Origin of the sequence: Streptomyces sp. NPDC048254, from assembly GCF_043201895.1 — a bacterium.
In the GTDB taxonomy this organism is placed as follows: Bacteria; Actinomycetota; Actinomycetes; order Streptomycetales; family Streptomycetaceae; genus Streptomyces.
The window spans coordinates 57,042-105,207 of the sequence record NZ_JBICZJ010000030.1 but is presented as its reverse complement, the minus strand read 5'-3'; the positions used below and the strand labels follow the sequence as shown (position 1 = coordinate 105,207).

Below are 48,166 nucleotides of genomic sequence, written 5' to 3'. Positions count from 1 at the left end.
TTGAGCAGGGCGTCGGCGGCGTAGATCCCGGCGGGGCCGGCTCCGACGATGGCTACCCGCAGGGGGCGCGGCATGATCAGGTTCCCTTCGAGTGACGGCATGCGGTTTCCTCCGGTGTGAGCGCGTTGTACTGCCCGTCGAGTCGCCTCATCGGAAGGGCACAGTGACCGGCTTGTGGTCTGGACTGTGGATCCGCGCCGGTGCTTGCGGTCGTGTCGGCGCGTCCGACGTGCGGACTGGGGCACGTCGGCAGGTCCGGCGGGCGGCGAGGCGCTACGTCGGTGATGCGACGAAAGGGCCACCCCCTGCGGTCACCGTTCACGAGAACCACCGAGACGCGTCCCGTCGAGCTCTGCAGAGCAAGGACGTCGGTCCCGGCCCGCGGTGAGTTGCCGGTTGGATCCCATCTCCACGGCGCCCGGGCATCCAGTCCGGCGCTGACGGACAGCGATTCGTTGTGTCTCGATCCGGTCAGCCGGGCCCCTGCATAGCCGCCGGCGAGTTTCGTCCCGACCGCGACGGCGAGCGTGACCACGGCGGCCACCAGCACCGAGGGATCCGCCGGCGCCGACAGATCGGCCTGGAGGCCCGCGGTGCCGAGGAACGGCCGTGCGAGAACCGCCATGATGAACGGCCTTACGGTACTCGGGAATCGCCGCCCCGTGCCCGCTGCGGATCCGATGACGATGCCGCACAGGAACGCACCGAGGATGGGCTCCATCTGCAACGCATGCGTACCGGTCGCCGCCGGCACGAGCAGCCCGACCACGGTCGCGGCGCCCAGGTCGCCGGAGTTCTTCGACCGTGGGACCAGGCCGAGCAGCCGGCCGATCAGCGGCCGCGCCACGAAGACGGTAACGGTCGTAGTTGGTCAGGTTGGTGATCCCGGAGACGCTGTCGTCCGTGCTGTGGACGGCCAGTTCGGCGTCGAGGAGGTCGGGGTGCAGCGCGCGCAGGTGCTGCTCCGTCTCGTCCTCCTCGTACAGGTTGAAGGGCCCGAGACAGCCGTCGCGGTGGAACTGTTCCAACTCGGCTTCGGTCAGCGATAAGTCGGGCGACTGTGCGCTCATGGTGGCTCCAGACGTCGGTGTACGACGAGGACGGGAGACGGGTTCTAGGGGTGGGGCGGTCTGCCCGTGCCCGTCCGGGCGGCGCTCGTGGTGGGCGGGCCGAGCATCTCCATCAGGTCCGCGGTGATGACGCCGGCGATGGTCGGCAGTGCGTCGTTGATGAAGAAGTGGCCGCCGGGCAGGACGCTCTGCCGGAAGACGCCGTGTGTCTCCATCCGCCACGCCCCCATCCGTTCGGGAGAAGCGGGTCCGTCCTCGGCTCCGGAGAACGCCCGGACGGCGACCGGCAGTGTCGGCCGCGCGCGGTAGGGCCAGGTCGCGACCACGGTCAGATCGGCTCGGAGGGTGGGCAGCAGGAGGTCCAGCAGGTCCGGGTCGTCGAGCACGTGCGGTGCCGTGCCGCCGAGGTCGCGCAGGTATTCGACCAGCCGGTCGTCGGACTCGTTCCAGGCAGGCACCTCACGTTGCAGGTAGGGTCCCGGGCTCGCGGCCACGAACAGGCCCATGGGAAGCGGCAGTCCGCGGCCGCGCAGCGCGTGCGTGAGGTTGAACGAAACCTGGGCACCCATGCTGTAGCCGAAGAACGCATAGGGCAGGTCCAACCGCGGGCCGAGCGCCTCGGCCAGTGCCTCCACCAAGGGTCCCATCCGGTCGTAGGGGCGTTCTGCGATCCGGTTCTCGCGGCCGGGCAGCAGCACGGCTTCGACGGAGACGTCGTCGGGCAGATGGTCCGGCAGGTCCCGGAACATGCCTGGTCCGCTGCCCGCGCAGGGCAGACAGAACAGCCGGCAGCGTGGATCGTCGCCGGAACTCAGTCGCCGCACCCAACGGTCCTGACGGGCGCCGGCGGAAGCCGCCCCGCTCAACGCAGGTGCTCCGCGGCCATGGGCAGGAGACCCGCCGAGAACACTCCGAGCAGCGCGGCATGCGCCTCGGTGAAGGTGTGGTGCCCATCCTCCGGCACCTCGAAGCCGCGGGACCAGCCGATGGCGGTGATCGCCACCGGCAGACGCGGTGGATCGGGCAGGTGGTAGCGCCTTCTGGCCTCGATGTCCTCGCGGAGGATGCCGAGCATGAGATCGATGAGGCTCGGTACCCGTTCGTCGCCCAGATCCGCCGGCGCGCGGTCGCCCAGCCTGTCCTCGGCGGTGAGGAGTACCGCGCCGGCGTCGCGGACCAGCCGTGCCTGCCGCTCGGCCGGATCCTCCGGGTCGAACACCAGGCAGGCCCCGCCGGTCTTGAGGATGCTCAGGAGGGTGACGACGAGTTCCGGTGAGCGTCGCTGCAGGACGGCGGCCACCGGGTGCGTTCCGAGTCCGGCCGCTCGCAGGCGTACGGCCGGTTGCTCGGCGCGCGCGTCGGGTTCTCCGTATGTCAGCACGCCGGTTCGGCTGACGGCGGGCGCCTCGGGTGTGGCGGCGGCGCGGTCGGCAACCAGTTCGTGCACGCAGTGCGGTGGTGGCGTGCGGTCGCCGTGGCCGAGGGCCCGCAGTTCGCGGCTCTCCACCTCCCTGGCCGGGGCCAGGTCCGACACCGCACGGCGGGCCGGGGCGTGGGTCCCGCACAGCGAGGCGGTGTGTGTTGCGGACTCCGGACCGGGGGCGCGGGCGCCATGGGCCAGGAGTGTCAGGTTGTCTGCCTCGTACGTGAACGTGTAGTCGGTCTCCGGTACGTCCTCCTGCTCCCCGGCGCCGACACTCGATGCCTCGGGAAGTTCGTCCAGGGCGGCCGTTGCCCGGTCCAGGACGACGGAGAACGAGGGGTCGTCGCCCGGTTCGACGGTGACGACGCCGGTGCCCGCGGTGCCGTCTCCGGAGACCTGGCAGTCGACGGTGAGGAGCGCGTGCGGCGCCGTCACGCGCCGCGGTACGGCCGTCCGGCTCATGAGTTCGGACATAGGCGTCCTTGTCGAGGGAGGAATCAGGGGTTTCGGCCGCGGAACAGGCAGCTGTCATGCCGTTCGTCACGGCAGCCGACATCTGCCGGGAACGGAATGCGCTGAACCGACTTTCGTGGACCGCGTTTCCGAAGACCCGCACCAGGACCCGGCCGGATTTCAGCCGGACCGTGGAGTGAAACGGACCGGGAGCGAGGTGACGCCGTAGAAGGACGTGATGTCGGGAAACCAGGTGACGGCCGCACGATCGCTGACCCGGTAGTCCGGAATGCGGGTGAGCACCTCTTCCAGCATCACGGTGAACAGGGCCCGCACCAGGGAGGCGCCCAGGCAGTAGTGCGAGCCGGCGCCGAAGGCGAGGTGTCCTGAGATGTCGCGGTCGAGGTCGACGGTGTCGGGGTCGGCGAAGACCGCCTCGTCGCGGTTGGCCGAGGCCCAGCTGACGAAGACCCTCTCGCCCGCCCGCAGCGTACGGCCCCCGAGTTCGACGTGCTCGGCGACGGTGCGGGCGGTGCCCTGCACCGGCGACATCCACCGGAGGTATTCGTCCGCGGCACGCGGGATGAGGGCCGGGTCCGCGATCAGGCGGGCCCTGAGCGACGGATGCTCCTCCAGGTGCAGAAGCGCCGTCGCGGTCAGGGAGGACACCGGGTCGATGCCCAGCAGGATGAGGTACAGCATCGACAGGATGTCCTCGTCGGACACGGGCTCGCCGTCCACCCTGCCCGCCAGGAGAAGCGGGAACAGACTGCGGTCCGTGGTGTCGGTGCCGCATTCGCGGCGCACGTCCAGTTCCTCCACCAGAGCCATCGTGATGCGCTGCGCGTGGTCGCGGGCCCCGGCGAGATCGTGCGGTGCGGCCAGCAGCGCCTGGTGGACCAGCGAGTCGATCTCGAACCAGCGGTCGTCCGGCAGCCCCAGATCGCGCATGGTGACGACGCCCGGCACGCGCAGCGTCAGTGCGGTGACGAGATCGCAGGCGCCCTCGGAGACGACGGCGTCGACGCTCTCCCGGGCCAACCGGCGTAGTTCCGGCATCCGTTCTCGCACCCTGCCCGCGGAGTAGAACGACGACAGCAACTTGCGAAACTTGAGGTTCCGCGGTGCGTCCTCCTCCAGCGGCACCAGCCTGCCGGTCTGTCCCAGAGGCGGAATGGTCACACCCTGAAGGGTCCCGTCGGCCAGCACGTGCCCGGTGCGGAACACTCCGTCGCGCCCCGCCTCCGAGACCTCCGCATGCCGTGTCGCGACCCAGAAGCCACCCCAGGCCCCGCTCCAGGAGACAGGGCACCGCGACCGCAGGCGCGCATAGGCGGGAAAGGGGTTCTCGGCCAAGGCCGGGTCATGGCTGTCGAAGTCCTCGGTACCCGAGTCCGCACCGCCGGCCTGCCCGGCAGCGCCGGTGCTCCCGGCCCGCGCGCCGCTGTACGGGCACCCGTTGCCGTATGTTCCGTCGACACCTGAACCGGAATCGGAACCGGCAATCGGGCCCGGCCGGTCACGCCGGTACGACCCGAGCTGGTCGTCCACGTCCACGTCTCCCTACCTCCCCTTGGTCTCAGCGCCCTGGACGTCCGGCGCGGCCGGTGCGGGCCGTCGGCCGTGCCGGCCTCAGGTCCAGCTCACGACCGTGTGGGCGTCGGTGAAGCCCATGATGAAGGACACCGTGGTGCGGTTTCCGGTGTTGGCGTCCACGGCGTGCACGAAGGCGCCGTTGAAGGCGTAGACGTCGCCCTCGCGGATGTCCAGGCGCAGCTCCTCGCAGTCGGCCAGGGCCTCGGCCGTGTAGGGCAGGCCGGTCAGCTGGATGCCCAGGGCGCGCCGCGTCGCGTCGTCGGGGCAGATGTTCCAGATCACCAGCCGTCCTCCGGCGGTGTGCTCGGTGCACATGTTCACCGCGCAGATGTCGTGCTCCAGGACGCGCTGGATCTCGAAGCCGGCCTGGCGTGGATCCTTGCACTGTGCCTCGTCCTCGTGCGGGTCGAGGGAGAAGTCGCCCTCCTTGTCCCACGCGCGGATGAGTGCCGCGGACGCGGAGCGGCCGTCCATCTCCGCGACTCTCAGTGCGGCGCCCTCCTGCCGCAGGGCCTCGTTCACGCCCTGCCGGAAGGTGTGCCAGGGCGAACCAGGGGCGTCGATCACCTCCTGTACGTGGTCGGCCACCTCGGCGGCTTCCCGGAGGTAGGTGTCGGCGCTCTTGTTCCAGTGGTAGGCGCCGACGTAGTGCGACGGCTCGCCCTCGCGGTGCTGGCGTGCGGGACTGGCCCAGAACCGCTCAGTCAGTTCCTTGCGCGCGGCCGGAGGTATGACGTCCCGGAAGATCACTCCGAGCCTGCGGCCGTGCAGGACGTCCAGGACGAGCCCGTAGTCGAGTTCGCTGCGCTCCTCGAAGCGGAAGAACTCCGGATCGGCCTGTCGTCCGCTCAGCCTTACCTTGCTCTGCTGCATGGGGGTTCCCTCTTTCACACGTACACGAGTGCTCTCACAGGGGCGGGTCCCGGACCGCGCGGTCCCGGCTCAGGGCCGCGGGACGCGCCGGGTGACGAAGGTGTCCCCGACCACGTAGCCGTCGAGGTCGTGCTGCTCGCCGTAGCGGATCAGGTCGCTGGTGCGGTTGATGAAGCCGCGGCCGGAGAAGTTGAGCGAGGTGTTGCACAGCACGCTGAACCCGGTGATGTCACGGAAGGCCGTCAGCAAAGAGGCCACGGCCGGGTTCTGCTCGCGGGTCACGGTCTGGGTGCGCGCCGTGCCGTCGACGTGTGTCACGGCCTTGAGGGCCTCGGAGCGAACGGTGCTGAAGTAGAGCATGTAGGGGTCCGGGACGGAGCCCTCGAACCATTGCCCGGCGTCCTCCTCCAGACAGAGCGGAGCGATGGGACGGTATCCCTCCCGCTGCTTGATCTTGTTCAGCCGGGCGGTGGTCTCCGGGCTGAAGGGCGCCGCCAGGATCGACCGGTTGCCCAGCGCCCTGGGGCCCATCTCCCACCGGCCGCGGGCCCAGCCGATGATGCCTCCGTCGGCGATGAACCGCGCCACCTCGCCGTAGTCCAGCGGCCGGGTCTCGTAGTGCTCCGGGTCGAAGGCGGTGTCCTCCACGAAGTCGTCGCCGGCGTAGACGTCCCACTCCACGGTCGCCACGCCCGTGTAGTGCAGCTGAGCGTCGATGGCAGTGCCCAGTGAGGAGCCGCTGTCGTTCGGGCACGGCGGCACGAAGACCTGCGGGAACAGGCCGCATTCGGACCAGCGGCGGTTCCACTCGCAGTTCAGCCCGCAGCCGCCGGAGATCAGCAGCGGCAGCCCCTCGGTCAGGTGCTCCGCGGCATAGGCGTGGAAGCGGTCGAAGATGGCGTCGGAGAACTTCGCCGCCAGGTCCTTGTACTCCTGCGACTCGACTCCGACGTTCCGGAACGGCGTCCAGTCCATCTCGTCCTTGCCCAGGGTCGTGATGATCCGTTCCTGCGCGAGCAGGAAGTCGATGAGCTCCCGCTCCTCCGCGGTGGTCTCGGTGCGCCGGGCGAAGCCCGTCAGGGCCATCTGCTTGCCCGCGTCCTGGAGCCGCAGGACGCCCTTGTTGGCGGTGAACTTCCGGTCGGCCAGGGCGAACAGGTAGGCGTACTTGTTGCCCGGGTCGGACATGACGTGCCGCAGGTGGGTGACGCCGCCGCCCTCGTCGATGCGGTAGAAGGAGCCGATGTTGCCCTCCCACACCAGGCAGTAGTACGGCTGCCCGGCGGGGAACGGCGAGAGCCCGTAGGCGGTCATGATGTGCGAGCGCTCATGGGTGGAGGAGAAGACCCGCACGTCCTTGCCGAAGAACCGGCCCGCCTGGTCGGACACCGACCCTTCGCCGACGCCGAAGTAGCCGGTGCGCGAGGGCGGCTCCTCGGAATACGTTCCCTTCACCCAGCCGCCGACGGCCACCACGTCCGGTAGCCGGTCCAGCCGCTCCGCGGCGGCCAGCAGCACCTCCGCGGTCAGCGAGTCGTAGCGCGGGAAGGAGTCCTTCTCCGCCTCCAGCGAGAACAGCAGGCGGCCGTCGTCGATCGCCGTGACCGCGCTGTCGTGTCCTTCCTTGAACGACAGGATCAACATGCCTCTTCACTCCTTCCGCCGGCTGGTCCTGTGGACGGCCGGTCTGCGGTGACGCCGTCTGCCAAGAGCCGCAGCAGCTTCTCGGGGCCCTCGATGAAGCCGTAGTGGCCGCCGTCGAAGACGACCTGATCCATTGCGCCGCATGCCGCCCAGCCGGTCATCCGCTCCGGCTCCATCCCGACGTCGCCGCTCCACCCGATCGCGGTGATCGGACACGGCAGCTTCGGCGGATCGGTCAGGTGGTAGCGGCGGTTGACCTCGATGTCGCGCCGCAGCACACCCAGGGTCATGGCGACGAACGTGGGCAGCGGGTTGCCGCCCAACTGCACGATCAGCCCGCGCAGCTCCTCGGCCAGCTCCTCGTCGTCCATCTGGAGATGACGGCCGTACGGTCCGTCCTGCGGGGCCACCTCGGAGGAGACGAACAGCCGTTGCGGCGGCCGCGCGCCGCGGCCGACGGCCTGCACCGCGGTCTCGTAGGCTGCGAGCGCCGCGCTGCAGTGGCCGAACAGGGTGTAGGGGCCGTCCAGATGGGGTTCCAGGACCTCGGACAGGACGCGGCCCAGCTCCTGGTACGTCTCGAAGGGCTGTTCCCGCAGCCGGTTCTCGCGTCCCGGCAGCTGCACCGGCACGAAGTTGACGCCCTGGTACTCGGACGGCCAGTGGCGGTACATGGACGCGCCGCATCCCGAATAGGGCAGCAGGAACACTCGGGCTCGGGCGTCGGGAAGCGGTTCTCTCAGAAACCAGCGTGGGGGTCGGCCGGCGGTCGGCATCGGCTGGTGGACCTCACCTTCGGTTCGGCTGACGGCGGGCGGCCGCGGGTCAATAGGCGGCCTGGCGAGCCCGCGGCCGCGTGCGGGCGGTGATCGGCATCTCGGTCCAGCCGTAGATCGTGTTGGAGTACAGCCGCTTGCCCGGGCCGACCGGGACGATGTCGGTGAACCGGCTGAACAGCTCGGCGAAGAAGAGCCGCAGGGTCACCTTGGCCACGGTGTGGCCCACGCAGTAGTGCGGGCCGATGCCGAACGCCAGATGCTTGTTGGGGCGACGGGCGACGTCGAAGGTGAACGGGTCGCGGAAGACGTCCTCGTCGCGGTTGGCGGACGGCAGCCACACCGCCACCGCGTCGCCCGCCGCGACACGGGTGCCGCCCAGGTGCACATCCCTGGTGGCGTAGCGGATGAAGTGCGTGGTGGGCGTGGCCCAGCGCAGCGCCTCGTCCACTCCGCCGACGATCAGGTCCGGCCGGTCGGCCCAGTCCTGAAGGGCCGGCGTGCCCATGAGTTCCGCGAGGGTGCTCACCGGGACCTGGGCCGTGGTCACGTTGGCGCCGAGCAGCAGGCTGTAGCAGTTGGAGATGACCTCGCCCGCCGTGAGCGGGCGGCCGTCGATCTCCATCCTCAGCAGCAGGCTGATCAGGTCGTCGCCGGGGTGCGTGCGCCGCTCGTGGACGATCTCGTGGAAGTAGGCGAACAGGCCGCGGTGGGCCATGTTGAGCACCCGGTCGATGCCGCGCTCGTCGCGGTAGCGCGGGTCCTCCGGTGCCACGGACGCGGTGGTGAGGTCGACCAACCGGCCCCAGTCCTCCTTGGGCAGCCCCATCAGCACGCCGGCCACGGCCATCGGCAGCTGGTTCGCGTGGACCGCGAGGTCGTAGGGGCCTCCGTCGGCCAGCGGCGCCAGCAGGTCCGTCACCACCGCGCGGATCTGCTCTCGCCGCTCCATGGTGGGCTTGACGGCCAGTGCCCGCTGCAGCGGTTCGCGCAGCGACGTGTGCCGCGGCGGATCCGTCGCCGCCATCTGGTGGCCGCCCGCCGGGTCGCCCCGGCCGAGGAGGTAGAGCAGGGTGCCGCGTTGCGAGGTGAACGTGGCGTGGTCGCGCAGCACCCGGTCGATGTCCGCGTACCGGGTCACCGACCAGTACGGGTGGCCGTCCTTCTCGTGCCGGGTGACGGGCGTCCGGCGCCTCAGCTCGGTCCACGTCGCATGGGGGTCGCGGTCGCTGTAGAGCGCGGGATCGGCCAGGTCGGCGAGGGCTCCCGGGCCGGCTCCGCCCTGGTGCGCCGGGCATCCGGAGGCGGTGGGCGGGGCCGGCGTGTGGTGCGGTGAGACGGTCACGATCGGATCTCCCGTCCGGCCAGGGTCTCGCCCACGGCCTCGCTCAGCTCGGCGACGGTGGAGCGCAGATACAGCGCGGTGGCCGGTATCGCGACGCCCAGCTCCTTGTGCATGACGTCCAGCAGTTCGGCGGCCAGGAGCGAGTGGCCGCCCAGGTCGAAGAAGTCGTCGTCGATCCCGACGGGCGCGGTGTCCAGCAGCGAGCTCCACAGCTCGGTGAGGTGCCGCTGGAGCGGCGTGACCGGCGGAACATAGGCGTTGGCCACCGCGCGCGGCCGTGGGCCCGCGCTCGTGAGGGCGGAACGGTCCACCTTGCCGTGCGCGGTGACCGGCAGCGTGGTGTGCACCAGGATCGTGTCCGGGACGGCGTAGCCGGGCAGTTCGGCGGCCAGCGAGGCGCGCAGCCGTGCACCCAGCCCCTCGTCCGCGGTGCCGCTCGGAACGGCATGGCCGACCAGGCGTTTACGGCCGGCGTCGTCCTGTTCGACCACGACGACCGCCCGGTCGACGCCGGACTGCCGGGCCAGGGCCGCCTCGACGGCACCCGGTTCCACTCGGTAACCGCGCACCTTGACCTGCCGGTCGGTGCGTCCGGCGAATTCCAGGTTCCCGTCCGGCAGCAGCCGGGCCAGGTCACCGGTGCGGTACATGCGCGACCCCGGCGGCCCGAACGGGCAGGGCAGGAAGCGCTCCGCGGTGGCCGCGGGCCGGCCCAGGTAGCCGCGTGCCAAGCCCCCACCCCAGGTGTATATCTCGCCGGTGTCGCCCGCCGTCACCCGGCGCATCGCGTCGTCGAGCACGGCGACCCCGGTGCCGGTGACGGCCGTACCGATGGGAACGGCGTCCGGCGGCGGCCCGCTGGTGGTCCAGCACGTCGTGAACGTGGTGTTCTCCGTGGGGCCGTAGCCGTTGGTGAACGTCAGGCCCGGCCAGGCGTCCAGGAGCCGGGCCACGAGTGCGGGCGAGGCGACGTCGCCTCCGGTCACCACGTGCCGGAGACCGGCGAAGAAGGACAATCGGCTCTCGATCAGCTGGTGGAGCAGCCCGGTGGCCAGGTTGACCACGGTCACCCGGTGGCCGGTGACGGTGGCGGCCAGAGCATCGAGATCGACCGGTCCCCCGCCGGGGTGCACCACCAGGCGACAGCCCGCGCAGAGCGCGCCGAAAATCTCCAGCGTCGACGCGTCGAAGGACACCGAGGAGACCTGGAGCACGGTGTCCTCGGGTGTCAGACGCAGCCAGTCCTGCGACACCACCAGACGCAGAACGCCGCGATGGGTCACGCCCACGCCTTTGGGCGCACCGGTGGAGCCCGACGTGTAGCACACGTAGGCCAGGTCGTCGGCCGCGCGGGCCTGGGCCGTTGCTGCGCGGTCGGCCCGCGCGGCGGCCGAGGGGACGTTCGCCCGGTCGGTGCGCGAGGGCGTTGTGGCCGGTGTCAGCGTCTCAACGGTGTCCGGCAGCCGTCCGGCGTGCTCGGGTGCCGCCACGGCCAGACGCGCCCCGGCGTCGGCGACCAGCTCCGCCAGACGCCGGTCCGGGTCAGCGGTGTTGAGCGCCAGATACGCGCAGCCCGCCTTCAGCACGCCGAGCAGCGTGACGATCAGGTCGGTCGAACGGTCCATCAACACCGCGATGACGGCGTCCTCGTCGTGCACCCGGGTGCGCAGGCCGGCGGCAAGCCGCTCGGCGCGGGCGTTCAGGTCTCCGTAGGTGAGCGTCTGCCCGTCACAGGTCACCGCCGGCGCGTCCGGCACGCGGTGCGCGTGTGCGGCGATGCGTTCGTGGAGCAACGCCTCGCCGGCGTCTGCCGCGTGCGGGCCGGAGCGACTGGACACGGAGCGTGACTCCGCCGGGGTGTCGGCCACAGTGCTGTCGATCAACTCCAGACCACCTCTCACCCTCCGAAGAGTGTGTCCGCCAGCGGGACGACCCGGTGCCGTTCCCGCGGAATCGGCTTCCGCGAAACGACTCTAAGCGCCGCCGACAGCCCGGCAATCCGTGGAACGAACGAACCCGGCGCACATTTTTCGATGAGCCCTCATCAGTATTTTGTTGGCATGGCCGCATTGGAGTCGTGATGGCACCGATGACAAAGTGCGGAATAGTCTCAGATCCCTTGACCGGTGTATCACCGGGACCGGAAGCTGTCGCCTGAAGAAAGGTCGAACCGGCCTCATCACCGGTTCACCGAACGGTCGGCTCCTGCCGGAGCGACCTCCATTTTTTGAAAGGTCCCTGAAAGGTAGACCGTATGCCGGTGCAGGAAATAAGTCGCGCGGACCGGGAGCTCGGGAAGGACCTCCTGCGAGCGGCGCGGACGCTGGCTGCCGGCGGCGCCACAGGCGACACCGTGCTGTCCGCTCCCGGTTCGAGGCGGCTCCCGCAGAGCCTGACCGCGGGCCTCGACGAACTCGTCCGGCCTCCCGATCCGCACATCGGTCACCGCGTCGTCAAAGGACTGCTGGACTGCGGTGACCCGGGCCCCACGCCTCTGCACTGGCGGGCGAGCGACCCTTGGCGCAGCGCCGACCTCGACATCGCTCTGGCCCTGGTCGCCTCCCGTCTCGGGCGGGTGTTCGGCTGGCGCAACCAGCAGGACGGGCGGATCGTCCACAACATCCTGCCCAGTCCCGGTCAGGAACGTCTCCAGGTCGGCGCCGGCAGCGTGGTCCCGCTCGCCTGGCACACCGAGGACGCCTTCCACCCGTTCCGGGCCGACATCCTGCTGCTGGCCTGCGTGCGCAACCCGGACGACGTCGGCAGCAGACTTTCCAGCGCCACCAGCGCGTCCCTGACGGCCGCCGACGTCGAACAGCTGCAACGGCCCCTGACCGTCGTGCTGCCCGACGACAGCTACGCCGACCGGGAGGCGGAGCTGCGCCGGCCGGTCGGGATCGCCACGCTCTGGCACCGCGAGTACGGCGCTCTGGGCATCCGCTACGACCCCTCCTACATGCACCGGCTCACCGACGACCCGGACTTCGTCGCCGCCTTCGACCGGCTCGGTCACGCTCTGGAGGCCAACGGCCATGTCGTCCCGCTGGAACCGGGCGACCTGCTGATCATCGACAATGACGCCGTGGTGCACGGCAGGCTGGCCTTCACGCCCCGGTACGACGGTACGGACCGCTGGCTCAAACGCGTCCTGGTGCGATCACCGCGGCCGCGCCCGGCCCGCGAGCGGCAGGAGCACGGATACGACCAGGAACAGGTTGACGCCCACGCGGGATGACCAGGCGGGGGCGGGGGGGGGGGGGGGTGGGGGGGGGGGGGGGGGGGGGGGGGGGGCGCCCCCCCCGCCCCCGCCCCCGCCCCCCCCCCCCCCCCCCCCCCCCCCCCCCCGCGGCCGAACCCCGGGCGTCAGTAACCGCGCGCCGGATCCACGACGTTGCGCAGCGGCCGGCCCGCGCCGAACCGGGTCAGGTTGTCCAGCAGGAGCTCCAGGCACCGCTGGTCCGTCTCAGCGGTGGCGTCCCCGCTGTGCGGCGTGATCAGCACTCCGGGCTCCGACCACAGCGGAGAAGACGCGGGCAGCGGCTCGGCGGCGAACACGTCCAAACCCGCGCCGGCCAGCCTCCCGGTGCGCAGCGCGGACACCAGCGCGATCTCGTCCACCACCGGGCCCCTGCCGACGTTGACCAGCACGGCTCCCGGCCGCAGCAGCGCCAGTTCGGCGCTGCCGATGAGCCCGGCGGTCTCCTCGGTCAGCGGCACGGCCACGACGAGGACATCGAGTCCGGTCAGGAACTCCTCGAGCCGCTCGCGCCCGTACACCGCGGACACCCCCGGGACCGGGAAGCCGGAACCGGGGCTGCCGCCCGCACTGCGCCGACAGCCCCTCACCCGCGCCCCGAAGGCGTCGAGGAGGCGGGCCGTCCGGCGGCCGATGTCCCCGAGGCCCAGGACTCCGGTGCGCCGGCCGCGCAGCTCCGCGGCGACCGGCACCTTCCAGTCCCGATCCCGCTGCGCCGCCAGCGTCTGCGGGAGGCCCTTGAAGTGGGCCAGCAGCAGCGCCAGGACGTGTTCCGCCACCGCGCTGCCGTGCGTCCCGGCGCCGTTGGTGACCGTGAGACCGGTCGCGTCCGCGTGCCGCAGCACCGCTTGCGGCACGCCCACGGCCGTGGTGTGCAGCCAACGGCACTCCGGGTGCGCGCCCAGGAACGCCGCCACCTCGGCGTCGTCGCCCTGCCACACGAGTGCGGCGGCGCAGGGGCCGGACGTCCTGCGGTCATCCGGTCCCGCGCCCGCCGGCGGCCCTGGCCACAGTGCGGCGACCCGCTCGCACGCCCGCGGCGGCAGCCCGAACAGCCGCAGCCCCTCGCGCTGTTTCGCGGCCACCTAGCCGTGCGCCTCGGCGCGCTCCCGCACGCTGCGCGGACGCAGGTCGGTCCACACCGTGTCGATGTGCGACAGGCACTCCTCGCGCGTACCGGTGAGCCCCTCCTTCTGCCAGCCCTCCGGCAGCGCACGGTCGGCGCGCCATATCGAGTACTGCTCCTCGTCGTTGACGACCACCGCGAACTGTTCGGCGTTTTCCTGTGTTTCCATCACGATGATTCCTTCTCTCACTTCATCCGGTGAGCGGAGACAAGAAACAGGGGAACTCCTCAGGAGCCTATCTCTTGGATTTGCGCAGTCGACAGCGGTGCGGACGTGATGCTCTCAGCGGATTGTTGAGGCGTTTCCGCGAACCTCTGACTGTAGTTGCTCCGGCCGTTCATTGCCCCTTGGCTCCCGGCGTTCCTAGGGTCTTACACAAGTGGCCAAGTGACGAGCAGAGAGTCTGGGTCAACCGAATGGATCGCACCAAGCATGTGTTGGACACCTGCGTGGTCGGACTCCACCGCCATCCCGCGGTGCGTGAGGCCATAGGCACCACGCACAGCGACGGCGAGCCGGTCGTGTACGTCCTCGTCGAGGACGGCCACGCCTTCGACGAGGCGGAACTGCGCCGGCACCTGAAGCAGGAGGCTCATCCCGTGCCCGACGGGATCGCCCTCGTACCCGTGCCGGAGCTTCCACGCGCCGAGGACGGCTCCGTGGACCACGCGGAGCTCCCTGCGTTCGGCATACTCGGCGGTCTGCTGCCCGTGTGGCGGGAGGCGTTCGAGGACGACGGCATCGGTGCGGACGACGACTTCTTCGCGCTGGGCGGCTACTCGATGCTGGCCGTGCGGCTCGTCGGCAAGATCGCCGACCGCTACGACGTCGACCTGCCGCTGGCCGACTTCTTCGACCTGCCGACCGTACTGGACGTGGCATACCGGCTGACCGAGCTCGGCGCGCGGCCCTCGGCACCGGAAGTGTCCCCGCACCCGGCGGACGAGCTGAGCCTTGAGGACCTCCTCGCCGACATCGACCGTCTCTCGGAGGACCAGGCGCTCACCCTGCTGGGGTTGGAGGGCCCCTCGGCTGACGACGCCGCACACGGATGACCACCGGCACCAACGGGCACCGGACCTTCCCACGGAGCTGAGCATGTACCGGATAGACCTGACCGACGCCGACCGCGCGCTGATCGACACCCTCGTCGAGGAGCTGCTCGCCGAGGAGCCGGCGACCGACGAGCAGCTCCTCGACGCCGTGGCCCTGCGCGCGCAGGAGATGCCGCGACCGCTGCGGGCCCGGCTGAACGCCTTCCGTCTCAAAGAACCCTCCGGTGGCTGCGTGATCAGTGGTTTCCGGGTGGACGACGCCGGGATCGGCGCGACGCCCGCGCGGTGGGGTGAAGCCGACGACGACGGTCGTACCCGACGCGAGGACATGTTCCTGCTGATGTGCGCCTCGCTGCTGGGCGACCCCATAGCCTGGGCCACCCAGCAGGACGGGCGGCTCCTGCACGACGTGGTGCCGATCAAGGGCCATGAGCACGCCCAGCTCAACTCCTCCACAGCCGAGCCGCTGACATGGCACACCGAGGACGCGTTCCACCCGTATCGCGCCGAGTACGTCGGTCTCATGTGCCTGCGCAACCCGGACGCGGTGCAGACCACCTACGCGCTCTTCGACGACCTGGAGCTGGACGCGCAGACCCGGCGGGCGCTGGCCGGCCCGCGCTACGTCATCCGCCCGGACAACTCCCACCAGCCGGAGAACCGCACCACGCGCAGCCGGCTCCGGGCACCGGCGGACGTCATCGAACGCAGCATCCGCAGGATCGACCGGCTCAACGCCGCTCCCGAGAAGGTGCCTATTCTCTTCGGCGACCCGCGGACGCCCTACGGCCGGCTCGATCCCTACTTCATGGACCGGACGGCCGACGACCCGGAGGCGGCGGCCGCGTTCGAAGCCCTCGTCGAGCAGATCGACGCCAAGCTGACCGGCATCGCCCTGCGGCCGGGCGATGTGCTCTTCATCGACAACTACAAGGCCGTCCACGGCAGGAATCCCTACCGGGCTCGCTACGACGGACGCGATCGCTGGCTGCGGCGGGTCAACGTCACGCGCGACTTGCGCAAGTCGCGGGACGCCCGGGTGAGCGCCGACTCCTGTGTCATCTTCTGAGCTCGTTCCGCGTCCCCCCGCCAGGCCCACCGAAAGGCATGACCGTCGCATGAGGAAATACCGGCTGATGGTCCCAGGCCCTACACCGACACCGCCCGAGGTCGCCGCCGCTGCGTTGCTCCCTGTCGAGGACGAGCGCACCCAGGCCTTCGCCGGCGTGTTCTCCAGGGTCATCGACAACCTCCGGCGGACCCTGCGTACCCGCAACGACGTCCTGCTGTTCACCTCCAGCATGACCGGCGCGTTCGAGGGCACCTTGCAGAACCTGTTCGCGCCCGGCGATGCCGTCCTGGTCGCCAGCAACGGCGCCTTCGGAGAGCGCTGGAGCCAGATGGCCGCCGCGTTCGGGCTGGAGGTCACCGAGGTGCGGCATGCCTGGGGCGCACCACTGGACATGGCCCGGATCTCCGCGGCGGCAGCGGCCCCGGGCCTCAGGGCTGCGATCGCCGTTCACTGCGAGACCTCGACCGCCATGGTCAACGACATCCGCGGGTTCGTGTCCGCGTGCGCGCCTCTGCTCACCGTGGTGGACTCCGCGTCCGGAGTCGGCGCCTGCGAACTGCGCACCGACGACTGGGGCATCGACGTCGTCGTGGGCGGCTGCCAGAAGGCGCTGATGACCCCGCCCGGTCTGGCCTTCGCCAGCATCGGCGAACGGGCATGGGAGCAGCACCGGCGCGCCGGCTTGCCGCGCTTCTACTTCGACTGGGACGAGACACGCGAGGCGCTGCGCGCGGAGATCCCCCGCACACCGTGGACCCCGGCGATCTCCTTGATCAGCCAACTCGACGTGGCTCTGCGGCAGATCCACGCAGAAGGTCTGGACAACGTCCTGGCCCGGCACGTGCGGCTCGGCCGGATCGCCCGAGCGGGCGTTCGGGGTCTCGGCCTGCGGCTGTTCTCACCGGACGAGGACCGCCACAGCGCGGTCACCGCCGCCGAGATGCCCCCGGGCGTGGACGCGACCGAGCTGGTCGACCGATTGCTCGACCGCTACGCCCTGCAACTCGCCGGGGCGCAGCCCCCGTTGAACGGCCGTGTCCTGCGGATCGGGCACTGCGGCTTCATGGACGAGTTCGACGTACTGACCGCGCTGTCCGCCATCGAACTGGGCCTGGCCGATCTCGGGCATCCCGTCCGGCCCGGCAGCGGCGTCACCAGCGCGCTCGAAGTCCTGCACGGCCTGCACAGCCCGTCTCCCACAGCGGCCCGCACCGCGCGGGACAGGCAGCCGGTGCCCTGAGCCGCGCCGGCCGCGCCTCACCCGCTCACCGGTCACTCGCCAAGGCCCGCCGGGACCGCGCCCCACTCACGAATCAGGAGTACGCCATGCATCTGCCACGCGCCGCATTAGAGGACTGGATGCGTGACTTCTACTTCGACACCTCGATCGACCTGGGCAGCAGCGGCGTGCAGTGCTGGTCACTCGGCGAGCTGCGGCGGCTTCTCGGTATCACCGTCGAAGAACTGGACGAGATCGCGCTGGACGACAGTCCCTCCTACGGCGGCCTGAACCTGCGCCGGGCCGTCGCCGACCGCTTCGCCGCCGGCGACACGGACCGTGTGATGGCCACCCACGGGTCCACCGAGGCGATCTTCGTCGTCATGAACGCCCTGCTGTCCGCCGGCGACGAGGTTGTCGTGCTGGACCCCGCCTACCACTCGCTGACATCCGTCGCCGAGGCCATCGGCTGCCGGCTGGTGCGCTGGCGGCTGCGTCCCGAGACAGGTTTCACGCCCGACCTCGGCGAACTCCGTGCGCTGGTGACCCCGCGCACCCGCATGATCGTCCTCAACTTCCCGCACAACCCCACCGGCGCCCACCTCACCCGCGGGCAGCTCGACGACCTGCTCGGTCTGGTGGACGGGAACGACCTGCACCTCGTGTGGGACGCCGCGTTCGCCGAACTGGTCTACGACCGCGAGCCGTTGCCGGATCCATCGACGCTGCACGAACGCTGCATCGGCCTGGGCACCATGTCCAAGGCGTACGGGCTGCCCGGCACCCGCGTCGGCTGGTGCCTGGCGGCGCCGGAGATCCTGGCACGCCTGGTACCGCTACGTGACGCCCTGACGATCTGCCTGTCACCGCTCACCGAGCACATCGCCGCACGCGCCCTGACCGAAGCCGACCGCATTCTCGCGAACCGCCGCGCACAGGCGGTCCGCAATCTCGACCGGCTCGGCGCATGGGCCGAGGACAACGCTGACCTGGTGTCCTGGGCCCGTCCCTCGGGCGGTGTCACGGCCTTCCCCGCCGTCGTGGGTGTCGCCGACACCGAGGACCTCTGCCGCGAGCTCGGCCGCCGCCACGATCTGCTGCTGGTCCCCGGTTCCGGCTTCGGTCATCCCGACCGCGTCCGGCTCGGCTTCGGCGGGTCCGAGGACGCCTTCGGGGAGGGGCTGGCCCGCCTTCACAAGGCGCTGGTGGAACGGCGGAGGACGCTCTGATGGACGTCGCGGACCTCCTCGCCCGGCTCAACGACCTGCCTCCGTCGCAACGCGCCCTGGTGGAACGGGCGCTGCGCGAGCGCGGCGTCCCACAGACCTGCGAGACCTCGGTCACCCAGCAGGGCTTGTGGCTCATCGATCAGATCACACCCAACGACCGGCTCTACACGATCGGCTGGCGCCTGCGGCTCGGCGGCCGTCTGGACACCGACGCGCTCACCGGGGCGGTGGACGCGCTGGTCGCCCGGCATGCGGCCCTGCGTACCACGTTCACCGTCGAGGACGGCCGCCCGCTCCAGGTCGTACAGCCTCAGCTCCGCATACCCGTCCCGGTCGACGACCTGCGCGAGCTGGACGGCCCCGCACGCGAACAGCGGACGGAGGACCTGTGCGCCGCGGAGGTCGCCACCGCCTTCGATCTGGAGAAGGGCCCTCTGGCCCGCTTCCGGCTGATCCGTGTGGCAGACGAGGAACATGTCTTCACGATCGTCGTCCACCACATCGTTTTCGACGCCGTCTCGGTGGACGTGGCCCTGCGCGACCTCTCCCAGGTCTACAACGCTCTCGTCGCGGGCGACACGCTCCCGCACACCGCGCCCCCGCCCCAGTACCCGGAGTTCGCCCGCTGGCAGCGCCGCCACCTCACCGGTCCGCGGCTGGAGCAGCTGATCGGCTACTGGCGCCGACAACTCGCCGGCGCACCGGGCCTGCTGGCCCTGCCGACGCAACGGCCGCGCCCGGCCGAACAGTCGCACGCCGGAGCGGAGTACACCGCCGTCTTCCCGGCCGAACTCAGCGAGCGACTGCGCGATGTGGCTCGCGGCGAGCGCAGCACCCTGTACACGGTCCTGCTGGCCGGCTTCCAGGTCGTCCTGTCCCGCTACAGCGGACAGCGCGACATCAGCGTGGGGACCGTGGCCCACGGCCGGGTCCGCAGCGAGTTCGAGCAGATGATCGGCTACTTCGTCAACACCCTGGTGGTGCGCGGCGATCTGACCGGTGATCCGAGCTTCCGGGAGCACCTGCGCCGCACCCGGGCCACGTTCCTGTCCGCCTACGACCACCAGGCACTCTCCTTCGACCGCCTGGTGGAGGAACTGGCCCCGCACCGCGGCCTCAGCCACAACCCTCTCGTCCAGGTCGTGTTCGAGTCCCACGACGAGGACGAATGGCAACAGCGGACCCACTTCACCGGGTTGGAGATGGGGCAGCTCCTGCCCATCGAGCTCGGCCGCTCGAAGTTCGACCTGAACGTGTCGGCCGTCGAGCGCGGCGGCACCATCGAAGTGACCGTGGAATACGCCACCGATCTGTTCGACGAGCCAGGCGTCGCGCGCATGGTCGCGCACTACCGGCAGCTCCTCGAGAGCGTGGTGGCGCGGCCGGACACGCCCATCGGCGCCCTGGAGATGCTCCTCCCGGAGGAACGGCTCCTGCTCGCCGAGCAGTCGGCCCCACCGGCCCGCTCCGCCTGCCTGCACGACCTCGTCCAGCGGCACGCGATGGCCACGCCCCAGGAGCCGGCCGTCTCGGACGGCGAACGCACCGTCTCCTACGGCGACCTCGACGCCGGCGCGGCCCGGCTCGCCCAGTGGCTGACCACGCACGGCGTCACCCCGGAGACGGTCGTGGCCGTGGCCCTGCCCCCGTCGCCGGACCACGTCCTGGTCACCCTGGCGGTCCTCAAGGCGGGCGCCGTGTGTCTGCCCGTCGACCTCCGGATGCCGACGGACACGCTGCGCGCTGTCCTTGCCGACGCTCGCCCGGCTCTGGTGATCACCGACAAGGCGGCACTCCGCGAGCCGCTGGACGCCGAAACCGTCCTCCTCCACGACGACGAAGCCCTCACCGCCGACCTCGCCGCACTCACCGGCACCTCCCGGCCGACCCACGTCCTGCCCGGCCAGGCCGCCTTCCTGCTGTACACCGGCGCGGACGACGCGGAACCGCACGGAGTGCTGCTCACCCATGAGGGCCTCGCGAACGCGCTTCACCATACGGCCGCGACCTTGGCGGTGACGCCGGGCAGCTCGGTCCGTCTGCACGGCGCCCCGGGGACCGACCTCGCCCTCTGGGAAACCTTCACGGCGCTGACCACCGGCGCCCACCTGGTTCCCGCCTCCGCCGACGAGCCGTCGTCCCACTGCCTCACCCTCGTCGGCCCCGGCGACGGCTCGGATCGCGTGCGGGTCCTCGCTCTCACGGACGAGGCCCCGGCGACCCCGGGCGCCCAGCCGGACGGCGACCACGCGCCGGCCATCGGGTACGGGCAGACCGAGACCTCCGTCCTCGCCCTCACCGCCGAGCTCCGGCCGACCCCGTCCGGGCTGCTCCCGGTCGCCCCGGCCGCCGGGGTCCGCGCCCGGGTGCTCGACGCGGACCTGCGCAGGCTTCCTCCGGGCGTGAACGGCGAGTTGTACATCGGCGGCGCGGGTCTGGCACAGGGTTACCACGGACGCCCGGCCCGCACTGCGGCACGGTTCCTCCCCGACCCCTACGGACCGCCCGGGGCACGGATGTTCCGTACCGGCGATCTCGCCCGCCTGGACGATCGGGGGCGGGTCGTCGTCCTCGGACGCGCCGCCCATCGAGTCCTGGTGCACGGCCTGCCCGTGGAGCCCGGCGCCGTCGAGGCCGCGCTGCGGAGCCACCCGGAGGTGGAGCGGGCGGTCGTGTCGATAGCCGACCACACCGACGGCCCCCGCCCGATCGCCCACGTGGTGGCAGCCCCCGGCGCGACCGTCGAACCGCAACAGCTGCGCCGGCACGTCGCGGGCCTGCTCGCGGCCCACATGGTGCCCGCGGCCGTCCTGGTGACCGACGATCTGCCCACCGCGCCCAACGGGCGGCTGGACCGGGCCGCCCTTCCCGCGCCCGAGCCCGTCCGCGGAGCGGCCGACCGGGAGCCGGGCACACCCCGCGAGGCCGTGCTGCGCGAGCTGTTCGCCGACGTCCTCGGCCTGCCCTCGGTCGGACTCGATGACGACTTCTTCGACATCGGCGGTCACTCCATGCTGGCGGCCCGGCTGATCGCCAGGGTGAGCGACGTGCTCCACGTCGAGCTGGGGCTGCGGACGCTGTTCGAGGCGCCGACGGTGGCGGAACTGGCCCGCACGCTCCAGAACGCGGACGAACGGCCGGAAGCGGTCCAGGGCGACCTCGACGTCATGCTGCCGTCACCGATCCGGAGCAATCTGACGAGCGAGCCCCGTCTGTCCGTGTCCGCCGACACCGACTCGATCGCGCTGCAGGCTGGTCTCGCCGGGGCCGCGCCCGTGCCCGCGTCCACGGCTCAACGCGCGTTGTGGTTCCTGGACCGGGTCATGGAGCCGGGGGACCGGTCTGCCTACAACCTGGGCCAGGCGATGACGTTGCGCGGCCCTCTCGACCCGGACCTGCTGGAGCGGTGCCTGACGGAGATCGTCCGCAGGCACCAGGTGCTGCGGACCACCTTCACCGCCGAGGACGGCGTCCCCATGCAGGTGGTCCACGACGCCGGCCCGGTCCGTCTGCCGGTGCGAGACGTCAGCGCGCTCCCCTCGGCGGAGCGGGCCGCGGCGGTGCGCCTGCTGGCCGAGGGCGAGCTGACCCGCCCGTTCGACCTGGCCGCAGAGCCGCTCTTCCACGCGCTGCTGGTGCGCTCGGCCCCGACTGAGCACACCCTGGTGCTGGTCTTCCACCACGCGGTCTTCGACGGTTGGTCGTTCGGCGTTCTCTTCGACGAACTAGCCGCGCTGTACACCGCGTTCGGGGCGGGCCGCCACTCGCCCCTCGCCGAACCGGCGTTGCAGTACACCGACTACTCCGTATGGCAGCAGACCCGGTTCGACCAAGGCGCCCTGACCGAGGGGCTGGCCTACTGGCGGCGTGCCCTGGCCGGTGCCCCTGGCCTGCTGGCCCTGCCGACGGACCGGCCCCGTCCGGCTGCGGCGTCGTACACCGGTGCGCAGTTCGCCTTCGTTCTGCCTCCGGACCTGACGGCAGCCGTCCGCTCCCGGGCGCGCGCGGAGGGCTGCACCCTTTACATGGTGCTGCTTGCTGCCTACCAGGTACTGCTGGCCCGGCTGTCGGGGCAGCGGGAGGTCCTGGTGGGATCCCACGTTGCCTGTCGGCCGCGCACCGAACTGGAGGCGCTGCTCGGATTCTTCGTCAACACCGTGGTGCTTCGCGGCGAGGCCGCGGACGAGCTCACGTTCCGGGCGTACCTGCGGCGGACCCGGCAGACGGTGATCGAGGCGTTGGAGCACCAGGACGTGCCCTTCGAGCTGGTCGTCGAGGAGCTCAAGCCGGAGCGGACCCTGAGCCACAACCCACTGTTCCAGGCCATGTTCACCCTCCAGAACACCGGCGCCGAGGACCCTGTGCAGCTTCCCGGCATCGAGGCCGTCCCCTGCACGGTGACCACCAGCGACGCCAAGTTCGACCTGAGCCTGGACGTGGTGGAGGACGGCGACACGCTACGGTGCGAGATCGGCTACCGCACCGACCTGTTCGAGCCGGAGACCGTGCAGCGGCTGAGTCAGCGCTATGCGCATCTCCTCGCCCAGTTCCTCGCTGAACCGGAACGGACTCTGGGAAGCGTGGACCTGCTCCTGCCCGAGGAGGCGTCGGGGCTACTGCGACAGGGACGGGGACCGGCCGTACCGGGCGCGCCCACCACGCTGCACGGCCTGATCGAGGAGCAGGCGCGCCGCACACCGGACGCCTCGGCCGTGCTCTGCGACAGCGTCGACGGGCAGGTGCCACCTTCGGTGGAGGCCGTGGTCGCCTTCGAGGGGGAGGAGCTGTCGTATACCGGTCTGAACGAGCGAGCGAATCGTCTCGCGAGGGCCTTGGTCCGGCAAGGCGTCGGCCCGGAGTCCCTGGTCGCGGTCGCTCTGCCCAGATCGGCAGACCTGATCGTCGCCCTGCTGGCCGTGCTCAAGGCCGGCGGAGCATACGTACCGATCGACCTCGACTACCCGGCAGCCCGCATCGGCTACATGCTTGACGACGCCCGACCCGTCACCGTCATCACGGAGACCTCTGTCCAGGAAACAAGCGTGCTGTCCGAGCGGCACGGCGCCGCGGTCCTGCTCCTGGACACCCCGGAGACGGTGTCGCTCCTGGCAGATCTGGACAGTACGGACCTCACCGACGCAGACCGCAACGGACCCCTGTTGCCCGCGCACCCGGCCTATGTCATCTACACCTCCGGCTCCACCGGCCGACCCAAGGGTGTGACCGTCACCCACGCCGGCGTGGTCAACCAATTCGCGTGGATGCAGCGTGAGTACAAGCTGACTGCGGCCGACCGCGTTCTGCACAAGACGCCGGTGGGATTCGATGTATCGGTATGGGAGCTGTTCTGGCCTTTGGTGACGGGTGCCACGACAGTGGTGGCCCGGCCGGGCGGTCACCGGGACGCCCGTTACCTTGCCGGGCTCATCCAGGACCAGCGGGTGACCGTCGTCCAGTTCGTCCCCTCGATGCTCCAGTTGTTCCTCGACGACCGCACGGCCCGCGCATGCGTCGACCTGCGTCTGGTGATCTGCATCGGTGAGGCGTTGCCGTCCGAGCTGCATCGTGCATTCGACGCCGTGTTCGACGTCCCCTTGCACAATCTCTACGGACCGACCGAAGCCACCGTCGCCGTGACCGCGTGGACCGGCCGGCCCATGGGCCCTGACGGCGGTCCGACGCCGATCGGCCGGCCCACCGACAACACACAGGTCTACGTGCTGGACGCCTCCCTCCAGCTCGTTCCCACCGGTGTGCCCGGGGAGCTGTATCTGGCCGGTGTACAGCTGGCCAGGGGGTACTTCCGGCGGCCCGCTCTGTCGGCGGAACGGTTCCTGCCCAACCCCTTCGGTACTCCGGGCGAGCGGATGTACCGTACCGGCGACCTCGTCAGATGGAACGCCGACGGAACACTCGCCTACCTCGGCCGCACGGACGACCAGGTCAAGGTCCGCGGCTTCCGTATCGAACTCGGCGAGATCGAGTCCGCGCTCCTGACGCATCCAGGTGTACGGCAGGCTGTCGCCACGGTTCGCGAGGACGTTCCGGGTGACAAACGGATCGTCGCGTACGTGGTGCCGGCGACGGGCGCCGCCACTGAATCCGCCCTCCTGCGGGCGCATGTGGCGGCGGTGTTGCCGGAGTACATGGTGCCTGCGGCCGTGGTGGTGCTGGAGGCGCTGACGCTCACGGCGAACGGCAAGCTCGACCGGGCGAGGCTGCCGGCGCCGACGGTCGACCGGCCGGCGAGGGAAGCCGCCGAACGGCCACGCACCCCGCACGAGCGCCTGGTCGCGGACGCCTGGGCAGAGGTCCTGCACCGGGACGACATCGGCCTGCACGACAACTTCTTCGACCTCGGCGGCAACTCCCTCTCCGCCATGCGGATGGTGGCCCGCATCGAGCAGGCCGGCGGCCGGGCTGTCCGGCCCGCCGCAGTCTTCCAGGCACCCACGGTCGAGCAGTTGGCCGCCCTGCTGAGCGAAGAGGACGCCACGGGCGACGCGTCACCCCTGGTGACCTTGCGTGGCAGCGGTGCTGGGGCGCCCGTCTTTTTCGTCCACCCCATCGGCGGCAACGTCCTGTGCTACGCCAGGCTGTGCGACGAACTGGGCTCGGACCGGCCCGTCCACGGCCTGGTCGCGCGCGGCCTCAGCGACGGCGAGGTGCCACGCGACCGCATCGAGGCCATGGCCGCCTCCTATCTGGCCGCCCTGCCGAAAGCCACCACCGACCGGCCTTTCCTCCTCGCGGGCTGGTCAATGGGAGGTGCCGTCGCCCTGGAGATGGCCCGGCAGTTCCTCCAGTCGACGGGTCGGCCTCTGCCGGTGGTGATGCTGGACAGCTACCCACCGCAGCCAACGGCCCACCCGCATGGCGCCAGCGGCGCTGAGCAGGACGAGGCCGCGCTGCTGGCCGACTTCGCCGCGGACTGGGGAGGCAACCTGGACCTTGACTTCAGCCTGCCCGATACCGACCTTGCGGAGATCGGGGTGCGCGCCGGCCTCGAACGGTTGCTGGCACGTGCCAAGGCCGCCGGTGTGCTCTCACTTGACGACGAACTGGTCCTGCTGGACCGCCTGTTCCGAACGTACGCGGCACACGCCGTCGCGCTGGACCACTACCGGCCTGCCGCCCCCTACCCGGGACCGGTGACCCTGCTCGCCGCACGCTCCGGGCGGCTGGGTGACGCGGTGGACCACGGTTGGTCCCACCAAGTGACGGGGCCACTGCGCGTCGTGGAGGTGCCGGGAGACCACTACAGCATCCTGCGCGAACCCCAACTCCTCCACACCGCCGCTGCCTTCCGGGCGCAACTGAAGGCGAGCGACCCCTCATGAGGCTTCCACACGCGCCACTCGAAGTCCGGATGCGCGACTTCTGCTTCGACACGAAGACCGCCCTGGGCAGCAGCGGCGCGCAGCCCCCGGGCCTGGCCGAAGGCCCCGGCGCCGTGCCGGGGACCGTCGACGGGACGGCCGACCCAGGTATCGCCGAAGACCTGCGGTCCCGGCTCGCGCATGTCCACACGGCCGTCTCCCGCGGGCCACGCCGGCCCGTACCGGAACGTCGGTGCACATCGCCGCCGGCCGGCGCGACGGCGGAGCCTTCGTCCAGGACCTGCGGCTGCCGTACGCCGGCGGAGAACCGGTGCGGCACACGGCGGACCGCACCCTCGAGGAGATGACCCAGCCTGAGGTCCTCGCGCACATCGGCCCCCGGCCGGCGGCGCACATCGACCAGACGGACCACTTCAGCGGAGCGGACCCGGTGATTCGGGCGGACGACAACAGCGATCGGAGACAGCCACCGTGGCAGGCAAACCCTATGTCGTGATCAGCGGTGACCCGGACACGGCCTCGTGGCGCGTCCTGCTGGTCCCGCACTCGGGAGCCGGAGCGGCCAACGCGCGCGTCCTGGTCCCACACCTGCCGCCGGACTGGCAACTGGCCGCCGTCAGGCTCCCCGGCCGGGAGTCCCGCATCCGCGAGCCGGTCGGAGACCTGCCCGGCCTGGCCGCCGACGTGGCGGCAACGGCGCGCGCTCTTGCGGGCTCGGCACCCCTGCTGGTGGTCGGCGTCTGTGCGGGCGCGGTCATCGCCCTGGAAGCGGTACGGACGCTCCAGCACTCCGATCCGGGGCTGGTGGCGGGTCTCGTCACCGTCTCCTACTGGTCGGTGGACCATGCGCCGGACACCACGCGACTGCTGCCCGACGGTGACGACACCAAGGAGCTGATGGCCGCGGTGCGCGGCTTCGGCTACGTCCCGCAGCACGTCGCCGACGACGACATGGCGCACATCTACCTGCCACTCATCGTCGCCGACATGCGGGCCGTCCAGGACTACCGGAGCGAGCCCGAGCCCGTACTCACCTCGCCCCTCCTGGTGATCTCCGGCGAGGACGATCCGCTGTGCCCTCCGGAGCGCGTCGCCCGCTGGACACCGTTCGCCGAGCGGACCCGGCAGGCCCGGATCCCGGGCGGACACATGCTGCTGGTCGAGCGCCCGGCGGAACTGGTGGGAGCGATCGCCGCGAACCTGGACCACTTCCGATGAGCCCCGCCCGCGCAGGCCTCCCGCCACGACACGAACCCACGACCACACACGACGAGAAAGGTGCGCGGTGATGGAAGCGACCGAGACAGCGGCCGAACGGCGGCTCGACCTCCTCCTTCTCCGGCAGTGGGAGCGCGAGCCGGATCTGCCGGCCCTCATCCGCGGCGACAGCGTCGTCACCGCGGGCGAACTCAAAAGCCGGGTGCTGGCTCTGGCTGCGGCGCTCCGCGACCAGGGCGTGGTCGACGGCGACCGGGTGGCGGTCTACCAGCCCCGCTCAATCGAGTTCGTGGTGTCCGTGCTGGCCGTCGTGTTCGCCGGCGCGGCCCACGTCGCCTTCGACGTCGGCGACCCGCCCGAGCGGACCCGGCACGAGATCGAGGACTGCACAGCCCGTCTGGTCGTCACCACCCAGGAATGGGCGGCCCACCTTGACCCGCCGGCGCCGGTCCTGCTGGTCGACGGCCACCGGCAGCCGGCCCCTGACCGGCTCGCGCGACCTCACACAACGCCCGACGCGCCCGCCGTCGTCCTCTTCACGTCCGGCTCCACCGGCCGCCCCAAGGCCTCCGTCATCAGCCACGCCGCGGTTGCCTCCCGGATGGCGGCCTTCCAGAGCGGCCACCCCATGGGACCCGGCGACCGCGTCCTGCACCACACCACCTGCACCTTCGATCTCTACCTCGCCGAGCTGTACTGGCCGCTGCTGGTCGGCGCGGCCGTGGTGATCGCCGAGCCGGGGCGGCAGCGCGACGCGGCCCATCTCGCGCGGCTCATCCGCAGCACACACGTCACGACGTTCTGCTGTGTTCCCTCACTGCTGGAACTGTTCCTCCTCGACCGCGACGGCGACGAACGCTACGACGGGCTCAAGTACGTCATCGCCGGTGGTGAAGCCCTCGGCGCCGACCTGGTCCGGCGCTTCCACGCACGCTCCACCGCCTCGCTGACCAACATCTACGGGCCCAGTGAGTGCACCGTCTTCGCCACCGCCTGGACCTGCCCGCGCGACCCGGATCCGGAGCTGGTGCTCATCGGCCCGCCGATACCGGACACGACCGTGCATCTCCTCGACGAGAACCGCCGGCCGGTCCCCGAGGGGCAGCCGGGCGAGGTCTACATCGGAGGCGTGGGGGTGGCCGACGGATACCTGGGCCGTCCGGAGCTGACGGCGGAGCGGTTCGTCACCGGAGTCCCCGGCACCGAGGGCCGCCTGTACCGCACCGGGGACCTGGCCCGCCGTCACGCGGACGGCGCACTGGAGTTCCTGGGGCGGATCGACCACCAGGTGAAGATCCGTGGGGTGCGAGTGGAGACCGGGGAGATCGAGGCGACGGCGCTGCGCTGTCCCGGGGTGCGCCAGGCCGCCGTGGTCGCCGCCGGTGACGGCAGCGACAAACGGCTGTACGCCTACGTCGTACCGGAGCCGGACGCGGATCGGGCGGCGCTCCCCGACGAGCTGCGCGACCGCCTGGGGGAGTGGCTCCCGCAGGCCATGCGGCCCTCCGCCATCGCCGTCCTCGACGCGCTGCCCCTGACCCAGAACGGCAAGCTGGACCGGCGGCTGCTGTCGGAACGTGCCCTGGCCGAACGCCCGGCGCCGCCCACGCCGCTTCCGGCCGCCACCGACCTCTCCACCCCCGACCGCATGGAGAATCTGGTGTCCGGGATCTGGCGGGCGGTGCTGGGCGTGCCCCGGCTCGCCCATGACGAGGACTTCTTCGACATCGGTGGGGACTCCTTCCGCGCGGTACAGGTGATGGGCGCCGTCCAGGACGCGCTCGGCCGCAAGGTTCCTCTCGACGTCCTGCTGCGCCGGCCGACCGTGCAGTTGTTCTCGACCGAGTTGCTGGCGCTGACCAAGAACGAAGAGCCCTCGCGCTGACCCCCTTCCGCCTCGCCGTCCGCCCTCCCGAAGAGACCGGAGCTCAGTCATGGCCACCACTTCCGACCTGGACTGCCTGATCATCGGCTACAACGACGTACCGTTCTCGCAGCAGTGGAACCGGGTCAGCAACCGCGGCGCGCGGGATCCCGAGCGCCTGATGTTCATGCGCGACCATCTGCTGTTCGACGGCGAACGGCTGCCGTACATGGACGTGATGAACAAAGTGCTGCACCGTGCGGGGAAGATGGACGAGAACGTCTACATCCACGGCGGCGAGACCCCCAACCTCGCCGCCCACTACCTGGCCAACTACCTGCTCAGGCACGGATTCACCGCGGAGTGCACCAGTCTCTTCGGCTGCGAGCAGGACCGCATCCGCGACATCCTCCAGACCCGGCGCCCCCGCACCGTGGCGATCACCACCACGTACTACATCATCCCGAACCCGGTCGTGGAGATCACCCGCTTCATCCGCGAGGTGCTGCCCGAGACGACGATCGTGGTGGGCGGCCCGCTGGTCGGCAACCTGCTCAAGGACCTGGAGAAGGACGAACTCTCCGAGGTCCTGACGTGGATGGACGCCGACGTCTACATCAACGAGTCCCAAGGAGAGTGGACCCTCACCCAGGTCGCCGCGGCGCTCCGCGACGGCGGCGACCTGAAGGACGTACCGAACCTGTTGCTGCCCACCGGTGCCGGTGACTTCAAACTCACCCGTATCAAGGCCGAGGCCAACGTCCTGGACGAGTGCGCCATCGACTGGTCCACGTTCGGCGACAGCCTCGGCCCGACCGTGCACACCCGCACGGCGCGCAGCTGCGCCTTCAAGTGCAGCTTCTGCGACTACCCGATACGTGCGGGCGCGTTGACGCTGGCCAGCGTGGAGACCGTGGAACGGGAACTGCGACAGCTCGACCGGATGGGCGTCAAGCAGATGGTGTTCATCGACGACACCTTCAACGTGCCCGGACCCCGGTTCAAGGAGCTGTGCCGGATGATGGCGCGCAACGACTTCGGATTCCAGTGGTACTCCTTCTTCCGCGCGGGCACGGCCCGCGACGAGGAGACCTACAACCTGATGGCGGAGAGCAAGTGCCGCGCGGTCTTCCTCGGCATCGAGGCCGGCGACGACGGGATCCTGCGCAACATGTCGAAGGTGGCGACGCTCGACCGCTACCGGGTCGGCATCGAACGCCTGCACGCACGGGGCATCGACACCTTCGCCTCGTTCATCTCCGGGTTCCCCGGCGAGACCGAGAAGACCGTCCAGAACACCATCGACTTCATCAACGAGGTCGGGCCGACCTTCTGGCGCACCGAACCCTGGTGGTACAACCACCGCGCGCCGGTGCAGAAGCAGGCGGCCGAGTTCGGGCTCACCGGACGGGAGTACAGCTGGCGGCACAACACCATGGACATCAACGGTGCCGTGGACGCCTGCCACGCCCTGTTCGACCAGGTGACCAACTCACTGTGGATGCCGGGATACAACTTCGACTTCTGGGCGCTTCCCTACCTTCTGGGCAAGGGCCTCGCCATGCCGGACATCATCGAGTTCCACCGGCTGGCCCGGCAGATCATGGACTACAACGACCGCCCGGGTGCCGGTCCGGCACCGGAGATCGTCGACCGGATGTACCACGTCTTCGACAACGCGCCGCGTATCACCGGAAAGTACCGCCCGCCCGCGGGACGGGAGACCGTGCCCGCCATGGCGGCCTGAGCGACGCGACCGCGCGTCGCGCACTGCCCCTTTCCCGCCTTTCCGCAGCGCCAGACCACGAGGATGGAACCGCATGACCGCGCCCCAAGACCTGCTCACCCGGGGGCTGTCCCCGGGAACGTCGTTCGAGACCGCCGGCGTGCATGACGTCTTCGCCCGGCGTGCCCGGGAGCATCCCGCCGCGACCGCCGTCGCCTCGGTGGCGGGTCCCGACACCGCCTGGGCCGACACCGAGCAGCTCACGTTCGCCGAACTCGACGCGCTCGCCGACCGGTTGGCGCACCGGCTGATCGCTCTGGGCGTCGGCACGGAGTCCCGGGTGGGCATCTGTGTCGAGCCGTCCGCAGGGCTCGCGGTGGCCATGCTCGGCATCATGAAGGCGGGCGCGGCCTTCGTGCCGCTCGACCCCGACTACCCGGCCGCCCGGCTGAGCCACCTGTTGGAGCACTCCGGCGCGGCCGTGGTCGTCGCGCAACCGGAGACGGCGGCGCGGCTCCCGCACGGCAACGCCGAACTCCTGCTGCTGGACGCCGGATTCACGGAGATCGCCGGTGAGCCCGCGCTGCCGCCGCGGGTGGCGGTGAGCCCGGACAGCACGGCCTGCGTCATCTACACCTCCGGCTCCACCGGCGCGCCCAAGGGTGTGCTGATCACTCACCGTGGTCTCACCAACCTCGCGCAGGCCGCGGCCGGCACCTTCGGTCTCGGGCCCGGTCAGCGATTCCTCCAGCTCGCCTCCGTCAGTTTCTCCGCCGCCCTGGAGGAGATCTTCCCCGCCCTGCTCAGCGGTGCGACGCTGCTCATGGCCGGCTATCAGCGGGCGCTGCCGACCGTCCGCCACTTCCTGCAGATCCTGGAGCGGTACGAGGTCACCGGCTTCGAGATCACCACCGCCTACTGGCACCAGCTGGGCGACGAACTGGCCGAGTCCGGACAGCGCCTGCCCGACACGGTCCGCTGGGTGGTGATGGGCGGCGACCGGGTGCGGCCCGACCGGGTGCTGGCCTGGCGCGAGTCAGGGATCCCGCTGATCCACGTCTACGGCCCCACCGAGTCGACCGCCACCGCCACCTACCACCACTCGGGCCGCACCGCGCCTCGCGCGGACGGGCTGCTGCCGATCGGCACCGCCATCGACAACACAGACGTACGGCTCCTGGACGGCGACCTGCTTCCCGTGGCCAGGGGCGACGCCGGCGAGGTGTTCGTCGCGGGCCGGGCCCTGGCCCGCGGCTACCACCGGGCACCGGGCGAGACCGCGGCTCGCTTCCTGCCCGACCCGTACGGACCCGCCGGCGGCCGTATGTACCGCACCGGCGACATGGCGCGGCTGCTCCCGGACGGCCAGCTGGAGTTCCTGGGCCGCACGGACAACCAGGTGAAGATCCGTGGGTTCCGGGTCGAGCCCGGCGAGATCGAGGCGGTACTCCAGCAGCATCCCGCCGTACGACAGGCCCTGGTCACCGTGGAACGGCGGGGGGACGGCAGCGAGAGCGCCGTCCTGCTGGCCCACGTCACACCGGCCACCGGAGAGCGCCCGGCCCAGCCGGACGACCCCCGCGCCGCGCAACTGCACGACTACCTGACCGGGTTGCTCCCGGCCTACATGGTGCCGGCCACCGTCACCGTCCTGGACGCGATTCCGCTCACCGCGCACGGCAAGGTCGACTTCGCGGCGCTGTCGTCCACGGCACCGGGCGGGTGGGACGGCCCCGCGGCCGGCCGGCCGGCCAGGCCGGGCACGGAGGCGGACCTGGCCGCGATCTGGCGGTCGGTGCTCAAGCTCGACCACGTCGCCGCGGACGACGAGTTCCTCGCCCTCGGCGGCAACTCGCTGCAGGCGGTGAAGATCGCGGCACGGCTGCACCGGGAACTCGGCATCGACATCCTGCCGAACGACCTGCTGGCGTCCCGGACCGTCGCCCAACTCGCCACCCTCATCGACGGCAGACGACCGGACGGGCAACAGACCCCGCAGGCCGCGCAGGTGGCCAAAGAGGTCGAGATCCGCGAGATGGCCCAATGGGCCCGCAAACGCGCCGCCATCGAGGCCTCCCTCGCCCGGTACTCCGACGGCCGTCGCGCCGCACCGATCTCACCGGCCCAGCAGGGCCTGTACATGCTCGGCAGACTCGCCGGGGACATCCCGCTGTACAACGAGGCCTGGCAGTGCCGGCTGACCGGAACACTGGACCGCGGCGCGTTCAACCGCGCGATCGAGGAGATCGCCCGACGACACGAGTCGCTGCGCACCTCCTTCGGTCTTCTCGGCGGCAGCCCGGTCCAGTTCGTCGCCCCGGACGCGGACATCCCCGTACGGTACGTCGACGTGTCGACACGACCGCACGACGTGCCGGCACTGCGCGAAGCGGAGATACGTGAACCGATCGACCCGGCCGTGCCCCCGCTGCTGCGGGTCCTCGTCCTGTCCCTGTCACCGACCGAGCACATCGCCGTGTTCACCGCGCACCACCTCATCGTCGACTTCGTGTCGGTGGACGTCTTCACGGACGAACTCGCCGCCTGCTACGCGGCCTTCCACACCGACCGCGACCCGGACCTGCCGGCGCCCTCGCTCCAGTACGGCAACTACGCCCTGTGGCAGCGCAACCACCTGCGGGGAGAGAACCTCGACCGGCTGGTCGACTACTGGCGCGGCCGGCTCGCCGATCCGGAGCCCGAGCCGCTGGACCTCGGCTTCGACCGACCCGTACCGGAGACCGTCGACTACCGCGGCCGGCGTCTGGCGGTGGACCTGCCCGCCGCCCTGCGGGAAGCAGTCCACACGCTGGCCCGGCGCGAGGGCGTCACCCCGTTCATGGTGCTGCTCACCTGCTTCTACTCCCTGCTGCACGTCCGCTCGGGCAGCGACGACCTGTGTGTGGGCACGCCGGTTGCCAACCGGGGAGGTCCGCTCACCGACCGGCTGATCGGCTGCGTCAACAACACCGTCGTCCTGCGCCAGCAGGTGCCCACGGGCGTCCGCTTCCGCGACCTTCTGGCCACGGTGCGCGACAACTGTCTCGGCGCCTACGCACACCAGGCGCTGCCGTTCAACCAGTTGGTGGAGAAGCTGGGCCCGCGCCGGTACCCCGGCCGTAGTCCGTACTTCCAGGTGCTGTTCGGGCTGGAGGACGCGAAGGCGCTGGAGCGCTCCTTCTCCGGACTGACCCTCGACCAGAACGTCATCCTGCCGACCGGATACGCGAAGTTCGAATTGGTCTGCGTGGTCGAGGACCACGGCGACCGGCTGGAAGTGGGCCTGACCTACCGCACGAGCCTGTTCGACGAGGCCACGGCGCGCGACCTCGCCTCGGCATACGAACGGCTGCTCACCCAGTACACCACCGACCCGGACCAGCCTGTCCTGGTCGGAACGGACGCCGCGGACACCGGCGGCCGACGCACCCCTCTCAGCAACACCGTGGAGAAACAATGACGACCGACGCAACCGACGCGCCGGAACGGCCGGCTCCGGACCGGCCCTTGGCCGAACTGATCAGGAACGCGGCGTACTGGCGGTGGGTGGCCGCCACCATGCTGTACCGGCTCCCTCCCATCATGGCCCCGTTCGCCCTGGTCCTGGCCAGCACGCACTACACCGGCAGCCCAGCCGTGGGCGGCATGCTGGTCGGCTTCACGACGGTGCCCTGCATCCTGATCGCGCCGCTGTTCAGCCGCCTGCTGGAGCGGCTGGGCCGCGAACGGTGGACTCCACGGGTCCTGGCCGTGGGTGGCGTCGGGCGGCTCGGGGTGGCCGTCGGCTTCGCCGTACACGCACCGCTGTGGACCCTGTTCGTCCTGTCCCTCATCGGCAACATGGCCACCTTCGGGGTCGGCGGCGCCATCAGGACCCTGTTGCGCACCACGGTGCCGCAGCGACTCATCGGCTCCGCGTTGTCGCTCGACGCGGTTCTCGTCGAACTCATCGTCATCGGAGCACCCTTCGTGGTTTTCGGCTGCGCCCTCCTCGGTCCCGCGTACGCGCTGGCCGCCATGGGTGTCGCCATGCTGGCCGACGCGCTGCTGCTGTGGCCGAAGCCGTCCGGCGCGGCCGTTCTCCAGGACGCGAACGAGGCCACCGGCAAGCCGGAGAAAAAGGACGACGGAATCGCACCCGGCCTCCCGGACTCGGTCGGTGTCTGGCGCAACCCGGCCTTCATGTTCTGGGCGCTGGTGACCATGGCCTTCGGACACTTCCTGGGCACCGCCGAAGTGGGCGCGCTGCCCCGGGTGACCCTCGACGGCGGCGGCGCCTCCGAGGCCGCCGTCCTCACGGCGGTGCTCGGCGGGGCCAGCGCCCTGGCCGGGCTCGTCTACGCCTGGTACACGACCCGGATCGGCGTCGGGCTCACGGTGCGTGCCATCGTCCTGCTGCTCACGATGACGGCAGCCACACTGGTCATCGCCACCGTCTCGGGCTGGTGGGGACTGGTCGCGGGCTTCGCACTCCTCGGTCTGTGCGCCGCACCGCTGAACTCGGTGATGACGGAGGCACCCGGGTACCTGGTCCCGCAGTCCCGGATGTCGGAGGCCTTCACCGTCCTCGTCGCCACGCAGAGCATCGGATACGCGTTCGCCGGCGTGCTCCTCGCCGGTGTCAGCGTCCATCACATGCTGCTGCTCGGCCCGGCGACCGCGGTCGTGGCGCTGGCCGCCGCCGTCGTGCTGCGGCCCGCTCGGGCCGGGGCCGCCCTGGCCGCCGCCGCACGCTAGCTCTCCTGCTGAAGGAACCGGTGGTCCGTCCCCAGGGGACGGACCACCGGCTCGTCATCGCCGTGCGTGTTCAGCTCGGCGGCCGCCGGGCCGGACGCCTGTTCGCGTAGCTGTGGCCCAGCAGTACCGCCTCGGTACGGGTGCGCAGGTTGAGCTTGGTGAGGATGTGGTAGACGTGGCTGCGGACCGTGGCCTCCTGGACATGCAGCCGATGGGCGATGGCGGTGTTGGTGATGCCGTGACCCAGGGCTTCCAGCACCTCCAGCTCCCGCTCGGTCAGCACGTCCTCGACCTGGGGCAGCGACAGGTGCTCGCGCCGGATGCCGTCCGCCATCCAGGCCACCAGGACCTCGGCGATGGAGGCGGACAGATAGGTGCGTCCGCCGTGTGCCTCCAGCACGGCGGTGCCGAGATCACGCTGGCTGGTGTTGCGGTCCACGAAGCCGCGGACCGCGTACTTCACCGCCTTGCGCAGCGCGACGGCGTCGTCCGGCTGCAACAAGGTCACCACGGCCGGTCTCCGACCGGTCGTGACCTGATCGTGCAGCGCCGTTCCTGCTCCGTCCTTGAGACAGTCGCCACCGACGAGCAGCACATCGGTCCGTGTCTGCAGGGCACGGCTGGATGCCTGTCTCGCCGAACCGAAATCGGCAACGATCTCGATCTGTGCGTAGGAGTCGAGGATCGCCCGGATCCCGGCCCGCAGAATCGGGTCTTCGTCCAGGATGACCAGGCGGACGGGCTGGTCCGTCGAGCGGGGCGCGAAGTCGGTGCGAGGAGGTGCGGTCTGACCCTCCGTCGAGGTCAAGGTGGGCTCCTTGGGACTCGTGGCGGCGGTCTCGTCGTGCTCGGGACGAGCAGGGTTCCAGGTCAGAGCGAATCGACAACGTTGTCCCAGGCCAGAGCGGACTGCGCGGTCCGACCTGAGTCCTGCAGGGCCGAGACCGACCCCACTGAGTCCCAGCCGATGCGGTCTCCCGGCAGGGTGACGGAGGCTGCCTTTCCGACGGCGGAGAGGGAAGCGACGGCGAGGGTGGCAGCGGCTACGAGGCCCGCGATCTTGGACATGGGAAGTACTCCTCATTCACGATGCGGCATGGGATCCAGATAAATCCCGAGAAGGACGATCCCTTGCTTACGGTGAGTCAGGGATCAATCCGTCTGGTGCGGCGGTGGCCGGCGACCAGCAGTCTGTCCGACGGGCCAGTGCCGATGGAATACCCACCTGGTGGCACCTCCCTGCCGAGGCACCTAGGTGCCACATCCCTGGTCAGCCCACTTCAGGTCAACTCTGGTGTGATTGAAGCGAGTCGGACCGGGGCACAATCAGCGCGTTGCGTGTGAGACGGGGGAGGGGAGAAGACAGGAGAAAGACGCGCGATGACGATGCTAGCTGTGCTGGGCCTCAGCTCGACGGCCGAAGCCGTATACATGACTTTGGCGGGCCGGCCGCAGTCACGGTCCGTAGAACTCGAAGAGGCACTCGGCCTCAAGGAAGCCGAAATATCCACCGCACTCGCAGAACTGGCCGAGTTGTCTCTCGTCCGCCCGTCAAGAGAAGATCCCGCGAGCGTCCGCGCGGTGAGTGTCCCGGTCGCCCTCACCAAGCTGATACGCAACCAGGAAGTCGAACTGGCCCGACAGGTACAGGAGTTAGCCGCCATGAGGGCGGCGGTGACGGAACCCGCGGCGACCCTCGGCCTCGTATACGACTGCACGGAACGACTGATCGGCATCGACGCGATCGAGACGAAACTCGAGATCCTCGCCCAAGAGGTCGAGGACGAGTGTCTCGCGGTGCTCCCCGGCGGCGCACAGTCCCAGGCGAGCCTCAACGCCTCCCGCCCTCTCGACGAGGAAGCGCTGAGACGAGGAATCACCCTGCGCAACCTCTATCAGGACACCATGCGCCAGGACGAGCCGACGCGTACCTACGCGGAATGGCTGGCCGAACAGGGGGGACAGGTGCGCACCGCCACCGTGCTGCCGCCCCGCATGCTGATCTTCGACCGGAAGGTCGCGGTCGTGCCGATGGATCCAGACAACTCCCGTGCCGGCGCGCTCATCACGCGCGAGCCCGGCATCGTCGCCACCCTGGTCGCGACGTACCAGCTGGCATGGACCGCCGCCGTCCCGTACAGCAGAGGTCAGAGCACGCATCCGGACCACGGCCTGACGGAGACCCAGCACAAATTGCTGACCCTGCTGGCCCAGGGCATGACGGACCAGGTTGCCGCCAAACGACTGGGAATCGGACTGCGCACGGTACGCCGGCAGATGTCCGCCATCATGGAGCGCCTCGGCGCACAGAGCCGGTTCGAAGCAGGAATGAAAGCGGCGCAGAACAGTTGGCTGTGACGTCTCCGCCCCACCCCGCACCCGCGGTCCTCAACTGCCCAAGCCCACACCGCTCCTTCCGCAACGCAGTCCCTCGGTCCCGGCGTCGCGCCGGCGCGGACGGGATCGATAAGGACAGTAGGGACGGAAAAGGCCGGAGACAACCACGATTCTGCTGAGTCGGCATCAATGGAATGTTGATGACGAACTCTTCGACACCAGCGACGAAACGTGCCTGCTTGGAGGCCATCTCATTTGGTGTGTTCGATAGCCTGCTGGCGTGGGAATCGTTGAGCGGCTGGTGCCGGATGCGATCGTGTTCGTGGCGACGTCGGGCGGTGCCGACTACGCTGACACCGTCAGACGATCTGCTCCGCAGACTGCCGCCCACGACCAGCGTGAGCACCCCAAACGAACGTCACACCTGCCCCGTGACCAGCACATTCAAGTGGCCTGCTTATACGCCTGGGAGGCGGAACAGGTCCTCAGGCTGGCGGCGCGGGTGACGCATGATGCCGCTGACACGGCCGGAGTCCCGGGGCACCGGTGACAACGAGCGGGCAGGGAAGGCTCACAGGCAACCGACTGCCTTGGAGCGTTCGCGGCGGACGGTGGCGCCGGCGGAGCGGGGATTGGCGTCGGGGCGGACCTGGAGGATGTCAGCGAAAGCCAAAGGGTTGCTGACACCGGCGCGCACCTGTTTGCGAGCCAGGCGGGCGGTGCCGGGCACACGTCGCGGGATTCGCAGGAGGGCTCCCTGGTCAGGGACATGTATTTCGGCGGCTCGGGTGCCTCGATTGTGTTGCGTTCGCTGATGATGTTCGGCCGCTCGGCAGCAGTGCTCGCCGGGAACGCGGAAGCCGTGGGCGGTGCGCCAGAGAGCCAGGTGCGGATCCACTCGGCGGCCAGGAGTTCCTTGATGGTATTCGCTCCCCACTTTAGAGAATATCCGACACAACACCGAGGAAGCACCTGAACCCATGCGTAATCGAGTCCGCGAGGCGGGTTTTGCGGCGTCAGCCTGGTTGCGCTCGCGCGACCCCGGATTCGCGGCTACCCGACGCGCCGTTCGAGCCGCTGTCGGCGCTTCGGCCCTGTTCACCCTGAGCATGGAAGTGTGCCATTCGTCAGTGACCGCCTACTACGCGGCGTTCGGCTGCTTCTCTATGCTGCTCTTCGTCGAATTCACCGGACCTATGGCCCAACGACTTTGCATGCACTTTGGACTGGCGGTTGCTTGGGCGTCTCTCGTGAGCCTCGGCACGTTCACCGCCCGCGTGACGTGGTTGGCCGTGGCTGGGACCGTGGTCGTCGCTTCGTGATCCCTGTGATCTCGCCGGTACCGTATTCTCAGCTGACCGATCGGCTGATCGGAGTGGGGCTAGCCTCCGGTGGCTCGATGCTCGCTGTCTGGCTGCTGTGGCCGCGTGCCTCGACCGACCCGCTCAGCGGGCCCGCAGCCCGCGTGTGCAGGACCACCGCTTTCCGCCTGCGCGACGAAAATGCACAGCTGGCGGATGATATCGATGCGCCAAGCGCTGCGGCACGCCTACTCATCGTCGAGCAGGCAAGTTCGGCTGCGCGGGATCTGCGTCATGCATTCGACCACGCACCGTACCGGCCAACGGGTCTATCGGCGAGTTCACGCGCGTCCGGGGCGAGGAACCGGCGGTGGTTGATGCGCAGGCGTGCCAGCCACCGGCCTACGGTGCGCTCGCTGATCTGCATGCCCTGGCCTGCGAGTTCGAGGGCGATCCGGCGGGCGCACCACTTGTTGTCCCGCCGCAACCGCTCGATCCGTTCAACGACAACGGGTGGGGTCTGGGCCGGTGAGGATCGCGGGACGCTGGGGCGGCCCTGCAGCCCGACTTCGCCGTGTGTGGCGTACCGGTTCTTCCACTTGGACAGGCAGGCGCGGGAGACACCGGCCTCGGCGGCGACGTGCGCGATCGGACGGGTGCGGCAGCGCTTCACAAGCCTTCGGCGTCCCTCGATGTTCAAGGGGGCGTTCGCATGCGTCACCGGAGCACCTCGGTGCTCCGGTCGGCCGTGATGGCGGCGAGGAGGGGGAACGCGATGAGCAGCGCGACCGCGACGAGGAGTCCGCTTGCCCAGAGCGGCCCGAGCTCTCCGGCTTCGGTGCTGAGGGTTGCCGCAGCGATGCCGGGGCCGACGGCGGCGCCCACGTTGAGCGCCGCGGTCGCATACGAGCCGGCCATGGTGGGGGCTCCCGCGGCCTCGTAGAGGACCCGCGTAATCAGCGTGCTGCCCAGCGCGAACGACAGTGCGCCCTGCACGAACACGAGGATGAACAGGGCGATCGGCTCGTTCGCCAGCATCGCCAGGGCCAGCCAGCCGATGAGCAACAACGGACCGCCGACTGCGATGACCGGACCGGGACGCCGGTCGGACAGCCGGCCGGCCACGGTGACGCCCACGAAGGAACCGGCACCGAAGAGCACCAGAGCGACAGAGATCCACAACTCGCCCAGCCCGGCGCTGTCGGTCACCACGGGGGCCAGGAAGGTGAGGCTTGCGAAGGTTGCCGCGTTCACCAGCGCGCCAAGCAGCATCACCAGGATCAACCGCGCCCGGGTGAGCTCGGTGAGCTCTGCTCGCAACGCTGGCCTGCCAATCGCTTCATCCTCATCGCGTCCTGCCGGCATTCCTTTGAGGACGCCGAGAGCTGCAGGCAGGCAGAGCGCGGCGACAGCCCAGAACGTGGCCCGCCAGCCGAGCATCGCGCCGAGCACCGAACCACCAGGGACACCGGCGATCGTGGCCACCGTCGTACCTGACAGCAGCACGGCCAGCGCATGTCCCTTCCTGCCGGGTGGGACCAGCGTGGCGGTAGCCGTCAGAGCGACGGCAAGGAACCCTGCGTTCGCGAGCGCGGCGACGACCCGGGTGGCGAACAGGACCGGGAAGCTGGTGGTGATGGCGCCCACGGCGTGAGCTGCCGCGAAAGCGAGGATGAACCCGAGAAGGCTGGAGCGCCTGGGCCAGTTGCGGGCGAGCGCGGCCGCAAAGGGGGCACCGACGACCATGCCGACCGCGAAGGCCGAGGTGAGCGTGCCGACTGTCCCAACTGCGACATCGAGGTCTGAGGCGATGTCCGGCAGGAGGCCGGCGAGCATGAACTCCGAGGTGCCCATGGCGAAGACCGCCATGGCAAGCAGGTACAGCGGGAGAGGCATCGAGTGACTCCGAGGTGAGGAGAAGCACGAGAAGGTCATCTCGTCACCGCGGCCAGCCCCAGGAGCACAATCGCCCGGCCGCAGAATGCGGCGTGGCGACAGGGCTACGAGTTCAGTGGTTCAGGGGGCTGACGGCGTGACCGACAGCCCCCACCGTGTCTGACTCAGGACTCGACATGGCCCGCACGCTACCCGACCGATGCCCGTCGAAGCATCTTGGTTTCACTGACATCGGCCTGTGTCACCAACGTCATGTCCCGCAACATCCAGCGGCTCGCCGTGCCGGCGGCGCCGAGGCACTGGGCGAGCACGGCGGCCTCATGGTGGCCGAGGTCCTTGGTGGCGAGCAAGGTGACCTTGTCGTGGGCGGCGAGATCACGCAGGCGCTGCACGGCTGGCCGGTGATCGGCGTCCTCCAGTTCGCCGATGTAGCGATCCCGGAACTCCGCGAAGCGCTCCTGGTCGTGGTGGTACCAGCGGCGCAGGTCCGCCGACGGCGCCACGTTGCGGAGCCATCGTCCAGGTGGGCCCGTTCTTTATAGATCGTCTGTCACCTGGGAACGCCGCGTGGGTGGGACCGCCGGCTGCGGTCCCACCCACGCGGCGTTCCCAGGTGACCTCCCGGGTATGACGTCAGCGCAGGCCGAAGGCCCGGGTGATCGTCTGCGAGACGGTGTTGCCCGCGCTGTCCCGGGCGCCGACCCGGAGGGTGACGAAGTCGGCGGACCGCGGTGCGCGCAGGTTCGTCCGCCATCCGTCGTCGCACCGGCTCAGGTCGGTCCGTTGCCAGGTCGCACCGTCGTCGTACGACACCTCGACGGTCGGCTTCCCGATGGTGGCGGTGGTGCCCGGCAGGTGCGAGGCGGTCACCGTCAGGCCGGCGTGCCGGTCGGCACGGCCGGACTTGTCGGTGTCCACGCTGTAGTCGAGCTGGATGAGCGGCAGGGACACCGCCGCATCGCTGCCGGTGACCGCGGAGGTGAAGTCCCACTCGGTCAGCGTGTGCGTCGAGTACGGGTTGGCCCAGGTGCCGCGGTCGTTGTCGAGGACCAGCCGGTAGGGCAGGCGCTCGGCGCCGAGGCCGGGAACCTGCAGGTACTCGGCGTTGCCCCAGTCGAGCTGCTGGTCGCCCTGGTAGAGCGACATCCAGTCCTTGACGTCGAAGTTCGCGCCGGCCTCGCCGACGTGGCCGGATCCCGAGTCACCCCAGCCGGGCGCGGTGATGTACATCGTGTCGAGGTAGCGCACCGGCTGGTAGTTGATCGGGCCCATGCGGGGCCGCTGGATCGGGCCGAACCAGCTGACCTTGCCGGTCTTGCGCGCCGGGTACTTCAGCGGGTCGATCGAGTGCTGCCCGGTCTCGCCCTGGATGAAGGCGTCGTCCAGCCACGTGGTGCCGGCTGTGACCCAGTCGGTGCGCTCACCCTGGGCGGGCGCGGTGAGCTGGTTGCCGACGGCCCAGCCGCGCCAGACGTCCGGACGGAACTCCATCGCCTTGCCCTGCCGGTAGTTCCGGAAGGAGACGTTCACCCGGCCGAGGTCCTTGGACTCCTCACGCCAGGTCGGGTCCGCCGGAACGGCGCCCGTCCAGTGGTGCACGACGTCGTAGACGTAGTCGGTCGTGGGGTGCGAGGTGACCTTCAGCGAGACCGCGCCGTGCCGGAGTTGGCCGAGCAGGTCGGCGCCCTGGTCGGCGTTGAGCGTCGCCACCGTCACCGGGGCCGGGCTCTCCGGGCTCCAGGGGTTCTCGTCCCAGGGCTGCAGGCGGCCGACGCCGTCGTTGACGACCAGCAGCAGCCGGGCGCCGGCGGCCGCGGCGGCCTCCGCCTGGGCCTTGATTCCTTCCGTGCCGGCGCCGCGCACCACGACGGCCTTGCCGCGCACGCTCTGCCGCGCGAGCTCCTCGGCCGTGCCGTCACCGGCGAAGACCGCCGTCAGGTTCCGGGTACCGGCGGGCAGCGGCGTGGCCGCGCGCTTGACCAGCGGGTCGTTGAAGGTCGTCGACTTCGTACTCACGGTCAGCGCGGGCTGCTCGAGGCGGAAGCGGGCGCCGGTCTCGAACTCGCCGTCGGTGACCTTCTTGCCGGTCGGGAGCGCCCAGATGCTGTCGTACGACGGGTCCGGCAGCATCGACGTCTCCACCAGGCTGTCGGTGAAGGACCGGTGGGCGTCCAGGCGCGGCGCGACGGCGGTGGTCTGCCGCGGCACGCGCGCCAGGATCCGGCGTGCCTTGCGGCCGTCCAGGGTGACGGTGCGGTCCTGGTCCAGCTTCACGTCGTTGAAGGCGAGCAGCACCATGCCGCGCGAGTGCGGGCCTTCGGCGCCCTGCACGTCACCGGTGAGCCAGCCGCTGTAGCTGCCGACGGGCAGCCGCGCCGTGCCGGTGCCGGACGCGTCGAGGTCCATCACCGTGAAGAGGTGCTCGGCGGTCAGGACGACCCGGCCCTCCAGCGGCTTGCCCGAACGGTCCTTGGCGACGACGGTCAGATTCTGCCGCTGGCCCTCGCGGGCCGCGCCGATCAGGGTCCGGGCGCGGACCGCTCCGCTGCCGTCCGTACCGGTGATCATGGCGCTGACCGACTGGTCGCCGCCCAGCTTGTCCAGAGCCGCGGTCAGCTTGACCGTGGCGGTGCCGTGCGCGGGCACGGTGACGTGGTCCGAGGAGAGGCTGAACAACCCTGCGGGCACAGTGCCGTTGACCGCCAGGTCGAGGTTGGCCGGCGCGTCGCCGACGTTGGTGTACGTCACCGTCCGGACGTCGGTCTGCCCCGGCTTCGGCGGCCACGTGTGGAAGCCTGAGTAGGCGCTCGTGGTGGCGAAGACCGTGGTGTGCACGGCCGCCAGCGCGTCGAGCCGGCCGGCGCCCGCCTGGTACGGGGTGTACGCCGGGGTTGCCTTGGCGCTGCTGACCAGCGCCTCCTTGAGCTGGGTGCCCGTCCAGTCGGGGTGCTCCGACGCGAGGAGCGCGGCGGCACCGGCGACGTGCGGCGTCGCCATCGACGTGCCGCTCATCGTGGTGTAGTAGCCGGATCCGCGCTTGTAGTGCGAGCGCGCCGCGACGATGTCGACGCCGGGCGCGGTGATCTCCGGCTTCAGCCCGCCGTCGCCGTCACGCGGGCCCTGGCTGGAGAAGTCGGCGAGCGTGTCGGTGGAGTCGACGGCTCCGACGGTCAGCGCGGAGTCAGCGGCACCGGGACTGCTGATGGAGTGCGGGCCGCCGTTGCCCGCCGCGATCACGAACAACGCGCCCGTGTCGTGGCTGAGTTCGTCGACGGCCTGGCTCATCGGGTCGGTCTTGTCACCGCCGCCGCCCAGGCTCATGCTGATGATCCTGGCCTTCTGGTCGCGGGCGGCCCACTCCATGCCTGCGATGATCCAGGACTCCTGGCCGCTGCCCTCGGAGTTGAGCACCTTGCCGACGGCCAGCCGGGCGCCGGAGGCTACACCCCGCTCCTTGCCGTCGGAGGCACTGCCCGTGCCGACGATGGTCGAGGCGACGTGCGTGCCGTGGCCGTTGTAGTCGGCGATGTCGTCCTCGCCGGGGACGAAGCTGGCGCTGTCGGACACCTGTCCGACCAGGTCCGGGTGTTCGGTGTCCGCACCGCTGTCGAGCATCGCGACCTTCACGCCCTGGCCGGTATCGCCCTCCGCCCATACCTTCTGCGCGCCGATCTGGGCGGTGGAGTCGGCCAGGTCGGCCTTCACCTTGCCGTCGAGCCACACGTGGGCGATGCCGCCCGCGAAGGGCGGCTTCGCGGACCGGGCCGCCGCGCCGGAACCCCCGGTGAGCGAGGACCAGAACTCCGGTGCCTGCTTGTGGTTCTGCGCGAGGGCCGCGCCCTGGATGCTGTCCAGGCGGCGGACGTCCGTCGAGCCGGCCAGCTTCGCCCGGGTGCGGGCCTTGGCGGCGGCTCCGGTGTAGCGCACGATCAGCGGCAGCCGGGAGCTGTGCGCGTCGTCGTAGCCCTCGGTGATCAGCCGCGTCACGTTGAACAGCTGCCTGTCGAGCTTCCCGGCGCTCACGTACGGCAGCGCGGAGTCGGGGTAGACGTAGGTGGCACCGTCCAGGACAGCACGGTGGAAGCCGTTGGTGGCTCCGCTCGCGGCCTGGAAGGAGCGCACGACGGTGCCGTCGGCGGCGGTCCCGATGGTGACCTTGTCCCCCGTGATCAGGGTGACGGTGTGCGTGCCGGCATCGCCGGGGGTTTGGTGTCCGGCGTCGTTGTGCGACACCGCACCGGTGGAGTACGCGGACACAGCGGCAGTCGCCGGTACGACGCCGAGTGTGAGCGCGGCCGCCACGGCGAGGGCGATCGGCCCGGGCCGGGGGATGGGAACCTTGGGCAAGGAAGACTCCTGAGACGCGGCGAAGAGCGAAAGATCACTGGATCCTCCGGCCTGCCCCGCAGTCATTCAAGGGGTCGCGGATGTCGCTCTTGTGCCATGGCACAGTTACGCCGCGAGCAGACGGGGTCGTCGGCCACGCGCGTTCGAGGGGACGGCGGCGGACCACCGGCCTGCCCAGTCTCCGCCGGTTCGCCCAGCACCTCGCACGCGACATCGACCGGATCAAGATGCTCAGGCGCCAGATGTTTCGATCGCGCGGGATTCGAACTCCTCCGCAAACGAGTCCTGTTGGCGTGACCGGCGCCATCGCACCACAAGAAGTGAACTCGCCGGACTACTCCTCGACCCGCAGTTTGTGGAGGTGGGCGGGTCTGGGCGACGGTGGACCTACGAGGCCATGCTCGCCGAACTACCCGACCATCCGGGTGGTTCACCGAGTGGTCCCTGCTTCGAGTCCTCAGACATGTCCGGCGTGCTGCCGGCCCCCGGGCTGGTCCACCTGACGTTCGAGACCGCCTCGGCGAGTGCAGGACCAGGCATAGTTCGATCTGGCGCAAGGGAGACGGAGCCGGGGTGGCCAACCACGAAGCGACACGCGTGCCTTCCGGCGTGGAATAGAGCTATACCAGAACCGAGTAGCCCCCGCCGTAGTGCGACGAGGTCACCTGCACCCCCGCCGACCTGAGCCTCGCGGCGCAGGCGTTGCCGGAGTCCATCAGCACGTTGGAGTCGGTGATGACCAAGGCCGGCGGCAGGTCGCGCAGTTGCACGACGGTCGCCTTCAGCGGCGAGGTCGGCGGGTTGGGGCGGTCGGCGGTCTTCGGGGCTAGGATTTCCAGCACACTTCATGGCGGGCCGGGTGAGGCGGAATCAACCGCCCGTGAAGGGACTTCTTTTTTCAACAGCCCTGAGTGGTTCAACGTGCCCTGTTTCTGGTTCAAACGCCCCGGGTACCTCCTTGCGCAGGAAGGATCCAAGGGCTGGGGAGGTCAGCATGTCTTCTTCTTCAACTGCAGTCCCCTCTTGGCTCACCTGAAATTCTCGCCCGGCCGACTTCCATTCTTTCTCGCCGCACTGAAGCGGGGTCTCGTTGTGCCCGCCTTCAGGACTGGGGACATGGAGACTTTTCAACAGTGTCTCGAACAGTTCCCGAAGGAGGGGCGGCCGGCTCGATGGCGAGAGAACCTCGGTGGGCACTTCGAGCAGTTGATGGACCGAGTGTTCCTCGACTCTGGGCAGGGGATCAACGATGACGCCACCCGGCAGATGTGGAAGGATATCGAGGAATGGCGGGTTGCAGGGCTCGCGGGGGCCAAGGAACTCACGGTGGAGCAGGGCGGGACGGGGCTGCGGCGGGCTGAAATCTGGAACGCCATCGGCCATCACCTTGAGCTGATCTCCCGGCATGATGCGTACCACAAGCCGATCGACTTCATCGAGGACGTCGCCCGGAACTTCGGACCGGAGGTCGGAGCGAGGGCGTCCTTCCTCGCCGACGTAGTGAATCTGTGCTACCAGCAGAACCAGGCAAGTGGATTGCTGCGCGACAACCGGTCGGCCGAGCCGAACGTTCCCCGGACGCTGTCGCGCGCGGGTCGCGCGGTCATCCGCGAGATCGACCCTGCCGGTTCCTGGCAAACCCCGGATCAGGTGTTTCAGCATACGGTCAAGGTGCCGAAGGCCAGGACTCTGCTGAATGCGGATTGTCAAGAGCTGCTCGCCGTGCGAGACAGCACCAAGGGGGCTTCATACCGTCACTTCCGGGACAACTGGGTGAGGCAGCCGAACGACGACAACGCGGAACAGCTCCGCGTTGCGATCGACAAGTACGCGAAGGAGATCAGGAGCAAAGCCCTTGGGGTCCAGGAAGAGACGAAGGTTGTCCTGGTCAAGGACAGCGTGAAGATCGGCATTGGCGGCGGGGTCGGCGCGGCAATCACGCACTTGGCGCCCATCCTCGAAGCCCATCCGGATTATGCCCTGGTCGGGGTGCTATCGGGGGTTGGCGCGGCAGCGGGGGCGATCATCAAGAACGTGTCCGCCTCGACCGGCAAGAAGTATCGCCTGGAGATCCCCCACTTCGATGCGGAGTACAACCTCGGCTCAGGCCCGAATCTGAGCCAAGGCTAGCCAGTAATTGTCGGGCCGAGGGAGCATCGCGTGAGCATCAAGCCTGCCGGTTTGGCCGGAGGGGATCGACGCTCGGTGTCGGCAGCTGCAACTGTTGGCGGAGTCCTTCGTTCTCGGCGGTGAGGTGGTTAAGGACTCCTAACAAAGCTGGTGGGCTTGGCCTGTTCAGAGGTCGGTGTCGTGCACGAGGCCGCCGGGTAGCGGGACGCGGACAGTCGCGTAGTCGCATGCGACAAACCCGGCGACGTCGGCGATCGTCCCCGGGATACTGGTCGCCCATGGATGAGGTCAAAGTCGTCGTCGCCCATTCCGAGCGTGCGACTCTGCGCGTCGGAGACGTGTTCTTGAAGGTGGACGCCGATCAGGCGCGCTTGGACGCCGAGGTCGAGGCGATGTCCCTCGCGCCGGTCCCGACCCCGCAGGTCCTGTGGCACAAGCCGCACGTGCTCGCGATCGCCGCACTCCCAGGGACGACGCTCGGGAGCCTCGGCGGGCCCTCGACCGGGTCGCCGACGGCGTGGGCCGCGGCGGGCGCCGCCATCCGGAAACTGCACGACGCACCTCTGCCGCCCCGGCCCGGCGGGGCCGGCCGGGGCATCGACGCGCTGGCGGCGGAACTCGACGCCGAGTGCGCGTCGCTCGTGACGAACGGCCTCCTGCCCGCCGACCTGGTCACCCGCAACCGCCAGGTCGCCGAGGCCGCGCTCCGGCCATGGACTCCGGCATTCACACACGGCGACCTGCAGATCGCGCACATCTTCATCGACGGCGACGAGGTCACCGGCATCATCGACTGGTCCGAGGCGGGCCAGGGGGATGCCCTTTACGACCTCGCCACCTTCACACTCGGACACGAGGAGCACCTCGACGACGTCATCGCCGGCTACGGCACCGACGTCGACCTGGACGTGGTCCGCGCCTGGTGGTCGTTGCGCAGCCTGCTGATAGTTCGCTGGCTGAGCGAGCACGGCTTCGACCCGTTCGCGCCGGGCTGTGAGGTCGACGTTCTGAGATCCCGGATGTGAGGCTGCGCGGGCCCGACTGCCACGCATGCGTTCTGACGCATCGAGCAGGCCATCCCGGGGGTGATCGCCGGCCCCTACTCTCGACAAAGTGCGGTGCGCAGTCGTCG

Annotated in this window: 33 protein-coding genes and 2 pseudogenes; 17 read left to right on the top strand and 18 right to left on the bottom strand. The window is 70.1% G+C overall.

Features of this window, described 5'->3' with window-relative positions; all coding sequences use genetic code 11:
- Window positions 1-76 precede the first annotated feature (76 nt).
- A pseudogene (locus ACGFZQ_RS48495) lies at window positions 77-850 on the bottom strand (cation:proton antiporter); the annotation flags it as partial.
- Window positions 851-908: 58 nt separating this feature from the next.
- Between ACGFZQ_RS48495 and ACGFZQ_RS48490 the strand changes: the two are divergent.
- Window positions 909-1,049: a hypothetical protein gene (locus tag ACGFZQ_RS48490; protein ID WP_393845921.1), complete on the top strand. Its 141-nt coding sequence runs from the start codon at window positions 909-911 to the stop codon at window positions 1,047-1,049.
- A 65-nt stretch (window positions 1,050-1,114) separates the two neighbouring features.
- Here ACGFZQ_RS48490 and ACGFZQ_RS48485 read toward each other — a convergent pair whose 3' ends face one another.
- The 8 genes from ACGFZQ_RS48485 to ACGFZQ_RS48450 form a co-directional block, all read right to left on the bottom strand.
- Window positions 1,115-1,894 (bottom strand): thioesterase II family protein, encoded by a 780-nt coding sequence (locus tag ACGFZQ_RS48485; protein ID WP_393845920.1) that lies wholly within the window; start codon window positions 1,892-1,894, stop codon window positions 1,115-1,117.
- Between the two features lie 38 nt (window positions 1,895-1,932).
- Entirely contained in the window at window positions 1,933-2,967 is a 1,035-nt protein-coding gene (locus ACGFZQ_RS48480; protein ID WP_393845919.1) for an AMP-binding protein, read from the bottom strand.
- Between the two features lie 159 nt (window positions 2,968-3,126).
- The gene (locus tag ACGFZQ_RS48475) at window positions 3,127-4,128 is read right to left on the bottom strand and encodes a cytochrome P450 (protein WP_393845918.1); all 1,002 of its coding nucleotides are present in this window, start codon (window positions 4,126-4,128) and stop codon (window positions 3,127-3,129) included.
- A gap of 450 nt (window positions 4,129-4,578) precedes the next feature.
- Window positions 4,579-5,415: a hypothetical protein gene (locus tag ACGFZQ_RS48470; protein ID WP_393845917.1), complete on the bottom strand. Its 837-nt coding sequence runs from the start codon at window positions 5,413-5,415 to the stop codon at window positions 4,579-4,581.
- A gap of 69 nt (window positions 5,416-5,484) precedes the next feature.
- Window positions 5,485-7,059: a carbamoyltransferase C-terminal domain-containing protein gene (locus tag ACGFZQ_RS48465; protein ID WP_393845916.1), complete on the bottom strand. Its 1,575-nt coding sequence runs from the start codon at window positions 7,057-7,059 to the stop codon at window positions 5,485-5,487.
- Complete coding sequence (locus ACGFZQ_RS48460; protein WP_382540444.1) at window positions 7,053-7,835, bottom strand: thioesterase II family protein; 783 nt, start codon at window positions 7,833-7,835, stop codon at window positions 7,053-7,055. The genes ACGFZQ_RS48465 and ACGFZQ_RS48460 overlap by 7 nt, the downstream gene beginning before the upstream one ends.
- Before the next feature lie 49 nt (window positions 7,836-7,884).
- Window positions 7,885-9,180 (bottom strand): cytochrome P450, encoded by a 1,296-nt coding sequence (locus ACGFZQ_RS48455; RefSeq protein WP_393845915.1) that lies wholly within the window; start codon window positions 9,178-9,180, stop codon window positions 7,885-7,887.
- The gene (locus ACGFZQ_RS48450; RefSeq protein WP_393845914.1) at window positions 9,177-11,063 is read right to left on the bottom strand and encodes an amino acid adenylation domain-containing protein; all 1,887 of its coding nucleotides are present in this window, start codon (window positions 11,061-11,063) and stop codon (window positions 9,177-9,179) included. Before ACGFZQ_RS48450 ends, ACGFZQ_RS48455 begins: the two co-directional genes overlap by 4 nt.
- A 371-nt stretch (window positions 11,064-11,434) precedes the next feature.
- On the opposite strand from ACGFZQ_RS48450, the gene ACGFZQ_RS48445 reads away from it, so the two are divergent.
- Window positions 11,435-12,415, top strand: a complete 981-nt coding sequence (locus tag ACGFZQ_RS48445) for a TauD/TfdA family dioxygenase (protein WP_393845913.1) — start codon at window positions 11,435-11,437, stop codon at window positions 12,413-12,415.
- Window positions 12,416-12,543: 128 nt separating this feature from the next.
- Here ACGFZQ_RS48445 and ACGFZQ_RS48440 read toward each other — a convergent pair whose 3' ends face one another.
- The gene (locus ACGFZQ_RS48440; protein ID WP_393845912.1) at window positions 12,544-13,521 is read right to left on the bottom strand and encodes a D-2-hydroxyacid dehydrogenase; all 978 of its coding nucleotides are present in this window, start codon (window positions 13,519-13,521) and stop codon (window positions 12,544-12,546) included.
- Window positions 13,522-13,731 carry an MbtH family NRPS accessory protein gene (locus ACGFZQ_RS48435; protein WP_351743649.1) on the bottom strand — a complete coding sequence of 70 codons (210 nt, stop codon included), beginning with the start codon at window positions 13,729-13,731 and terminating at the stop codon, window positions 13,522-13,524. It lies immediately after the preceding gene.
- A 248-nt stretch (window positions 13,732-13,979) separates the two neighbouring features.
- On the opposite strand from ACGFZQ_RS48435, the gene ACGFZQ_RS48430 reads away from it, so the two are divergent.
- The 11 genes from ACGFZQ_RS48430 (at window position 13,980) to ACGFZQ_RS48380 (ending at window position 35,023) form a co-directional block, all read left to right on the top strand.
- Window positions 13,980-14,618: a phosphopantetheine-binding protein gene (locus ACGFZQ_RS48430; protein ID WP_393845911.1), complete on the top strand. Its 639-nt coding sequence runs from the start codon at window positions 13,980-13,982 to the stop codon at window positions 14,616-14,618.
- 43 nt (window positions 14,619-14,661) lie between these two features.
- Window positions 14,662-15,687, top strand: coding sequence for a guanitoxin biosynthesis L-enduracididine beta-hydroxylase GntD (gene gntD, locus ACGFZQ_RS48425; RefSeq protein WP_393845910.1), 1,026 nt, complete (start codon window positions 14,662-14,664; stop codon window positions 15,685-15,687).
- Window positions 15,688-15,754: 67 nt separating this feature from the next.
- Window positions 15,755-16,930: a pyridoxal-phosphate-dependent aminotransferase family protein gene (locus ACGFZQ_RS48420; protein ID WP_393845909.1), complete on the top strand. Its 1,176-nt coding sequence runs from the start codon at window positions 15,755-15,757 to the stop codon at window positions 16,928-16,930.
- 86 nt (window positions 16,931-17,016) lie between these two features.
- Window positions 17,017-18,138: a capreomycidine synthase gene (gene vioD / locus ACGFZQ_RS48415; protein ID WP_393845908.1), complete on the top strand. Its 1,122-nt coding sequence runs from the start codon at window positions 17,017-17,019 to the stop codon at window positions 18,136-18,138.
- Entirely contained in the window at window positions 18,138-25,478 is a 7,341-nt protein-coding gene (locus ACGFZQ_RS48410; protein WP_393845907.1) for an amino acid adenylation domain-containing protein, read from the top strand. The genes vioD and ACGFZQ_RS48410 overlap by 1 nt, the downstream gene beginning before the upstream one ends.
- A gap of 232 nt (window positions 25,479-25,710) precedes the next feature.
- Window positions 25,711-25,974 (top strand): hypothetical protein, encoded by a 264-nt coding sequence (locus ACGFZQ_RS48405; RefSeq protein ID WP_393845906.1) that lies wholly within the window; start codon window positions 25,711-25,713, stop codon window positions 25,972-25,974.
- Window positions 25,950-26,696, top strand: a complete 747-nt coding sequence (locus ACGFZQ_RS48400; protein ID WP_393845905.1) for a thioesterase II family protein — start codon at window positions 25,950-25,952, stop codon at window positions 26,694-26,696. The genes ACGFZQ_RS48405 and ACGFZQ_RS48400 overlap by 25 nt, the downstream gene beginning before the upstream one ends.
- Window positions 26,697-26,766: 70 nt before the next feature.
- Complete coding sequence (locus ACGFZQ_RS48395; RefSeq protein WP_393845904.1) at window positions 26,767-28,581, top strand: non-ribosomal peptide synthetase; 1,815 nt, start codon at window positions 26,767-26,769, stop codon at window positions 28,579-28,581.
- A gap of 49 nt (window positions 28,582-28,630) precedes the next feature.
- Window positions 28,631-30,307, top strand: a complete 1,677-nt coding sequence (locus tag ACGFZQ_RS48390) for a PhpK family radical SAM P-methyltransferase (RefSeq protein WP_393845903.1) — start codon at window positions 28,631-28,633, stop codon at window positions 30,305-30,307.
- Window positions 30,308-30,380: 73 nt separating this feature from the next.
- Complete coding sequence (locus ACGFZQ_RS48385; RefSeq protein WP_393845902.1) at window positions 30,381-33,746, top strand: amino acid adenylation domain-containing protein; 3,366 nt, start codon at window positions 30,381-30,383, stop codon at window positions 33,744-33,746.
- A complete protein-coding gene (locus ACGFZQ_RS48380) occupies window positions 33,743-35,023 on the top strand; it encodes a hypothetical protein (RefSeq protein ID WP_393845901.1) in 1,281 nt (426 codons plus the stop codon). The genes ACGFZQ_RS48385 and ACGFZQ_RS48380 overlap by 4 nt, the downstream gene beginning before the upstream one ends.
- A gap of 70 nt (window positions 35,024-35,093) precedes the next feature.
- On the opposite strand, the gene ACGFZQ_RS48375 is transcribed toward ACGFZQ_RS48380, so the two are convergent.
- A complete protein-coding gene (locus ACGFZQ_RS48375) occupies window positions 35,094-35,831 on the bottom strand; it encodes a LuxR C-terminal-related transcriptional regulator (protein WP_393845900.1) in 738 nt (245 codons plus the stop codon).
- A gap of 62 nt (window positions 35,832-35,893) precedes the next feature.
- Window positions 35,894-36,091 carry a hypothetical protein gene (locus ACGFZQ_RS48370; RefSeq protein WP_393845899.1) on the bottom strand — a complete coding sequence of 66 codons (198 nt, stop codon included), beginning with the start codon at window positions 36,089-36,091 and terminating at the stop codon, window positions 35,894-35,896.
- A gap of 312 nt (window positions 36,092-36,403) precedes the next feature.
- On the opposite strand from ACGFZQ_RS48370, the gene ACGFZQ_RS48365 reads away from it, so the two are divergent.
- Together ACGFZQ_RS48365 and ACGFZQ_RS48360 are read left to right on the top strand one after the other, a co-directional pair.
- Window positions 36,404-37,381 (top strand): LuxR C-terminal-related transcriptional regulator, encoded by a 978-nt coding sequence (locus ACGFZQ_RS48365; protein WP_393845898.1) that lies wholly within the window; start codon window positions 36,404-36,406, stop codon window positions 37,379-37,381.
- Between the two features lie 959 nt (window positions 37,382-38,340).
- Entirely contained in the window at window positions 38,341-38,682 is a 342-nt protein-coding gene (locus ACGFZQ_RS48360; protein ID WP_393845897.1) for a hypothetical protein, read from the top strand.
- A gap of 331 nt (window positions 38,683-39,013) precedes the next feature.
- On the opposite strand, the pseudogene ACGFZQ_RS48355 reads toward ACGFZQ_RS48360, so the two are convergent.
- From ACGFZQ_RS48355 to ACGFZQ_RS48335, 5 genes and pseudogenes are all read right to left on the bottom strand, one after another.
- Window positions 39,014-39,382, bottom strand: a pseudogene (locus ACGFZQ_RS48355) (helix-turn-helix domain-containing protein); the annotation flags it as partial.
- Complete coding sequence (locus ACGFZQ_RS48350) at window positions 39,379-40,557, bottom strand: Cmx/CmrA family chloramphenicol efflux MFS transporter (protein WP_393845896.1); 1,179 nt, start codon at window positions 40,555-40,557, stop codon at window positions 39,379-39,381. The pseudogene ACGFZQ_RS48355 and the gene ACGFZQ_RS48350, both read right to left, overlap by 4 nt.
- Window positions 40,558-40,745: 188 nt before the next feature.
- On the bottom strand, window positions 40,746-41,060 hold the full coding sequence (locus ACGFZQ_RS48345; RefSeq protein WP_393845895.1) for a DUF488 domain-containing protein: 315 nt from the start codon (window positions 41,058-41,060) through the stop codon (window positions 40,746-40,748).
- Between the two features lie 130 nt (window positions 41,061-41,190).
- A complete protein-coding gene (locus ACGFZQ_RS48340; protein WP_393845894.1) occupies window positions 41,191-44,904 on the bottom strand; it encodes a S8 family serine peptidase in 3,714 nt (1,237 codons plus the stop codon).
- A gap of 620 nt (window positions 44,905-45,524) precedes the next feature.
- A complete protein-coding gene (locus tag ACGFZQ_RS48335) occupies window positions 45,525-45,746 on the bottom strand; it encodes an alpha/beta hydrolase fold domain-containing protein (protein WP_393845893.1) in 222 nt (73 codons plus the stop codon).
- A gap of 274 nt (window positions 45,747-46,020) precedes the next feature.
- Here ACGFZQ_RS48335 and ACGFZQ_RS48330 point away from each other — a divergent pair, with 274 nt between their 5' ends.
- Both ACGFZQ_RS48330 and ACGFZQ_RS48325 read left to right on the top strand, forming a co-directional pair.
- Window positions 46,021-47,034 (top strand): hypothetical protein, encoded by a 1,014-nt coding sequence (locus tag ACGFZQ_RS48330; protein ID WP_393845892.1) that lies wholly within the window; start codon window positions 46,021-46,023, stop codon window positions 47,032-47,034.
- 278 nt (window positions 47,035-47,312) lie between these two features.
- Entirely contained in the window at window positions 47,313-48,059 is a 747-nt protein-coding gene (locus ACGFZQ_RS48325; RefSeq protein ID WP_393845891.1) for a phosphotransferase family protein, read from the top strand.
- Window positions 48,060-48,166: the final 107 nt, after the last annotated feature.

What these genes read in the sequence shown, in the direction of transcription:
- ACGFZQ_RS48480 (WP_393845919.1), bottom strand. Translation starts at nt 2,967, where the DNA reads ATGTCCGAACTCATGAGCCGGACGGCCGTACCGCGGCGCGTGACGGCG.
- ACGFZQ_RS48350 (WP_393845896.1), bottom strand. Translation starts at nt 40,557, where the DNA reads ATGCCTCTCCCGCTGTACCTGCTTGCCATGGCGGTCTTCGCCATGGGC.
- ACGFZQ_RS48325 (WP_393845891.1), top strand. Translation starts at nt 47,313, where the DNA reads ATGGATGAGGTCAAAGTCGTCGTCGCCCATTCCGAGCGTGCGACTCTG.
- ACGFZQ_RS48465 (WP_393845916.1), bottom strand. Translation starts at nt 7,059, where the DNA reads ATGTTGATCCTGTCGTTCAAGGAAGGACACGACAGCGCGGTCACGGCG.
- ACGFZQ_RS48380 (WP_393845901.1), top strand. Translation starts at nt 33,743, where the DNA reads ATGACGACCGACGCAACCGACGCGCCGGAACGGCCGGCTCCGGACCGG.
- ACGFZQ_RS48410 (WP_393845907.1), top strand. Translation starts at nt 18,138, where the DNA reads ATGGACGTCGCGGACCTCCTCGCCCGGCTCAACGACCTGCCTCCGTCG.
- vioD (WP_393845908.1), top strand. Translation starts at nt 17,017, where the DNA reads ATGCATCTGCCACGCGCCGCATTAGAGGACTGGATGCGTGACTTCTAC.
- ACGFZQ_RS48390 (WP_393845903.1), top strand. Translation starts at nt 28,631, where the DNA reads ATGGCCACCACTTCCGACCTGGACTGCCTGATCATCGGCTACAACGAC.
- ACGFZQ_RS48470 (WP_393845917.1), bottom strand. Translation starts at nt 5,415, where the DNA reads ATGCAGCAGAGCAAGGTAAGGCTGAGCGGACGACAGGCCGATCCGGAG.
- ACGFZQ_RS48460 (WP_382540444.1), bottom strand. Translation starts at nt 7,835, where the DNA reads ATGCCGACCGCCGGCCGACCCCCACGCTGGTTTCTGAGAGAACCGCTT.
- ACGFZQ_RS48330 (WP_393845892.1), top strand. Translation starts at nt 46,021, where the DNA reads ATGGAGACTTTTCAACAGTGTCTCGAACAGTTCCCGAAGGAGGGGCGG.
- ACGFZQ_RS48385 (WP_393845902.1), top strand. Translation starts at nt 30,381, where the DNA reads ATGACCGCGCCCCAAGACCTGCTCACCCGGGGGCTGTCCCCGGGAACG.
- ACGFZQ_RS48435 (WP_351743649.1), bottom strand. Translation starts at nt 13,731, where the DNA reads ATGGAAACACAGGAAAACGCCGAACAGTTCGCGGTGGTCGTCAACGAC.
- ACGFZQ_RS48370 (WP_393845899.1), bottom strand. Translation starts at nt 36,091, where the DNA reads ATGTCCAAGATCGCGGGCCTCGTAGCCGCTGCCACCCTCGCCGTCGCT.
- ACGFZQ_RS48395 (WP_393845904.1), top strand. Translation starts at nt 26,767, where the DNA reads ATGGAAGCGACCGAGACAGCGGCCGAACGGCGGCTCGACCTCCTCCTT.
- ACGFZQ_RS48365 (WP_393845898.1), top strand. Translation starts at nt 36,404, where the DNA reads ATGACGATGCTAGCTGTGCTGGGCCTCAGCTCGACGGCCGAAGCCGTA.
- ACGFZQ_RS48420 (WP_393845909.1), top strand. Translation starts at nt 15,755, where the DNA reads ATGGTCCCAGGCCCTACACCGACACCGCCCGAGGTCGCCGCCGCTGCG.
- gntD (WP_393845910.1), top strand. Translation starts at nt 14,662, where the DNA reads ATGTACCGGATAGACCTGACCGACGCCGACCGCGCGCTGATCGACACC.
- ACGFZQ_RS48430 (WP_393845911.1), top strand. Translation starts at nt 13,980, where the DNA reads ATGGATCGCACCAAGCATGTGTTGGACACCTGCGTGGTCGGACTCCAC.
- ACGFZQ_RS48445 (WP_393845913.1), top strand. Translation starts at nt 11,435, where the DNA reads ATGCCGGTGCAGGAAATAAGTCGCGCGGACCGGGAGCTCGGGAAGGAC.
- ACGFZQ_RS48360 (WP_393845897.1), top strand. Translation starts at nt 38,341, where the DNA reads ATGCGTAATCGAGTCCGCGAGGCGGGTTTTGCGGCGTCAGCCTGGTTG.